Here is a 51,913-nt window from a genome sequence, read left to right on the forward strand (position 1 = left end):
AACGACCCGAGGGGCGTTGCGACCTATTGTAGGCGAAGACGGCGTAACCGAACTTAGTTTCCATCCGCGCAACGACCCGAGGGGCGTTGCGACCCCTAAAACTAAACTTTACGCTTCAGCAAGCGGGTTTCCATCCGCGCAACGACCCGAGGGGCGTTGCGACTTCGCCAGATTATCTTTAAAGAGATTGAAAAAGTTTCCATCCGCGCAACGACCCGAGGGGCGTTGCGACCCGACCGCGAAAGCATTAGAAATACGGCTCTTGTTTCAATCCGCGCAACGACCCGAAGGCCGTTGCGACCGCCTGAAAAGGTCCGCCCCGACAACGGCGGTGTTTCAATCCGCGCAACGACCCGAAGGCCGTTGCGACGGCACAGTGCAGAGTTTGTGCAATTAATAAGCGTTTCAATCCGCGCAACGACCCGAAGGCCGTTGCGACTGCAGCCTTTTTAACATACTTATTCCCAGGGTGTTAAGGGGCCGATTTCGCAGATGTCTGTTTTTGGCACCTTTGAAAACTAGCGAATTTTCGCTAATTCATCGCAACCAGCTCAATTTAAACCGCTTACAAAATCCGCCGATGTCCCGGGATTTTATGTTTGCTTGGCATCCGCGGACTGGGTTTTAGACCGCAACGCCATCGACCAAAATTAGGACACCCTGCTCGCGCCCCGCGGTCAAGTCGCGGACCACACTCGAAAATCAATCATAAACCCGACGCACAATCCAGGCAAAACCCAGCCATGCACCTTTCAAACATTCCGCGCCTTTCCTCCAAGTTCGACAACCTTGGTTACCGACACGAAAAAGGGTCTTTGTTGGCAGTCAACTCAAACTTTGCGGTTAGCGGGCGCGACGGTTCCTTGGGAACCTGGTTTAGGCAATTCGGAGCGCGCGCATCTCGGAGAAAAAAGGCAGCGACGCGCTCACCTTGTTCCCTTCCAGGCCCCGGTTATGCGGTTCGATCCGGTTCAGCCAAAGGTCCGCCACCTGCTTCATGGCCTCCATCGCTTTCACAAAAACAGCCGGTTCGAGGCTATGGATCATCCAGGTCTGTTGTACGGTCAACAGGTTGCGTTCCTCGTGGTAGGCCAGCACCGAGCCAAAGTTGGTATCTTGGTGGAGGTTGGCACGCAAAGCATGAATCAAAATACCGGCACGTTTGGCCGCGGGAATTTCCCCGATGACGATAAAGACGATCATCTCTCCCCCCTCGGGCGGCACAAAACAATCAAAGGTCAGGCCGTTGGCGGTGGGAATTCGGGCAAATCCCAATTCGTTAAAAACCGGTTGGTCCGCATGATGAACGCGGGCTAGTTCAGCGAGGCATTGAATGACAGGGAACGGCGATTTCATGAAGGTACTCCTAAGGTGATGGTGGGGAGAGACATCCAGCGGCCGGCAGGTGTGGTTGCGTCTGGTGTCTCACCTTAAGACACGCCGCCAATCGCCAAAATGACGAAAAAAAAACCACCGCTACACCAATGCCCTCAACAACACACTTCAAAATCACGAATAAAAGACTAACGCGGGCTCTCGCTGCTGAAAAAACGATCACCCCCTCTCATGCCTCATCACCATAAGGAGCGCATTCATGGACCATCATGAACCCTTTGCCGACAAAACCGTTTACCAACTCGCGGCGGCCGAAGGTCGTTTTTGTTTTGGTTACGGCTACCCGGATCATCTCTGCTGTTCGCTTTGGGTACCCACGCCGGATCCCTTAGTACATGCCGCAACCCCCGCGGTCATAAAAGAACATTGCAGCTTGGATTCTTATCCAAAACCCCCTGATGACGCGGTGTTTATCCCACTTGGTGACGCTTACATACCCCACTTTTTCCCCGCGTTTGTCTCCTGGCTTTCCACGCGCCGGCCCATGGAAAACAAACATCTCCTCAACTTATCGCCGCTCGGCTTTTGCCTCTACGGCTCCGCGAACCAAAACCAGCATCGCTTGGAACTCATCGACTGCCGCGAAGACCCGGCAAATACAGGGTTTGCATTAAACCTATCCCCTGCAAACCGGGACCAATGGTTGGCGCAGATCCAAGCAGCCCAACATACCTTTTCCGGCTAACCCGGCAACCCCTTTGCGCGTCAACAATTGATGACGCGGGTGCCGGACCCGCGATCATGCCAACCCGTGAGCGAAGCCACAAACGAAAGCGCCTCGAATGGGACGAAACGCAGCAGGGTTCGTTTCAGCGCGGCGGTAAAGGTCAGCCGGCCGCCGTCGGCGAGGACCACCTTGGTTTGGGTCAGGAACTTGGCCGGGGTGCGGCCGAAAAAACCTTCGAAAAACTGGTAGTACAGGAACATTTCCAGGGCAAGGGTCAGCAGCGGCATCCCGTAAAGCACGGTCACGACCGGGTTGGGGTCGATTCCTTGCACCAGCAAGGTGAAAATGAGCCAGCGTTTGAGCATCGCGAAGGTGACCACCCACAGCGCGGTGTCGACCACGGCGTGCAGGAAACGCAGGCCCGTGCTCGCCAGGCGGGCGGTTACGTCGGGTTCACGGGTGCCGCCGTCTTCGATGTTAAGGTCGTCGCGGTCCGTTTCCGGGGCATGGTACGGTGACGCGGGGCGGCGGTCTTCGCGCACGGGGGTTCCTCGCTTTTCCCGTTAGCCGGCGGTGCGCCGTTTTTCTTGGGCATAGGCGCGCTGGAGGAACAGGTCCAACAAATGAATCGCAAACAAGTGGGCCTGGGCTTGGGTCAGGTTGTAGAGGTACCAAGGCATGGCCGGGCGGAAGTTGTGGATGCCGGTTAACACGTAACGCTGATCGAGAATCTCGCGTAACTCCAGCCGACCCAGCCAACCGTCGGTGTTGGGCCGTACCAGCACGCCGCCGGTGATGTGGAAGATTTGGCGGTTGGGGGTGCTGTGCCCGGGGGAAAAACTGAGTTCCAGCAAGGTCACGTTGATGCCGCGCACGCGGATTTGGACATGGCGGTCGGGGCCGATGTCGGCCTTGATGAACGGGAACCCAAAACGCGGCAGCCAGCGCATGTACTGATGGGCGACCCAGACCGCGTCGCGGCCCGGCGGCAGACGCAGCCGTTGTACCGAACGCACCTCGCTGCGCGCTTTGAGCAACGCGGCCTCGGCTTGGCGCAGCGGCTGGCGCGGGTTGGGCATGGCGCGGCCGTCGTGCTGGATCGACTCGCGCAACATGGTTTCGAAAGGGACGGCGTCGGGCATAATCACATCGAGTACGGGGTTGGGTTGCGGCACCACGGCGCGTTCGTGGCTGTCGACAACCATGCCGGCCAGCGCCTTGGATGCGCTTCCGAAGAGGGTCAAACACAGGCGCGACAGGCGCGACCAACGACCCGGTAACTTGAGAAACACGCGCCGCTTGTACAGTACCGAGGCGGCGCGTTCCAGCATCTCGGCGAAGGTCATGGTATCGGGACCACCCAACTCGTAGGTCTGACCCAAATAAGCGGGTTCGGCGCTTACGGCCACCACGGCACGGGCCACATCCACGGCGGCAATCGGCCGCGTCGGCGCCTGGCACCAAGCGGGCAAAAGCTGCAGTGGCAGCCGGCGCACCAGGTTCACGAGAAAACGCGCGGTGGATCCGCCCGGCCCCAAAATCAAGCCGGCGCGCAAGGTGGTCACGGGCACGCTGCAACTCGCCATGGTTTGTTCTTCCTCGATTTTGTGTTCGAGGTAGGCCGAGCCGTGGGTGTCGCCCGCGGGAATCAGCGAGGAGATGTGGACGATCTGGCGCACCCCGGCCGAGGCGGCGGCGTGGGCGAAGTTGTCGACCAGAATCAAATCGAGGTCGACAAACCGGGCTTGGGTCAACCGTGAGGAGGGCAACATCGAGTGGGCCAGGTAAACCGCGACATCCACGCCCGCCAGCGCCTCTTCCGTGATGTGCAGGGAAAAAAGATCGCAATGACGCCAACGGGCACGGCCGTCAAAGGCCTCGGACGAGCCGGCGCGGGCCGGTGACCGGGTCAGCACCACCACCCGGAAGCGCGGGTCCTGCTCCAGTAAATTGCGGACGTGGGTCCCGATTAAACCGGTGGCACCGGCGATGGCGACGGTAATCGGCTGTTGCGGCGAGCCGTCCGGCCAAGGTCGCTGCTCCGAAGCGGTCATTCGGCTTCCCGTGGTTTGATTTCGGCGCAGGCCAACAGCTCGTCGAAGGGCACCAACTCCAGCACCCGTTCGTGGGTCGCTTCCATGTTGACGGGTGCAATCACGCCGGCGTCGCGCGCTTCTTTCCAGCGGGAGGCGCACATGCACCAATAATCACCGGCGTGGAGGCCGGGAAAACCGTATTCGGGGACGGGGGTCGACAGGTCGTTGCCGGCCTGCTTGGAAAAGGTCAAAAATTCATCGGTCATTTTGGCGCAAACGACGTGGGCGCCCAGGTCGGCGTCGTTGGTATCGCAGCAGCCGTTGCGAAAGAAGCCGGTTCTTGGATTGTTGCTGCAGGTGGCGAGTTCCCCGCCCAAAACGTTGCGTCGCTCGGCAAGTTGCATGGATGTCCCCTCTCTGGTTTGATTCCGCGCCACGCATCATAACAAAAACCGGGGTCGCGATTTAACTTAAGAAACGCGGATGCTCGGTTTCCCGAAAACGAGGGTGGTTGGCCGGTTAAATCGACAGGTCGAGGCGGCTGTCGTCGTCCTCGCTGATCATTTCGGCCACGGAGCGGGTCGCCCGTTCGGGTCCGACCTTCACGGTGAGTTCGGTTTCGCCCATGCCCAGCGCCTCGAGTTGGTCCTCCAGCACGTGCAAGTCGGCCAGGATGCGGTGGTGCATGCGTGGGGTTTCCACCCAAAAAGTGGCGAACAGTTGGTTGCGGTCCTTGAGCGCGTCGACACGCAAATGGCCGTAAACGGGAAAATCGAGGTGCAGGATCACGAGGAATTGGTGTTTGGCGCGACGGCCGGGTAACCGCATAAACGCCAGTTCCATTTCGCTGTCTTGATCCCCGAAGCGCAGCGGCAGGTTGAGGTACATCGGCGACTCGTTGAGGTTTTGCATTTGGTTGAAGTCGCGCACCAGTTCGAGGGTTTGCGACAAACGGGCGGCCACATCGCCGGCGTCGGAACCGGCCATTTGCGCCAGCCGCGCCAAAGCTTCCTGTTGATTGACATCCAAACGCGACAGGGCCTCGCGAAACTTGGGTTCGATGTTTTTCATGGCGCGTGCTTGCAGTTCTTCGGCGCGCTCGCCAAATTCGGATCGCAGAAACGGGCCTTGGAAGAGGTTGCCGGGATCGGGTTTTTGCCCCTGGAGGATTTGCTCGCGAAAGGTTTCGAACTGGCGTGCTTTCAAGCCATTGAGCGGGCTTTTGGTGCGAAAGTTCCAGTCGTGGGTCTCCCCTTCCAAGGCGGAACGCACCAATTCGGCCAGCAGGGCTTTGTTTTTGCCGAGCAACTTATTCAGCGACCCCAAATCGCCGTCGCGCAAGCGCGCAAGCTGCTCGGAGAGGCGCTCAAGCCGGCGCATCCAACCCATTTCACGCAGGCGCTCGGCGAGGCTTTCGTCGCGGTCCGGCAGGTAGTGATCCATGGCGAGGTAGCGGAAAAGGCCCTTTTCCTCGCGAATCAGCCGGTCCTGCAAACGTGGGCGCGGGTCTTGCTCCCCTTTAACGGGTTCGGGTTCCCGTTGCCAGAGGCGCCAACCCGGTGCTTTTTCGCCATCCTGTTGCAAAACGCCGATCAGATCGCGTAACCCGCGCGCCATGGCGCCGGCGGCGTCGCCGGGCGCCATCTTGCCTGCCGCGGCGGCATCGGCCAAGCGGCTGAGTTCCCAGGTTTGGTCCAACATGGCGACGCGGGTGTATTTAGAGAGGTGCTGCTTCAAAAAACGGTCAATGCGTTGGTTGGCCTGCTCCGCTTCCATCCCGTTGACCGCGGCGGTCAGGGGTTCGACCATCAGCGCGGGTTCCTGGGTACCGACGGTGGCCAATTCTTGCAGCAAGGCGCGGTTGTGTTGCAGTACGGGGAGCAGGCGTTCGCCGCCGCCGGAAAGACGCAAGCTATTGAGAAAGCGGTCGATGCGTGCAACCCGTTCATTTTCGTCAAAAAGCGGCACCTCGCCCGTGCCCGCCTCGGCCAGGTGGCGATCAAGCCAGAGATACCGGCTGAACCCGGACTCCTCGCCGCGCACCCGGGTCTCCAAGGGCACCTCGCCGCCACCGCTCAGGTGCACCTCGGGACGACGCCACAGATCCCATTGGATGTTCTCAAGCGGTTGGCGCCGGTCCTGGGTGAGCAGGTAACGCATGGTTTTGAGGCGGTCGACCAGTTGGTTCAAGCCGTTGGGTTCGATGGAACCGCCGTCGATCATGCTCAGGGTCAGGGCTTCTGCTTGCCAGGCTTGATCGATCATGGCGATGCGTTTGAAATCGATGAGTTGGCCGCGCAGCAGTTTGGTGAGTTCGCGGTCGAGGGCCTCGGCCGGGGCACCGCGCAGGAGGGGTTCCATTTCCTTAAAATGGGCGCGGCGGGCGGCGTAATCGGCATCGGCGGGCGAAAGGGCCTCGGCGGCGTTCGGGAGCAGCGCGGCGCGCAGGACGCCGTTGCCGGGAAAAAAACCCTCGGGTTTCAGCCCGGCATGGTGCTGGGCCAGGTAATCACTGAGCGCGGCGAAGCGTTCCGCTTTCAGTTGGGCCAAGCCTTGGCTGACGCGTGGGAAATCGCCCGCTTTGAGGAAGGCGTCGAGGTCGCGTTCCAGACTGGGCGTCATTTTTGCCAGGCGATGGTCGCCGTTAAAGAAATCAAAAAGTCCGGCCTGTTTGACCGGGTCGAGCCGGTCCAAAACAAAAAAAGCGGTTTGATCGGCGGCCGAACGCCCGGCGAAGGCGTCGAGCATCTGTTGCAGGCGTTGCGCGTTTTGCGGCGCCAACAAAGCGGTGGCTTTTTGTTGGGATTGGGCCGCTTCCATCGCGGCCAGGGCTTGCGGGGCATGGTTGCGCAGGTGGTGTTCAACCCGCGCAAGGGCCTTGGGGTCGAGGGTACTCAAGCGGTTGGCCGCGGCTTGGTCCGGCATGTTTTTGAGGAAAAAGTCGAGTTCGGCGCGGGTTTCCCCGTTAAAGACGGCACCGGGTTGGCCGGTCAAAAACGCGCCGAGCCGGCGAAAGCTGCCGACATCTAAGTTTTGTAACAGTTTCAGCGCCAGCGGGGAACGCTTCTCACTCGGACCGGCTTGGCTTTGGTCCAGCCAAAACAGACGCTCCAATTCGTCGAAGGACTCGGCGGCGGCAAAGTTGGGAATGGTCAAGTCCAGGTTTTTGAGGAAGTGGGAAACCAGGTCCGGGGTAAAGCGAACCCAAGCCGGACCGCCGGCGACCTGGAGCGGCGGCTCCAGTGTGGTCAACAGATCGCGCAATTGTAGAAAGGCGCTGAGCCGAAGTTGCGCGTTCAGCGGCGGCGGCGCCATGGGTTCACGGGCGGCCACCTTGGGCAGTTCCAGCAAGGCCCTGTTATCCAAGGCACCTTCGCCGCTTAAGAAGCGATACAACGCCGGATCCAACCGCGGATCGACCTTGTTGACCAGTTGGAGCGCCTGCCAATCGGCGTCGGGCATGGCGTCGCGGTTGCTCAGCAACACAAAACGTTGGATCTCCTCCGGCATGGCGCCGACGAGCTGTTCGACTTTCATTTTCAGCTCCGGGTAAAGCGAATCGATGTTAATCGTCTGTGGCGCTTGGATTTCCGGCGCCCGGTGGGTAATTTCGTCGAGGAGCAAAACCATATCCCCACGGGACACGCCGGCGTTGAGGCTGAGCTGCATTAGGTTGGCAAGCTGTTCCTGGTCGTCGGCACCGAACACCACCCCGTGCTCGCGCAGCAGTTCGCTGTTTTGCTTCAGCGCGGCGGCGTTGGGTACTTGTACGGATCCAAGCGACTGCCCGCCGGCAGCCTGTAGTTCGATTTGCATGGCCCCGCTGTCAAAGGAAAGCGCCACGCTTTGAACGGGCTCGCCGGCAAAACCGACCAAACGCTCACCGACGCGGACCCCGTAACCGGCGTTGCCGCGCTGAACCTGCACTTGCGAATCACGGCCTGGCTCGAGCTTGATCGCGCGTCGCTCGGGCCAAGGGGCCGAAGGTATGGCCATGTACCACTCCAAGGAGAATGAAACCATTGTAGCGCAAGCGAGGATGGAAGGGCGCGAGAAGAAAAGCAGGATTCAGACAGGCCCGCGGGAGGCGCGGCAAAAAATAAAGCGATGCACGGCAGGGTTACCGAACATCGCTTTTTTTTTCGTCGAAGGAACGCGACAAGGAAGGGTGCTTCACGCCTTCACGGCGACCCGGTCTCCCATCGCCCGTGGGGTAATGGGAACGGGGTGCATGGTTGTTGTCGGTGATTTCACCCGCCTTGCCGCATAAGGGTCATTTTACGCCGGCGCCACGGCCAACAGTGCATCCAATTTTTTGCCGCGTTCCAGGGCGTTGATGTCGTCAAACCCGCCGATCGGGGCACCGTTGATAAAAATCTGCGGAACGGTGGTGCGCCCGCCACTCATTTCTACCAACTTGGCACGCATCGCCTGATCGCCGGAAACGTCCACGTCTTTGAAACTCACGCCTTTGGCGCTGAACAGGCGCTTGGCCGCGGTGCAATAGGGACACCACGGCGTCGTGTACATGACTACTTCAGCTTTTACATCACTCATTCAATCCTCCAAAAGGCCGGTGTTGGGAAAGGCGGTTGGATCTGCTTGCGGTTGAAACCCCTGTTGATCCGTGCCACGCCCGGCGACCGGCAAAGCCGTGTCGGCCACGGCTTGTTCTGTTGGAAGGTGCAACAACGGCGGTTGCTTTTTTCTTCCATCACCCGTGCGACCCGGTTTTTTTCGTGAAGCCAACCATAACTTAGAAACACGGAAAACGCGACCACGTCCAGCCCGCATCGCTTACAAGGAATTCTGCGACGACGACGCGGCATCCATCCTAATTGAAAAAGGCGCCGGTCTCGCGGGGAGACCGACGCCCTTAGGATGTCCGTGTTTTAAATCCGCTTACTTAGGGCCGTGTTCAACAAACGCGCTTGAGGTATCGGCGTACTTGTTGAAGTTGTCCTTGAACAAGCCGACCAATTTTTGCGCGGTAGCCTTGTAGGCGGCCTTGTCGTCCCAGGTGTTGCTGGGATCGAGGATGGCGCTGTCGACGCCTTCCAGCTCGGTGGGAACCAACAAACCGAAGTGCGGATCTTCTTTGCAAGCCGACTCTTCGATGTGCCCTTCCAAAATGGAGGTAATGATGGCACGGGTCGAGGGCAGGTCGATGCGGTGACCCACGCCGTACGCGCCGCCGGTCCAACCGGTGTTGACCAAATAAGCCTTGGCGCCGTGACGCTCCATTTTCTCACCCAACAGCTTGGCGTATTGGGTGGGGTGCAGCGGCAGGAACGGCTCGCCGAAGCAGCTTGAGAAGGTGGCTTGCGGCTCGGTCACGCCGCGCTCGGTGCCGGCGACTTTGGCGGTGTAACCGGAAATAAAGTGGTACATCGCTTGGCCGGGCGTCAGCTTGCTGACGGGCGGCAGCACACCAAAGGCGTCGCAGGTCAAGAAAATGATGGTTTTGGGGTGACCGCCGACGCTGGGCTCCAGCGCGTTGTCGATGTGGTAGATGGGATAGGAGACACGGGTGTTTTCGGTGATTGATTTGTCACTGAAATCGACCTGACGGGTTTCCTCATCGTACACACAGTTTTCCAAAAGGGCGCCGAAGCGGATGGCGTGGTAGATATCCGGCTCTTTTTCCTCGGAGAGGTCGATACACTTGGCGTAACAACCGCCCTCGAAGTTGAAGATGCCGTTATCAGACCAGCCGTGCTCGTCGTCGCCGATCAACTCGCGATGCGGGTCGGCGCTCAGCGTGGTTTTACCGGTGCCGGACAGGCCGAAGAACAGGGCGGTGTCGCCGTCGGGGCCCATGTTGGCGGAGCAGTGCATGGAAAGCGTGCCGTTCAAAGGCAGGCGGTAGTTCATGACACTGAAAATACCTTTTTTCATTTCACCGGCATACATGGTGCCGCCGATGATGGCGATACCACGCGAGAGGTGGAACATGACAAACACTTCGCTGTTCAGACCCAGCTCTTTGTAGTCCTCGGCGGTGATATCGCATGCATTAATAATGGTAAAGGCGGGTTTGTGGGCCGCCAAAACTTCAGGGGAAGGACGCAAGAACATGTTGTTGACGAAATGGGCATGCCAGGCTTTACGGGTCACGATGCGAATGGGAAGCGCAAAATCGTGGTCGGCACCGCAGTGACCGTCGAACAGGTACGCGTTTTGGCCCGCGTAATGCTCTTGAACACGGGCGTACAGTTTGTCAAAAACCGCTTCAGATACTTTTTGGTTTACCGGACCCCACCAGACGTTCTCGGAAGCTTCGCCCTCGTCGACAATGTACTTGTCCTTGGGTGAACGTCCCGTGAATTTACCGGTTTTGCACATGGTGGCACCGTTTTTCCCCATCACACCTTCACCATTCAGCAAGGTGTGCTCTACCAACTTCTCAACCGGTAGATTGCGGTGGACGGTTGCCGGTTTTAGGCCTAATTGATCCAAGCCGTAGGTCTCAGACATGGAATCCCCTTTAACATTTATTTGTTATGTGAACAGACGGCAAATCGCCGCAACGGCCGAAACCGCTACCCCCCGGACTGTTTCCACACAAAACTTTGGATTATAACATCGCGTACAAGAGAAGGCGTCCAAAATTAGACGGCAACGGACATGCCGCCACCGTCCAGTCATTTGGGCCGACGAACCAAGGCGCGGTGCTTTTGGATTTTTCCGCGCTACCATCCCTGCTTGCCAGGGTTATCGGAAACGAGCTCGGGTCGGCGTCGTTGACAGGCCGAACCAAACCAAGGTACAAAACCACAAAATTACCAGAGGTCGAAAAGTATGAAAGTCCGCATCCTTATTTATGCGTTGCTCGGTATCGGGGCCTATTTTGTGAACGTCGAGGTACAGAGCTATCTTGGTCGCCGCGCCTTTGCCGAAACCGGACTGCCCGCCGCACCTCTGACCGACACCCTCACCGCGGCCAAGGAAAACAACCGCTTGGTGCTTGCCGCCGTCTCCGCGGACTGGTGTCCCAGCTGCCGCCATTTCGACGAGGCGGTGCTGACCGAACAACGGGTCAAAGACACCATTTTGGAAAACTACCAATTCACCCGGGTTGATTTTGAATCCGAATCCGGGCTCGCGCTGCGCAAGGAATTCGGCATCCGCGGGATTCCCTCGATGTTGGTGCTTGACGGCGAGGGACAACTGGTGACCCAATTAACAGCCGTCGACGACCCCTCCCTGTTCCTCGAACAGCTCGATGAGGTTTTGGTGAAAAAGAAGACCGCGAACGGCGAGACCCGATGACGTGGGCCGCCCCCTGTGCTAGACTTCGAGCTTCGATTCCCATGAACCCGCTGATTCAAAACTGAACCGCGATACCGGTCGCAGCAACCCCCGACCCTCCGGTCGGCATGTTCCGTGTTTTGACACGGCCAAACGCGACCGCAACGTGACCGAACCCAACCCACGTCGGACACCCCGGAACGACGTCAGAGCCACATCTCTCGCGTTCGCCGCGGCGGTTCAGCCTCAATCAGTCGGCGCTTCTTTCATGGGGCGTTTGCAGAAGCCACAAACCACGGTGCAGCATCGTACAGAAGGCTCACAGGAGGCAAGACATGACTATTCGAATTGCAATTAACGGTTTCGGACGAATTGGTAGAACGGTTACGCGCATCATTTCCGAGCGTGACGACATCGAACTGGTTGCGATTAACGACCTTACCAGCCCTGAACAATTGGCCTACGCCCTCAAATATGATTCCATTTTCGGCCGCATGGAAGGCGTCGTCGCGGAAGGGGACCAACTGATTACCCCCAAGTTCAAAGCCCGCGTGACCGCCATCAAGGACCCCGCCGAAATCGATTGGGCGTCCCTGAATGTGGATTTCGTGATCGAATCAACCGGTATTTTCCGCAAACGCGCGCAAATTGAGCCGCACCTGCGCGGCGGCGCCAAACGCGTCCTGCTCTCGGTACCGCCCAAGGACGCCCTGGACGCCACCGTTGTCTTGGGTGTCAATGACGCGGTCCTGACCGGCAAAGAGAAACTGGTATCCAACGCCAGTTGCACCACCAACTGCGCCGCACCCCTCGCCAAGGTTCTCCACGAGGCCTTTGGTATCGAGAAAGGTTTCATCAACACCATTCACGCCTACACCAACGACCAACGCTTGATGGACATGCCCCACAGCGACTGGCGCCGCTCCCGTGCCGCCGCGCTCAACGTCATTCCCACCAGCACCGGCGCCGCCGCGGCGGTCGGCAAGGTGATCCCCGAACTGAACGGCAAACTCGACGGCATGGCCTACCGCGTCCCCGTACCCGACGGTTCCGTGGTCGACATGGTGGTTCAGGTTGGCAAAAAAACCAACGCGGAAGAAGTGAATGCGGCCTTTAAAAAAGCGGCCGAGGGTCCCCTCAAGGGCATTCTCTCCTACGAAACCGATCCGGTCGTTTCCGGCGACATCATCGGCAATCCGCACAGCTCGGTTTTCGACAGCCAACTGACCCAGGTTCTCGACGGCAACTTCGTCAAAATCGTGAGCTGGTACGACAACGAGTACGGCTACAGCAACCGCATGGTTGACCTGATGCTAAAACTGTCCAACATGTAATTAGGACGGTTTGAAGCTAGGAAAAGCCCGATTCCCGTTTGGGGTCGGGCTTTTTTGTTTTTGGGATTGGCGATTGGCTTTGCCTGCTTGGTTTTTCCTTTTCCGCCCACGGATGATTGGGTCCACCTGAGTTCGCTTGCTTTTATCGGGGTTGGTTTTTTAGGCGCCTTTTGTGGCAAGCGCGCGGACATGGTTCCACCAACGGAAGCGCCCGATTCCCGCCGGGGGATCGGGCGCTTTTTTGGTTCGACTGGATGGGTCCATGCCGGTCGACGGCTTGTTTGGCCTTTTTTGGTTGCTGTACGCTTCACCCGGCCGCGCTGTTTTAGGGGCGGCCGCCGGGATCGGAAGGCGGGGGTTGACCCACGCTGTCGTCTTCGATTTGAGATTGGGCGGCGGCTGAAATTTCGACACTGTCCGTGTCGGCGAAAAGCGCGCTCGGCGCTGATTCAGCACCTTGGTTCGCGGAATTATGGGTTGGGGGTAAGGTTTGCACCGGCTGATTCAGCGCCTGGCTTAAGGTAATGTCCATGGGGGTCTCCTAGGGTTTCGAAATCGAGGTACGGTGCCAACAGACGTAGGTTGCTTCGAAAACCGGAATCGTCCGCGGGCACAAGGTGTTGGGTTTGCGGGCCGGAACGACCCGTTTTGAGGGTCCAGATCCATTCGCTCAGCAGGTTTCGAGACGCCTCAAATTCGTTTTGGATGGTGCGATTCAGAAGCCGGGCCTCCAAACGGTAAGCCGCGCTTTGTTCCAAATCGCCGTCAACGGCCAAGAACAAGGACAAGGTATTGCGCAAACTCACGCCGACGTCGTCACGACAGCCGAGCAGGTTTTGCTCAAGCAGGTGAATCGCCGGTTCGCGGCGCCCCTCCATGAAGAGGAGCAAACTTTCGAGATGATCCAAGGCGGCGCCGTGTTGGTAAGCACCGCGAACCCGCCGAGCCGATTCAAGCGCCGCACGGGCCGCACCCGGTTCGCCCAGAAACAAGTGCGCCGTGCCCTGGTAGAGGTAGGCGAGCCGGTGGTCGTTGGGCATCGGCGTTCTCATTTGCGGGAACAAGGGCAGCGCTTTGTGCGCGAAACCCACGGCCCGCTCGTAATCGCCCCGCATTTGCGCGGCCTGGCTTAGGATCAACAAGGCGCGGGACTGATCGCTGTGCCAGCGACACTGGAGCAAGGGATCGGCAATCACAACCAGCTCGTCCAGGCTGTTATGGCGTTTTTGCGCCTCCCGCCAAAGGAAGGCGGCCAACTGGTTCAGCGCATCGAAGTCATGGTCGTCAATTATCCGAGGTTGCACCGTTGCAGGGCCGCGCCACCACGTCTGTTGAAAGACCTGCCAACCGTCGGCCGGACCGAAATGAAACAAGCCGAAGGCAAAGACAACCAACGCGGCGGAGCTCATGACACGCCGTCGGCGCGGGTGCCCGTGCGCAAGGCGGCGGAACAAACCGGCCCAGTCCCCGTTCCACCACGAGGGCGCGGGATCGGACAAGCCCCGTTCGGGCGAGGGCGAGGTCGCCGCCGGCGGCCGCGGCGTCGTGACTTCCACCGAGGCCTCGGCCGCAACGGGGTCGTCGACCGGGACCGAATCAGGAACCGCATCCGCCGTCTCCGGCCACGGATCCGACGCGGAGGGCGGCGGAATTTTCAGGGGCAAAACCTCGGCATCCTTACCCTGGAACAGCGCATCGGGATCCTGCTTTTCGAGGTAATCGCAAATGTAGCCGTGCAGCACGGTGATGCCGCGCAAATCGTATTTACAGGGGTAAGCCGGATCGTCCAAATCCAGCGCGGCCAAGTACATTAACTGGGCACCCGACCACACCTTGCGCTGCTTGTTGCGGGCAAACGACAGGGTCAACAACGGGCGATACAGCGGATTGAGTTCGGCGGGTAGTTGGTCCCGTCCTTCCCGCTTTCCCAATTCGCGAAAGACCGCGCTCCGTCTTTTTTCGATGTAGCGACCAAGCATGGTCTGCAACGAACCGCGCCGTCGCCGAATTTCGTATTTTTGCGCGACGGAAATCTTGTCTTTCGGACAGTCTTCCCAATACCTCAGGATCGCACCCGTATCATAAACAGCCATGTATTCAAGCTGCATTAAACCGATTCGAACATCAAACTTTCTGCTCAAAAGAACAACCTTACAAAAACAACCCATCCGGTGCCAAAACGTTTACTTCAAACACTTACACCGGAATTAAAGCGTATCTCACCAACAAGACAACCACCACCAGGTTTTAAGCAGACTTATTTGGAATAACCATACGCGAAAAAAGAATGCTCTGTTTCTTCGCCTCTATCTTAAGTACCACATCACTTTAAAAAAGAACAACAAAAATGATCAATAAAACATTTAATTAAAATAGTCTAACGCGAATAAAAACATAGCAACAAAGCATCGCCTCAACCGACATCGCGAATAATATCTTTCCAGGACCGTCTTTGCGCGCCCGCTTCGTTCTGGGCAGGCCGGTGCCCAACAACAGAAAACCCGGCGATGAAACACATCCGTTTCATCGCCGGGTTGGCAGGCGCCCTTTTTGGGCAAGGGGGTCGTTGCTAGAACTGGTAACGCAGGTCGAAGCGGTCGAGGTCCATCACCTTGGCCCAAGCGGCCACGAAGTCCTGCACGAATTTGTTCTTGGATTCGTCGAAGGCGTATACCTCGGCGACGGCACGCAGTTCCGAGTTGGAGCCGAAAATCAAATCGACAGGCGTCGCGGTCCATCTCAGCTTGCCGGTGGCGCGATCATGGCCTTCGTAAACGCCCTCGGTGCCCGCCTTCTTCCATTGGGTGCCCATGTCGAGCAGGTTCACGAAGAAGTCGTTGGTAAGTTGACCGGGACGGTTGGTGAAGACGCCGTGTTGGGCGCCGTCGGTATTGGCGTTTAAGGCCCGCATGCCGCCGACCAACACGGTCATTTCCGGCACGGTCAAGGTCAATTGGTTGGCCTTGTCGACCAGCATCTCCGCGGGTGAACGGACGTTGGCGGCAGGGTTGAAGTAGTTGCGGAAGCCGTCGGCCTCGGGTTTGAGTTCGTTGAAGGTGGCTACATCGGTCTTGTCCTGGCCGGCGTCGGTACGGCCGGGCGAGAACGGCACGGTGATGGTGTGACCCGCTGATTTGGCCGCGGTTTCGACACCCACGACACCGCCGAGCACGATCACGTCGGCCAAGCTCACCTGCTTGCCGCCGCGCAGCGATTGGTTGAATTTCTTTTGGATTTTTTCCAGTTCGGCGAGCACTTTTTTCTGTTCGGCGGGGCTGTTAACGGCCCATTCGTTCTGGGGCGCGAGGCGCAGACGGGCACCGTTGGCGCCACCACGCATGTCGCTGTTGCGGTAGCTCGCGGCGGAGGCCCAGGCGGTACGTACCAGTTGGGGCACAGTCAGGCCCGACTTGCGGATGTGGCCTTTGAGTTTGTTGATGTCTTTGCTATCGATCACTTTGAAATCACGGGCGGGAACCGGATCCTGCCAGGTCATTTCTTCCGCGGGAACCTCGGGGCCGAGGTAGCGGGCGCGCGGGCCCATGTCACGGTGGGTCAGTTTGAACCAGGCGCGGGCGAAGGCTTTTTCGAATTCTTGGGGATTGTCCAGAAACCGTTTTGAGATTTTGCGGTACTCGGGATCCATTTTCAGCGAAAGGTCGGTGGTCAACATAATCGGCGCGTGGAATTTACCGGGGATGTGCGCGTCGGGCACCATGTTTTTGGCGGATTCCTCGGTGGGGATCCATTGGATGGCGCCGGCCGGGCTTTTGGTTTGTTTCCATTCGAAGGTGAACAGGTTGGTCAGGAACATGTGGGTCCAGCGCGCGGGGGCGGAGGTCCAAGCACCTTCCAAACCACTGGTCACGGTATCCTCGGCGTTGCCTTTGCCGACTTTGTTTTTCCAGCCAAAACCCTGCTGTTCGGTGGGCGCGGCGGCGGGTTCGGCGCCGACATGTTTTTCGGAATGGGCACCGTGCGCTTTACCGAAGGTGTGGCCGCCCGCGATTAAGGCGACGGTTTCTTCGTCGTTCATGCCCATGCGGCCAAAGGTCACACGAATGTCGTGGGCGGCGGCGAGCGGATCGGGCACGCCGTTGGGGCCGACGGGATTCACGTAGATCAAACCCATCTGGGTAGCGCCCAGGGGTTTTTCCAGCTTGCGTTTGCCGCTGTGGCGTTTGTCGGCGAGGAAGCTTTTCTCGCTGCCCCAGTAAACCAGGTCGGGTTCCCAGTCGTCCTCACGACCCCCGGCGAAACCAAGGGTTTTGAAACCCATGTTCTCCATGGCGACGTTGCCGGTCAGGACCATTAGGTCGGCCCAGGACAGGCTTTTGCCGTACTTTTGTTTGATGGGCCACAGCAGGCGGCGCGCTTTGTCGAGGTTGGCGTTGTCGGGCCAGCTATTGAGGGGGTCGAAGCGCATTTGACCACCGGCCGCGCCGCCGCGTCCGTCGCCCTGACGGTAAGTCCCGGCGCTGTGCCAAGCCATGCGGATGAAGAAGGGACCGTAGTTGCCATAGTCGGCGGGCCACCAGTCCTGGGAGGTGGTGAGCAAGTCGTTGATGTCTTTTTTGACAGCATTGAGATCGAGCTTGCTAAAGGCCTCGGCGTAGTTGAAGTTTTCGCCGTGGTAGGGGTTCGACTCGGGATCGTGGGCACGAAGGGGTTGCAGGTTCAACTGCTCCGGCCACCAGAATTGGTTGCTTTTGGCTTCGCCTTTGCGGGCGCCCTCGCCGGCAAAGGCGGCGGATGACAGAACAAATAAACCGATGGTTACGGTCGTCAGAAGGGATTTTCTGCTCATGACTTGCACTCCTAGCATCAATTTGGGCCGTCGTGGGCGTGGCACCGCGCCATCGATTCGGCCACTTGGAATGGTTTTGCTTATTGCAAGGAGTGGGGCCAATTCGGGTATTTTCGGCGCACCGTTGGGTTCCACCGCAAAAAACGCACCGGGGCGGCCGTCAATCTAAAAGCTTAGGTCTCATTTTTGCAAACACTTACAACCCCTGAGGCATCTTACAGAAAACCCCTGTTTTTTTGGAAAAGCCCCCAGAAAGCGAACTGAGCGTCACCAACGAAGGTTCCTCCAAGCGTAAATCGACCAACGATATTTCGGTGGCATGCCTTATTTCGGTTGGGACCGAAAAAAAATTCAACCACCAACCGAACGGGTCGCGGGTCGCCGTGGTACATTGAGGCACCAGTCCCTTTTATTTGCTTAAACCACGCCCCGCCCAATTCATGTTTTTGTGAATTCGGTCGACCGACTGTGCTAAAAACGAATCACTTATCAGGAAACGGCGTGGTAGCGGCAGACCAAAATTGCGTTCCAAGATCCAATCCCCAATGAATAAGGAAGGTCCGATTATGTTGAATCCCTACCTCAGCTTCGACGGCCAAACCAAGGCCGCCTTCGAATTTTATCAATCCGTGTTCGGCGGCGAATTCGTCTCCAACCAAACCTTCGCCGACGCCCCGGCGGAAATGAACATCCCCGCCGAATTTCACGACCGGGTGATGCACGTCTCCCTGCCGGTGGGTGATTCCGTGCTCATGGGCAGCGACCACGTACCCATGTTCGGCGAGCTCAAAACCGGCAACAATATTTCGATTTCCATCGCCCCCAAGGACCGCGCCGAGGCCGACCGCATTTTCCCGCTTTTGGCCGAGGGCGGTGAAATCGGCATGCCCATGGCGGAAACCTTCTGGGGCGCCTACTTCGGCACGGCCCGCGACAAGTTCGGCATTAACTGGATGATCAATGTTGACCTGAGTCAAGCCGGCGAATAAACTGACCCGCGTTTCACCAGCCTTTTTTTACCCTTCCCAAAAAAGCAAAGCCCTTTGGAGTAGCCTTATGAGTGATTTAGTCAAAATCGTTTTAGCCATTTTTCTCCCGCCGGTGGCGGCCTTCTTAGTCGTCGGTCTTACCCTTCACTTCTTTTTAAACATCATCCTGTGCCTGCTCGGCGGCATCCCCGGCATGGTTCACGCGTTGTGGTTGGTCCTTAAAAACAAGTAATCAAGGCTGGGATCGGGGGTTGGGTCGGCCCATCCCCCGATCCCTCGCAAAGATCAGCGCTCCTCTACGCGGTGACGAAGCCGTCCAGCACCGTTTTGCCGATGGCTTTGCCGCTTTCTTGGTGCTCATGAGCGGCGCGCAGATTGGCTACATTGAGGACGCCGCCGATATGGTTGGCGGTGGGTATCAGCACGCCCTGATCCAACAAATCGGCCACGCGGTTGAGCAAGGTGTGTTGCACGTCCATGTCGTCGGTTTGGAACATGGGTCTCGTGAACATGAACTCCCAACTCACGGTTAAGGCCTTGGGTTTGAGCGGCAAAATATCGAGGCTGGGCGGGTCGTCGATCACGGCGATGCGGCCGCGCGGCTCAATCGCTTTGACCACGGCGTCGAAATGGCGTTCGGTATGGGTTAGCGCCGCAACGTAACGGGGCGCGACGCCCAAGTCGGCCAGTTCCGCGTCCAGGGAACGGCGGTGGTTGATGATGTGGTCCGCGCCCATGCGTTCGACCCAGGCCCGCGTTTCAGGACGCGAGGCGGTGGCAATCACGGTCAGGCCGGTCAGTTTTTTGGCCAACTGGATCAGCATCGAACCAACCCCGCCGGCGGCACCGATGACCAGCAGGGCATGGCCCTCGCCCTCCCCTTCACGTAAGCCGAAACAGTCGAACAACATTTCCCACGCGGTGATGCTGGTGAGCGGGATCGCGGCGGCGTCGCGGAACCCCAGCGATTCGGGTTTGCGGCCGACGATCCGTTCATCGACCAGGTGGTATTCGGCGTTGGTACCCGGCCGGGTTAAATCACCGGCGTAACATACCGGGTCGCCTACCTTAAACCGCGTCACCGCGGAACCCACCGCTTCGACCACGCCGGCGGCGTCGTAACCAAGCACGCGGTGGTCGCCTTCCGGTGCCATCAGGGCGCGGACTTTGACATCAACCGGGTTCATCGAAACCCCGCGCACGGCGACCAACAGATCGTGGGGGCCGGGTTTTGGTTTGGGCAGCAGCACTTCAACAAGGGCGTTTTCCGCGCCAATCGGGCCGGCTTCTCGGTGCACAATGGCTTTCATCTTCATTCGATTTCCTCCACTTTTATTGGGTAAGGCCGGTTAGCGTGGCGGCGGTTTCCACCACGGCGCGGCGTAGGTTGGGGTCTGAGGCGTCGGCATGGGCCGGCGCGAAACGCTGATGATCGTTGTCGTAATAACGGCCTGAGGCATCGGCGAATTCGTCCGACAACGCGGCTCGCGTAAGAATATCGGCGCCGATGCGCAGGTCGCCGCCGGCCATGCCGTAGGCTTCCTTCACCATCTTGCTGCCCAAAAACGAGGCGGGGTTCACGGCCACCACCACCAAACCACGGGCCGCGTATTGGTTCGCCTGGTGGAACGAAATCACCGTGAGCGCGAGTTTGCTCTGGGCATAGGCGCTGTTGTCGGACAGCCGCCGTTCACCGCGCATCGCGGCCAGGTCAACCGAGGCCTGGGCCGCCGAACTTACGTTGACGATCCGAGCGCCCGCGGGGAGCAGCGGCAACAACCGTTCGGTTAACAGGAAGGGCGCCAGGGTGTTCACCACAAACCGCACGTCCAAGCCACCTTTGGTTTCGGGTTGGGCGGTGCGAAACACGCCGGCGTTGTGGATCACGGCGTCCAAGCGCTTGTGATCGCCGCGAATGCGTTCGGCCAATTGCGCCACCTCGGCCAAATCGGAGAGGTCGGCCCTGTACGTCAGCACCCGGCCTTCGTCCGCGAGGGCCACGAGGTGGTTGTACACATCAGCCAACTTTTCGGGATTGCGACCGTGAATCAGAACACGGCAGCCCTTGGCGAGCAACATTTCGGCGGTTTTCAAACCAATGCCGTCGGTGGCACCGGTCACGAGGAGGGTTTTAGGGGACATGGTTTCTCCTCACCCTTCCGTTGCATCAGAAGGAATGTTTTGGGTTTGGTTTTGATGAAAGCCGGGCAAAACCTCGCGAGACAAACGCGCCAGGGTGATCTCCAGATCGGCCCGGTTAAAGCGCAGGTTGAGCGCCACGTGATGGACACCGGCACTTTGGTAGGCACGCAACAAAGCCCGCAACGCATGTACCCCGCAACGCACGCCCAGGTGGATCGGCCGAACAGGTGCGTCGGGATCGTCTTGAAGGTCGAGGTACAAGGGTTGCATCACGGGTTTGGGGCCGACCCCTTGTTCGTGCAGGCGATTGCGCCATTCAAGAAGCACGCGCGCCTGGTACAAGGGATCGCGGGGATAGGTCATCCAACCGTCGGCGTTGCGCGCGGTCCAGGCCGGATCTTGGCGACTGCCGCCGGTCACCAATAGCGGCAGCCGGCCGGCAACGGGTTTCGGCAGCAGATCCATGCCCCCGTCGACCCGTCCCCAATCATTCGCAAAGGTCGGCCGCGGCGCCGCGACGCGCCGCAGGTAATCAAAGCTTTGGCGGAACCGCGCACCGCGCGACTCAAACGGCTGGGCCAAGGCCGGGTATTCCTCGGGTCGGTCTCCTGAGGCAACCCCCAGGATCAATCGCCCACCCGAAAGCACATCGGCCGAGGCAGCGGCTTTGGCCACGTGGGCCGGGTGGCGTAGCGGCAAAACGATGCTTGCCATGCCCAGGGCGATCCGCTCGGTGCGCGCGGCTAAATAACCCAGGTACACAAAAGGATCGTACACCTGGCCGGCATCGCCGAAGGACGGCACGTTAAACGGCACGTCCCGAAGCCAAACCGCGGCATAACCCAGTTCTTCCGCGGCCTGAATGCGCGCGTCCTGCCCGTCCATCGACGGCACCGGTCCATGGGGATAAGCACCAACCGGCACGACCAAACCCAGACTCAATTGTCCCGGCTGGAACACGCTGTTATACCCGCGATTCAGCCGAGCAAAGGCCGCGGGTTTCGTATCACCGGCGGGGGCAACCGGGGTCGGCATCGGAACGGCCGTCATTATTGAATCTCCTGCAAGCCGGGCAGTAAGTTGTGCCAATCGCGTTGGTTGTTCATGTCGAACTGGGCACCGTTGTCGTCGGCGTATTGAAAGCGTTGAATCGCCGGTGTTTGGCTGGTCGCCTGGTAAAGCTGATAGGCTTCTTCTTGGAGCGCCGCGTCGATGGGCAGATCGATGGACGCGTAAACCGCGCGTTTGCAGGCGGCAATCGAAGCGGCGGGCCACAAGGCGATGCGGCGCGCAAGCGCTTCAACATGGGGACCAATTTCGTCGGCATCGAGCGCTTTGTTGACCGTGCCGTAGGCGGCGGCTTGATCGGCATCAAAGTCCTCGGCGCCCAAAATAATTTCCAAGGCGCGACCCAAACCCACCTGACGGGCCATGCGCGAGGCACCCCCGCCGCAGGGCAAAATACCCATGCCGACTTCCATTTGCATGAACCGTGCTTTGCCGCGTGCGGCAAAACGCATGTCACAGGCCAGGGCGAATTCATGGCCGCCGCCGCGGGCAAAACCCTCGATTTTGGCGATCGTCGCCTGGGGCAGTCGGCTCACCCGTTCCAGCGTCTTTTGCAGGTCGAGCAAAACCACGTTTTCGCGGGAAACCGCCTCGGTGCTCATCTCTTTGAGGAAGTTGGTATCGGCGTGGGCCACAAATATCTCGGGATGGGCCGATTCGAACACGACGACCTTCACGGTGGGGTCCTGTTCGAGGTCGTCGGCCAGACGGTTGAGGTCGGCCAACATCGGCAGGCCTTGAATATTAACGGGTGGAAAGTCGAAGGTTACCCAAGCAATCGCTTGTTCAATGGAAACGCGAAAGGTTTGAAAATCTTGGTACGGCATGGTCAAAACTCCCTGTTCGTTTGCGCATCGTTGCGCTTTGTCGACTTTCAATCTATCATCTTGATTTTTTAAATAAAGACCTTAGAATGGAGTTCAGAATTCGGTTATTGGATATAATCTCGTGGATATCGAAGCAATTCGCCTGTTTGTGGCGGCGAGTGAAAAACGCAACATCAGCGCGGCCGGCCGCGATTTGGGTTTGGCCCCGGCGGTGGCAAGCGCGCGGCTGGCAAAGCTGGAAACAACACTGCAAGCGGACTTGCTGCACCGCTCCACGCGCAAGGTGACCCTCTCCCAAGAGGGCGCGGCCTTTCTCCCCTACGCCCGCGAAATCCTGGCCCAAGAAGCGGCGGGCCGGGCGGCACTGGGCCTGGGCAGCGCGGTGGTAACCGGCACCCTGCGCTTCACCGCCTCAAGCACCTTCGCCCAGCTTTACATCGCGCCCCTGGTGCCGGTTTTCTTGGCAACACACCCCGGCATCCACCTCGACCTGCGGTTTTCCGACATTCCCTTCGACCTGATCGAAGGCAGTTACGACTTGGCGCTGCGCAACATGGCGCCGGCGGAGAACAGCCTCAAAAGCCGCAAATTGGCGGACGACCAACGCGTGCTCTGCGCCTCGCCCGGCTACCTTGCCGAAAAAGGCACCCCGCGCGTGCCCGAGGATTTGGCCAACCACCAATTAATCGCCTTCCGCGAACAAAAAGCCCGCCAATTGGTGGGCCGCGACGGAACCGAGGCACGTTATGATCCGGTGGGCGCGGGCAGCCGCCTGGTCATTGACGACGGGCACAGCCAAAAAGTAATAACCCTGGCGGGCGCGGGCATTTCGATGAATTCGCTGTGGAGCGTTCACGAGGAACTGGCGGCGGGCAGCCTGGTTCGCGTCCTCCCCGATTTCGACATTCACGATCAATCAGCACTCTGGCTGGTCTACCCCAAGGCCCACGTGCTCTCGGCCAAAGTGCGCACCTTCATCGATTTCCTCCTCACCGAAATCGGCGCCAACCCACCTTGGCTTGGTAACTAGCTCTAGTCTAATCATTTACAGGACCGGCATGAAAGAATCTGATCTATACCTTCCGCTAAAAGGCTTTTTGGAAAACGAAGGTTACCGCGTCAAAGGCGAAGTCCAAAAATGCGACGTGGTCGCGGTGCGCGCGCCGGAAACCCCGCTGGTGGTCGAACTCAAGCTAACACTCAACCTCGACGTGCTGTTGCAAGCGGTGGAGCGGTTGGCGGTCGCGGATCGCGTCTACATCGGCGTCCCCAAAAGCTACAAAGCCCTGTCGAAAAAACGCAAGCGGGTGGTCAAACTATTGCGGATGCTGGGCTTGGGCTTGCTGGTCATCGATCCGGCGCCGCCGGGTCGGGTTGAGGTACTGCTGGACCCCGGTCCGTACCAGCCACGCCCGTCCAAACGCAAGCGCCAACGGCTGCTCAACGAGTTCGAACGCCGCGAGGGCGATCCCAACCTGGGCGGCACGGCAACCCGCAAAGGCATCATGACCTCCTACCGCCAGCGCGCGCTGGCCATTGCACGTTTTTTGGAAGCGAGCGGCCCCACCCGCGCGGCGCTGGTCGCCAAGCAACTCCAAGACCCCAAGGTGCGCGACATCATGTACCGCAACGTCTACGGCTGGTTCGAACGGCGCGGCAAAGGCGTCTACGGGTTATCACCGAGGGGCAAAGCCGAACTCCCGGCGTGGCAAAAGCCGGAAAACCGCCATGATGAAACCTAAAAGAAGCGGCCACCCCTGGTTAGTCTTCCGTTTGCTTCAACCAGTCGATCACGCGGTCGACAGCTTCGAGCACCCTAGCGCAGTAGCGCGGTAAATAGGATTCGGGGGCCGGGGGATGGTTGCCCGACGCCGCCAAGGCCGCGAGGGCCGCACCGCCGTCGAAATCGACGTAGGCCAGGCGGGCGGTGAGTTCTTCGCGCGGTCGGCCGAAGTCGGAGCCGGGCAGGATGGCGACGCCGGTTTCATCCAGTAGCCGGGCGCACAAGGTGGGGCCGTCTTCGATCCCACGGGCGCGCAGGTTTTCCGCGTGGGCGGAGAAGTTGGGAAATAGGTAGAAACCGCCCTTGGGCGTGGCGACGGCGACATCGGCTTGCTGCAGTTTTTTGGTGATGTGACGGCCCAAGGCACCGCAGATGCGTCGGCTCAGCGCGATGTAATGGTCGATGTCGGGGTTGTCCGCGAAGCCTTCAATGGCGGCGTATTGGATGGGCGCGCTGGTGGAGGTGTAGGTTTCACTGGCGACACTCGCCATGCCTTCCAGCAACCACTGCAACGCGGGTGGGAACGCAAAGGTGCCCAATCGCCAACCGCCGGCACCGCACCATTTGGACAGGCCGTTGCTGACAATGGTGCCCTCGGGGTAATAACGCGCGATGGAGACGTGTTGGCCCTGGTGATGCAACCCACTGTAAATCTCGTCGGCGAGAAGGATGACCTTGTATTGACGCGCTACCTTAGCCAGCGCCTTGAGTTCGGCGGCGGGGTAGGTGGAGCCGGTGGGGTTGGCCGGGTAGTTGAGGATGACGATGCGCGGGTAACTGGAATCCTCGCTGCAAAATAGGGCCAAATCCTCGGGCATCAACCGCCAATCGTTTTTTTCCTGGGTGGCCAGCCAACGCACCTTGCGCCCGATGATTTGCGCCTGGGGTGCGTAGCTGACCCAACTCGGAGAAGGCACCACGAGGTCGCCGTAGTAGGTGATTTGCAGCAGAAACATCAGTTCCTTGGTGCCAGGTCCGACGAGGATGTTTTCGGCGCAAAAGTCCAAATGCTGGGTGCGTCGGTGGTAGGCGGCGACGGCCTCGCGCAAGGCGTAAAGGCCGCGGACCGGCAGGTAATCCTTTTCGGCGGCGTGGGCTTGCAAAGCGGCAACCACCGAGGGCGGCACGGGAAACGGCGATTGGCCCAAACCCAGTTTGTAGACTTGTTTGCCTTCGGCGGCCAAGCGCGCGGAGGTTTGGTTTATGGCAAGGGTGGCGGAATCGCCCAGACCGCGCACGTTGAGGTTCAACTGAATGTTGTGATCGGTTTTTTTTCTCATCCGTGCTCGCTTCAGCCCCTACAATCTTGCCATCAGCCGGCAGAACCGAGTCACCAGCGGGGACAAAATCACAAACCCCTGGTGAACCGTTATTTGGTGAAATCACAAAACTGAAGCCGTTCCAGTCGCCAAACGGATTTTCGCTTGTTATTCCTTCAATCGGCCAACGACGCGGGAACCTTAGCCGGCGTCAAGGTAGATCACGTTGTAAACGATAACCGGCCTTGCGCACGGTGAGGATGTGTTTGGGATGAACGGGGTCTTCTTCCAACTTCTTGCGTAGTTCCCCAATGTGGGTGTCGACGGTACGGGTGAGCACGTCACCGGGATAACCCCATACCTCTTGAATTAGTTCCAGCCTCGGGGCGACGGCGCCCTCGCGCTGCAGCAGGGCCAGCAACAGTTCGTACTCTTTCGGGGCCAAGGCGACGACCGCGCCGTCACGGCGCACCTCGCGCGCGGCGGGCACCACTTCCACGCTGCCGAAACGAATTACCGCGAGACTCGGCGCCGCATCAGCCGGTTCGCGCGCAACATGGCGCCGCAACAGGGATTCGATGCGTGCCAACAATTCCAACACGCTAAAGGGTTTGGTGAGGTATTGATCCGCGCCGAAGCGGAAACCACGCACGCGGTCCAGTTCCTCGTCGCGCGCGGTGAGAATCAGCACCGGCATGTCGAACCCTTCCTCGCGCAAGGTTCGCAACACCCGGAAGCCGTCCATGCCCGGCAGCATCAAGTCAAGCACCACCAGGTCCGGTGTGTTTTCCCGTGCGGCGTCCAAGGCCAACCGCCCGTCAGCCACCACCGCTACCCGGTAACCTTCTATTTCAAGGTTGTTTTTCAGACCGTAGGCCAAATTTTCGTTGTCCTCGACGATTAACACCTTCTTGCCGCTCATGGCTGCGCCTCCCCTGTTTCGGCCGCCGCAAAGGCCAACACAAAACGCGCACCGCCCGCGTGCCCGTCTTCCACCCAAGCCCGCGCATTCTGGCAACGCGCCAGTTCTCGCACGAGCCACAGCCCGATGCCGGTCCCGGCCACGGCCGCGTTGCGGTGGCGCGCCAGCCGTTCGAAACGCCGCCAGATGCGGCGCCGTTCGGCCTTGGGCACACCCTCGCCGCGATCTTCAACCCAGAGCAGGATGCGGCCGTCGCGGCGCACCGCGCCGAGTTGGATCGGTTCACCCGGTGGGCCGTATTTAAGCGCGTTGTCGATCAAGTTGCGCACCATGCGCCGCACAAAACGCAGGTCGCCGCGCAGCCACAACGTTTCCGGCGCAATCAGTTGAAACCGTTCCGCGCCGACCATGGGCGCGAAATGGGCCACCTGCTCCGCCAACACCGAACGCACCGCCACCCCGGTCAGGCGCGGCCGGTTCATGCCGTGCAAGGTCCCGGCAAAACGAATCACGTTGTCGACCAAGTCACCCATGCGCCGGGTTTCCGCGTGAATGATCTCAAGGGCGCGGTGGCGCTCCTCCGGCGAACGGACGCGATCCAACAACAGGGTTTCGCTAAACATTTGGATTTGCGCCAAGGGCGTGCGCAACTCGTGGGAAATGCTCGCCATCGAATCGCTTTGCCGCTGCGCCAGATCGTGTTCACGGCGTATTTGCAACAGCGTTAGCCCGACCAACAGCAGCGACAAGGTAAGGAGCACCAGGAGCAAGGGCAGGCGCGAGCGCGGCAGGCCGCCGATAATCAAGGACGCGGCCGAGTCGGTATCCACCGCGATGCGCACCCGTATTTCTTTAAAACCGTAATCAAAAGGGGTTTCGGCGGCGATAGCGCCGTCTTCCCTGCCAAAGCGGTAGAGTTCGCCGTAGGGCGACAGTACCTGCACCGCGAGGCGTGCATTCTCAAAACCGTCCACCCGCGAGATGGGGATCAGACGCCGATTCGCCAACACCCAATCGAAAAAAGGAACGAGCATGCCGGTATCCAGCACCACGCCCTCGAACCGCTGCTCGGCCGCGCGGCGGTAGGCCAGGACCGTGGTGCCGTCCGCGCCGAAGAGCAACGAAAACGGCCAGCCTTCATCGTAGTCCACCGCGGGCAGGGCCGCCGCATAAGCCGCGACCGTTGCGCGGCGGTGGGTGCCGCGCATCCAGAAAGCGCCGTCGCTCAGGTCGAAGCGGCAGAAGGTGAGCGAAAAGGCGGGGTCCATGGTGGGATTGTTAATTGCCGACAAATCCAGGTCGGTCAGCCGGGGTGGCTCCGGCAATTCAGGCCAAGTTTGGTCGCGGAACATCCGCAGCAGGGGCGAAACCCCGTAGTAACCCAAGGCCGGTGCAAACCCGCGAATCAGCTCGCGGCCGGCCAGGCCGGAATAATCGACCAGCACCGACTCCGCGGTTTCGCGGTGGGAGCGCACCGCGTCCTGAACCTGAAAAGCAAGCACCGCCACCACGCAAATGGTCGCGGAAAGCAGGATCATCGTGGCCAGGTTGCGCGCGACACCTTCTCCCAAGTTCGGTCCAGCCATGATTGCCAACCCCCGGACGTTGCAGTAGATCAGGATTAAGTCTCGGGCGTCATCACCGGCTTGTCAATGGAACCGGGCCGGGATTGTGGGAACCTGGATCGGTTCTTTACCGTTTCCTGACAAACGCCTTGCCGGCCCCGGTCCCAAGCCGCGGTTCGTTCCTTTAGCCTAAAACCTAAGAAACACAAAAAAGGAGTGTCGTGATGTTGCGTTGGTTGTGCTTGATGATGGGTGTGTGTTCGCTGCTCCACGCTCAGTGGGACGGCCCTTACGAAAACCTTAAGGTCTTGCCGGAGGATATTGGCAAAAACGAATTGCGCGACATCATGCGCCAATGGTCCATGGATTTAGGGGTGCGCTGCACCCATTGCCACGCCACGCCCACCGGCAAATTTGAGGATATTGATTTCGCCTCGGACGACCGCAAACCCAAAAAAATTGCGCGCGAGATGCTCAAAATGACCCGCGCGGTGAACAAGGATTTTTTCAAGCCCCATGACAAAGAAATTTCCTGTTACACCTGCCACCACGGTACGACCGATCCACGCCCGTTGGAAACGATTTTGCGTGCAGGTTACGACGAGGGCGGTATCGACCAGCTCGAAAAAACCTACCGGGAAAAACGCAAAACCTACCACGGCGCGGGCGCCTACAACTTCAAACCTTGGTCGGCGCTGAGCGTGGTCGCCAACAGCCTGCTCCCCAACGAGAATTGGCCCGACCTCAAAAAGATCCACCTGCTGAACCTGGAGTTTAATCCCGACTACGACGGTTCCCACTTTTTCCTCGGCGCCTATTACCTGGACGTGGAAATCAACGAAACCCTAGCCCGCGACCACCTCACCGCGGCGATGAGGAGCAACGCCTTTTGGACGCCCCGCAAATCGGCGCGGCTGGCCAAGAAATGGGCACACCAGCAAAAGTCGGAAGCAGCAGAACGACTGCTGCGCATGATGGTGGCCGTCGCCCCCAACCACGCCGACACCCACGCCAACCTGGGCATCTACCTCAAAATTAACGGACGCATGGAGGAAGCAGGGCAAGCCTTACAGAAGGCACTGTCCCTCAAACCCGACCATCCCGCCGCCAAGCCGGCCCTCGCTGAAATGGAACAAAAGTAGTGAGTTCAATAGCGGATGGCGTTATGGGGCGCATGATGGTTCTTCTGCCTCGCCCTAACCAGGCAGGGAACGGATCATGGTGTTGCCTGAAATCGTATTTTCGCAACACTATAGCAACAATATATTGAGGAACCGTGGGAGCTTTGCTACTGTATCTAGTCATTACAGGCATTTAACCCGGCCGGATTGACATCCTTACCAATCCACCGCGCATATCCTGATGGAACAGCCTCGACCCAACCGGTCACAGGATCCCGCGGCAGGCCGGGCACCCACGCGCTTTCACCTCTTGTCTTGGAACCATGGCTATGTTTTCACACCTTTGTCTGGATCAATTTCCGCTGGTAACCGTCCCCGATCACCAACTCGGCTGGGCCGTGGTCGCCGCCAACTACCTGGGCAAATGGCTTTTTGTGAAACACAAACGCCGCGATTCTTTTGAAATTCCCGGTGGTACCCGCGAACCTCACGAAAGCATTGAACAATGCGCGCGCCGCGAACTTTTCGAAGAAACCGGTGCCTTGTCCTTCGAGCTTCGGCCGTTGGGCGACTACCGTCTCCGTGTCGCGCCAAAACGCTTTACCTACGGTGCCCTATTTTTGGCCAATGTCGCCCAACTCGGGGCGTTACCCCCCTGCGAAATCGATCGCGTGGAAACCTTTTCCTCGCTCCCTAAAAACTTGACCTACCCCAAGGTTCACGCTGATTTGTTTCAATACGCAAAAAACCACCACGACCGACAATTGTCGGCCACGCCATCATGAATGCCGCCCTCGATTCGTTGCGCCACTGCACCGCTTGCAACTTGTATCGCAACCAGCAACCCCTGATCGCAAAAAGCGGACAGCCACGGCTCATGTGGATCGGCATTTCAGCACAAAAAGCGGATGCCGGCAAGCGGCACGAACCATTGGCGCCCGACACCAAAACCGGATCCGTGTTGGCAGAAATCGAAGCCCGTTGCGGCCTGGGCACCTTCTACAAAACCAACTTGGTCAAATGCCTCCCCCTCGACAACGACGGTAAAATTCGTTATCCCTCGCAAAAAGAGCGTCATGCCTGCTATCCCAACCTTCAATTTGAATGGGAAACCCTGCGACCCGAGGTACTCATTCTGCTTGGTCGTCAACCCGCCGATTATTTGGCAAAGCAGATGCGGGTCGAATTACCACCGCTGAGTAAATCCTTTGATTACCAACTGGTTCAAATGGGAACCATGTCTGTCTTGCCGATCCATCACCCATCCTACATCCTGATCTACAAACGAAAACTGTTGGAACACTACCAGCAGAAAATTGCGGATTGCATCATGCAGCGCCCGTCGCCAAACGGGCTTTTTGAGCGCGCGTCAGCCGAATCAACGTGCGCCGCAGTTCGTCAGGCGGCACCTCACCAAATGGCAGGTTAACCGAGAAGTTAAATTCATCGCGGTCCAACATGGTTGCCAAGGCGCCCGCCTCGGTGAGATCGACCTGACGGTAATCGAGCAACGCCTCTAGGGAGAATCGCCGCCCCGCCACCAGCCGACGCCATTCCGGTGTGCCGGGATATGGGCGAAACTCAAACACACTACAGCGAAACCGGCCGGGCAAACCATCCGTAGCCGCCCAAAGTTGTTCAATGAGCGCCACCGTTTGGTTGAATTCCGCCCGGGTTTCATCGGGAAACCCAAGAATAAAGTAGCCTTTGACATGAATCCCAATTGAGGCACACTTCACAACTGCATCCAAGATCATTTGAGGGGTAATCCGCTTCCCAATTGCCTTTAAGACACGCTCACTACCCGACTCAATCCCCAAGGCCACTTCACGACAGCCGGAAGCCTTGAGGGCCGAAAGAAAATCAGCCGATGCACGCGCCATGATATTAATGCGCCCCGTGGCATCCCATACATAACGCCCACCTACATCAGCCGCTTCAAAAGCCGCCAAACACCGTTTCATAAAGGGTGGTGACGCTAAAAATAAATCATCCACAAAACGAAACGCGGTCACCCCGAATTGGGCATTAAGGGCATTCATTTCGGTCAAAATATTCTCGGGCGAACGCGTGCGAATCGATACGTCGGGATTGGCGGAAACAGCCGCACCACAAAAAGAACAATCATAAGGACAGCCACGAGAGCCCACCAAATTGGCTTCCCAGTGACCGCCCACCCATGTGGGATCCTGGGCAAAAAAACGTCGATCCACCAAAGGCAACCCATTGATGTCGGGGCTGAGCCAAGCCGGGTTGGAACCCTTCGCAAACCCTTGACAAGCATGACCCTGGTCGTCTCGCCAATAAACCAGAGGCAGACGCAAGCGCGCGTTACCATCTTCTAACAACGCCGCAACCCGCGTCTCCGCTTCACCAATCACCAGCGCATCAATGCGGGGAATCGCTGTATCGGCCAAAATCCGTTGAGGCATCGCTTTGGCTTGATGACCGCCTAGCAAAATGCGCGTCTCGGGATCGAGCTCCTGCATCAAAGCCACGCTGTGTTGATAGGTAGGTGCCAATAAATTAAAACCGACCCAGCGGGGGTTGGCTTCGCGCATCAATCGACCGGCCTCGGAAAAACCAATACCCAGCCCCTCCACATCCAGGAGGCCGACCTGAAAACCTTTTGAAGCGGCATAAGTAGCAATATATCCCAAACCTAAAACCGGCAAGGTAAAGTCATTATAACGTGGTGTAATATCATAATTTTTCAACGGTGCATTCACCAATAACAGGTCCAGATCTTTGGTCGAATTCCATCCTAAAATTTTTTCCATCATATCGCTCCAAATAAAAAGCACCCTTACACGAAATACGTAAGCGTTCTTTCACCACACTCTATCGTCACAAAATTAGATATTCTTAAACTCGCATTTTAAGCACTCTCGCTATCCTTCTTTACAATATCAAAAAATTAACCTTCACTTATGGCGCCTCTTAAGGCGAATCCAACCCTTCTTACCGACACCACAACTTTACCGAAGGATTTCCGCGACCCGATGCCACCAACTTTAGCGCCGGAACGTGGGAACGCCCCCAAACGTGAAACCCTGTCAGGAAAAACGGCGTACAACGTCAGCGTTCCCGGTCAAATACCGGCTGTCCAGTGGAAGGCTCGCGACTCAGAACCCCGCCTATCGCGCAAACCGAGTCGCCTTTCGGGAGGTATCTTATGTTTCACAAATTGAAAACCGTGGCTCAAATGACGCGCACGATGCGGCGTGGTGAACACGTCGGTGACGTGCCGGTCCTAAAAATGACCCTGTTCATGGATCAGGAAGCACCCAGCCGACACACGGACCAAGCCCTGGCCATGCACGACATCAACTTTTCCCACATCGACCCTACCCAATTGGTCCGATTGCCCCAGGGCACCTTTGGTCACGCCTACGGCCGATTCATGGCCTTCCACCAACTGCAGCCGTTTAATTTTTCCAGCGCGATCAAACCCCTGTTCGAAAAATACCCGATCACCATTCGCTACGTGCGTGTGCACGACATGATCCACACCTTGCTCGACTTCGACACGAGCCTTGCCGGCGAATTGGGCGTTTACAGCTTCGTCGGCCAACAACACTACACGCCGACCCTGGATTGGGCCGCGCGCGTGGCCGACCGCGTCGCGGTGCTCCCCTTCTGGCAACGGGCCCGGCTGAAAGCAGCCCAGGCGCGCGGCAAAGCGCTGGCCAAGGACGCGGCCGTGCTCATCGCCGCCCCCTTGGAAACGCTGTTCGAACAACCGCTAGACGAAGTACGCCGCGCCTTCATTCCGTGTTTTGCAAGGGTGTCGCTACCGACCGCGGCCTGATCAGCGCGCCGGCCAACTTTTTGCCCCATTTCCCCCGCGGGGTTTCGGCACCAAGGCCGGCCCCGCCAATGATCGTCAGCGTCCCCCCAACGCCCTTACCCGCATAGCTCACAAGGATTTCTGCGACGAATCCGTGTGAGAAATGCGAGCTGGGATGGGTCCGCCGCCAATGAGACCCGTCACGGCCCAAAAACGAACGCACCACCCAGCACGAGTTTGAAGTGGATCGCAACGGCATCCACAACCACAAAGCAACAGCCGTCACCCGCAAAGGCGGCAAACGTTAAAACGAAACTTGAACTGAACCACCCCGGCCGGACAACCCTCGCTCTATCGGTTGAAAAGCACAGCAAGGAAACCCACGGTCCCCTTCAACGTCTCACCCCAGCAGGTGAAACCGAAACAGGAAAAGACCTGTCCAGGTTGCTTTCGTTTCCTCGGTAGGGGTAACTTGGAAAACGGGGGCGGGCTGCCTTTCCGGCCCAAACCACGTCAATTTTCAGAAGGAAAAGGGCTCATCCTTTTTCTTGCCGAGCTTTCATGTTTTACTGTACACATCCAGGCTTTTGTCCCGGGAAGAGACCCGAACCGAGAAGGAGGTCCCTTGAAACCTGAACCAAACAGCGTACAGAGAACCTTTTCGGTTACCGCGCTTGATGAGAATGACGAAAAAGCCTACTGGCTTCAAAAAACACCTCAAGAACGCATGCAAGCACTTGAAACCATGAGACAAATTGCCTATGGCTACGATCCGACTACCGCAAGACTTCAAAGATTTTTTGAAATTGTTAAACGAACATGAGGTTCGTTATCTCCTAGTAGGAGGTTTTGCGGTTTCCTACCACGGCTATCCACGTACAACCGCCGACATCGACCTATGGATTGATGTAGAAGCACAGAATGCCGCACGGGTTTTGAATGTAGTCAATGAATTTGGCTTAACTTCTCCCGATCTGACAACAGCGACTTTTTTGATTCCCGATCAAATTTTCCGAATGGGATTTCCACCGCTACGCATTGAACTGCTGACAGGTATCTCCGGCGTTGAATTTGAGGAATGCTACACCTCACGGATTCAAGGTGAGATTGACGATATCACCGTGGCAATCATCAACCTCACTCATTTAAAAGCCAATAAAAAAGCCTCAGGTCGTTTCAAGGATCTCAACGATCTTGAGAACTTGCCCTAGCGGCCAAATCCGTCATGCGGGCGCCCGGGCCTTTGCCGAACATGAATTGGAACGGGATGCCCGCCCGTTCGCGCCAGTCGGTTTCGTGGTGACCGTCACCCGGGAAGCTGAGGTAATGCACCGCTTGCCCACAACGGTAACCGCGCGGCAACAACAAGTCGCGCATCCGTTGGGTTGACTCGAAGTTGTCGCGGGGGTATCCGCTGTCCAGGTAAATTTGGATCGGGCGTTTGGGTTCGCCCGCGACGCGGTTCATCAAATCGTTTTCAAACGAAAACGTCGACGACATACAGATCGCTTTGCTGAATCCCCCCGGGTATTCCCAGGCTAGAAAAAACGATTCCAGGCCGTCCAAGGAGGAACCCATCGCCGCGGTGTGTTCGGCCCCCGGCAAGGTACGGAAATCGCGGTCGATCCGGGTTTTGATGTGGTTGACCACCGCCTTGCCATACCGGTTGGAACCGGGCGCGGTGTCATCGGTCATGCGGTTTTTGGTGTAGATGCCAACCACAATCACCTTGTCGATCACGGCCAAGCGGTTGAGCAGGTCCATGGTTTCGTCGGCACCCCACTCGCGGCCCCTAAAGGCCTCACCCGAAAAAAAACAGACACAAGTCATGTTTGGCGCTCGTGAGATTTTCGTATTTCATCACATTTTACTTGACGTGCTATTTTACAATAACTAGGATTTTGATTGCCTCCATCTAGAAAAACCAAAACCACCGTGAATTTTCACGCCTAAGCGGAGGGCGCTTGATGGTCGATTTCACCTATCGAGATGAAACCTACGTATTTAACCGGGCTACCCGTTATCTCGCCCGAACCGAACCCCAACAACGCCACAACTACCTCAGCCGCCTCCAACCCGACACGGTGCGCGGCAACGTCGCCGACGCCTGGCGCTTCCCGGTTTTGGACGGCGCCCCCGCGGGCACCGACGCCAACGAGGTGACCTTCATTTACCGCGCCTGGAACGGGCGCAGCCCGGCCGAGGTCGCGGTCGCCGGCACCTTTGGCGAACTCTACCAACCGATCCCGATGAAAGCGGTCGGCGATTATTTTTCGGTGACGGTGACCATCCCTTTCAACCAGGTCCACCGCTACCGCTTCCGTGTCGACGGCACCTGGCTGGTGGATCCGATTAATCCACAACAGGTAACGGACGCGCGCGGCGAAACCTGGTCCCGCTTCTTTACCGATTACTGTACCCAACGCCTGGTGCTGGAAACCTGGGAAGCCAACATCCTCGACCGCTTGACGGCGTTGCTGCTCCCCTTCCGCACCGAGTTGGGACGCCAATTCCTGGATCGCAGCCTGCCCCACAACTACCGCCTCGACGAATCGGTGGGCGTGGTCAACTACATCGACAAAATCCTGGCGCGCGAGGAGAACCACCGCCTGTTTGACTACCGCACCTGTCTGTCCATCCTCAACGAGGTGCTGCGCGCCCGCGATTTCGTAAACGAACCGGAAGCCATGAGCCGCGCGCTGTACGAACAGGTTTTGGGTGAAATGGAAAGCGGCAACGTCGCCGGCTGGGACCTGGACCGTTACGGCAACCCCAACTTTTTCGTCAAACTGCTCAAGCGCCACACGGTCACCGGCGCCTTCTGCCATCCCAAATACGGCGGCAACGTCAACGGCATCGCCTGGGCCTACCTGGAGGAACGCTTCCGCGCGGAAGACGGCGGCACCTTGTTCAACTGGCGCCAAGCGGTGGAACAGCCCCTCGGCAACAACCCCGACTACAACGGCTAGGAGCGGCAAACATGGACTTCGATGTTGTCATTATTGGATCGGGCGCGGGCGGCGCGCCCATCGCCCACACCTTGGTCAACGCGGGCAAGTCGGTCCTGGTACTGGACAAAGGCCCGTTGCTGCGCACACAAAGCGACAACCTGGACGGGATTAGCGATTTCAAAAGGGACGAGCTGTTGGCCAACGGACCCGAGAAAATCCTCAACCTGCCAGGAGTGGCCAACAACGGCCAGTCGTATTTCCCCAGTCACGTGGAACCCGATCTCAACGACGAGCCCCATATATATAAAGATAAGCAAGGACAGGAACGCGCCACGATTGAAGGCTACACGGCCAACGTCGTCGGCGGCGGTACCCAGCTCTACGGCGCGGTCAGCGTGCGTTTCTCACGGGAAGATTTCGCGCTGGGCTCCTTGAACGCGGGTCGCACGGACCTAGCCAACGACCCCAACGGCGACGTTCCCCGTGAGGCGCGCGACTGGCCGTTGGACTACGACCAAATGGAACCCTACTACGCCAAAGCGGAACGCCTGGTGGGCATTAACGGCACGGCGCAAGGTCAGATTAAACCCTTCACCTCGGGCAACAACACCTACCAAACCCCACTGGAACCCAACCCGATCAGCCAAATCGTGGCGGACGGCATGGACACGCTGGGCATGGCGCGCTACCGCACCCCGCTGGCGGTGATTACCGAAGACCACGCCCCCAGCGGTCGCACCGCCGGCAATCCCAAAACGGGTTACGTCAACCGCTACGGCGACCCGATGGGTTACAAATCCAACACCTGGGTTTCCCTGCTGCGACCCATCAAAGACAACCCCAACTTCGAATTGCGCCCCAACTGCCACGTCACCCACCTGCAAGCCCAGGGCGACCGCGTCACCGAGGTTCACTATCTGGATCCGACCGGCGCGACCAAGGTGGTTTCCGGCAAGGTCGTGGTGGTGGCCTGCTCGGCGATTGAGTCGGTGCGTTTGCTGCACATCTCGGCCGCGCGCGACGCCGACTTCGAGAACCGCATCAACGGCAACAACCTGCTGGGCGCCTACTTTTTGACCCACTGCTTCGGCGGCGCCGAGGTGCGCCTGCGCCGACGCTTCGACAAAAGCATCTCGCTGGACAGCGATTGGGCCACCGACCACTGCGCCAACCCGGACTGGTTCCGCGGCCAAGGCCTGTGGGCGGGCGGCGTGATGTACAACAACACCTCGGACCAAGCACTGCCGCTGGCCTTGGCCCGCCACGACGGCAGCGCCGACTTGGACACGACCTGGAACGGCTGGGTCGGCCGCGTTTTCTCGCGGGCCAACAGCATGCCGGGCGATCAGTTTTACGACATCGCCGACTTCTTCAACCAAGAACTGGGCACGCGCCTGTCGGTGAGTTTCATGGCCAACCAGGTGCCGGTGCGCGCCAACCGCATCCTGCTCCACCCCTCGATCCGCGACAAGTGGGGCCTGCCGGTGGCCCTGATCGATAAATCCTGGCACAGCCACGATTTGGCGGTGATGGCGACCTTGGAAGCCCAGTGCCGCGCGATTCTGGAACAGGGCGCCACCCAAAACGGCGGCTTTGACAACGGCAATCTGGAGAGCGGTTTTGTCAGCGGCAACGCCCGCATCGCCAACCACATCCTTGGCGGCGCACGGTTCGGCACCGATCCCACCGATTCGGTGCTCGACCCCGACTGCCGCGCCTGGAACTTCGAGAATCTGTACGTTGCCGACGGCTGTTTCATGCCCACCTCGGGCGGCGGCAACCCCACCTTAACCATCCAGGCCAACGCCTTTCGGGTCGCCGACCGGCTGCTGGCTTCCGGGAGGATTTAAGCCATGGACGCACGTTTCAACGAGATTTTCACCCACCCCGAAAACGCGTTTTTTAAGGTGGTTTTCCCACCGGATCGCGTCTACCATGCGCAATACATGAACGCGACCCGCGCCGACGACTACCGCTACGACGTGGAAGAAGTGCGCGACAAAAACGACATCGTGGTCTACAAAGGCAAAGTCTTTTTCCAAGGCCTGCCGCTGTGCAACTTCCTGCGCTTGGAATACGGCGCGCGCCGCCTCGGTGAAACCGCGCGCGAGGCGAACCGCTTCCTGCGCGAGCAGGTCATCGCCGACGTCTCGCTCATCACGGCCGACGGCGACACCGGCCCGGCCCGCGTCCGCCTGCACTACTGCGATTGGGTGCGCGCCTACCAGGTGGAAATTTGGGAAACCCTGGAGCCGCCGGCGGGCCGCAACCACCATTACAAGGTGCTCGACATGATGGGCGCGCGCGGCTCGATCACGCGCTTGCGACCCTTCACCGAGGTACTCAAGAACGTCAAAGCCGTCAAACAGGTGCGCATCAGTTTCCGCGAGGGCGACACGGACGAACCCTTCGGCTACGCCATTAACGAGGCCAACGCGGCGCGCGACAACAACTACAACCGCAACCACCAGGTACCCAACACGCAAACACCCAGTTCGAACCAAAACACGGTGGAGAAACAGGACTACCTGATCGACTTTCAACGGGGCTGGTTCCTGGACGCGGAAAACACGGCGCCGGTACGCTACCTGAACGCGATGATGAACGACGGCGACCCCGAACGCCACGCGCAAAACATCACCGACATGCGCTGGCTGTTGCAGGGCGAGTTGGGCGGCACGCTCGTCTTCTTCCATGAGGTAACCGTGCCCCCGGCCACCACCGTCGACGGCAACCGCCTCGGTTCGGTTGAAGGCACGCACCGCCACATCGGCAGCGAGGAACTCTATTACATCGTGTCGGGCGAAGGCACCGCCTACATGGGCGAAGGCGACGATCCGGCCACGGACGCCTTCCCCACGGTGACCCGCACCATCTTCGGCATCGGTCCCCGCGCCTGTAAAGAACTGCCGGTGCGGCAAGGCCACGTGATTTACACCAAAAGCGGCGGCATTCACGGCATCCGCAACGACGGCGACCAACCGCTTAAGTTCGTCGCATTTTTGTACCACACCCGTTAAAGGCGAGGACTTATGCATCAAATCAACCACGGCGACAGTGTTTTTATTTTGGAAAACGGCGAAAGCCCCGACTACAACCACGGCAACTCCCTCGTTCGTTTGATGAGCCACATGGAAGCCACCCGCCTGGCGGCCGAACGCGAGCATTACCTGCACGAAAGTTTGCAGTACCTGTTCCCGTTTAGGCAGTTAGAACTCTACGGACCCGCCGGGGGCCGCAGCGCCGCGCAAAACATCAACCCGGAGAACCAAGACAACAAGGAAGATTTCCAGAAACAAAACATCCGCGCCTTCACCCTAAGTGACACGGCGCTCACGCGCGGCTGGGCCAACGCGGGCGCCTGGACGGGGCCCTTCCTGCAAATCTCCTACTGGGGCGGTCCCGATTCGACCTTGGCCAAGGCAAGCGCGGCCGAGGATTTTGACATGACGGACCACCTGCTGCTGTGGCTGAAGGTGGCCGACAACGCGGTCGGCGAACTTTTGAAGGTTCCCTACGATCCCGAGACAGACCGCTACCAACTGGAAATTTGGGGTTATCCCGGCAACGATTTGATCAACCACCTGGACGAACGGGGTCGGCTCGGCATGGAAACGGGTCGGCTGATCACCGCGCCCAACCTGATCAAAGGCAGCGCCGGCGACTTCGCCCGCGAGGGGCTGAACGACCTGAACATGTTTGGCGTGGCGCCGGAAAACAGCATGCACCCGCTGCATCCGCTGCACATCGAGGCGGCGTGGGCGCACCCGTCCGGCGCGGTGTGGGACTCAAAAGACGGCGACAACTACCATTTCGAATTCAACATGATGGTGCGCGGCTGGGATCAGTTCCTCAAGGTCGGCATGAGCCCCAATCCCCACGGCGGGGTCGGTTTCCTGGAATACCGCAACCTGCTCTCCAATTATTTCGAGTTCAAGAACTCGGGCGAGCTGGGCCGCGAGATCCCCGACTGGAGCTTCGACGCCAACGGCAACAAGGGCCTGACCGCGACGGAGAAGTTCATGGCGGTGGATTACATGGACCTGCACATCATGAAACCGCAATGCGGCATCGGCCTACACCGCCACCGCGACAACCAGGAAATTTTCCTGATGATGAAAGGGCGCGGCTTGATGGTGGTCGGCGATTGGGCGCACATGGACAACCGCGAGCGTTGCTTTGAGATGCGTACCTTGCGCGAGGGCCACTTCGCCATGCTCAAGGGCGGCAACATGCACGGCTTGATGAACCCCACCGACGAAGACGCGGCCCTGTTTATGTTCGGCGGTTACGATTGATCCTGAAGCGGGGCCGTCCCAAACGGGCGGCCCTGAGCGGGTTAAAGGTATGTCGCAGCAGCCGCTTTGATGCGGTCCCGATCCGCGTGCTTTTGGAACCAAGATTGTTCGAAACACGCGTTCATGATGGTATCCAGATGGGCGTAGCCGTCGTAGGTTAGCTGTTCTTTTAACAGGTACACCAGCAGGTCAGCCCATTCGGGATTAGCCGTCGCAGCTTCATCGGCCAGAATGCTGCACAGCAGGGAAAAGGCGTTGTGTTCATCCCAGCCTTGGCAAAGGCCGCCCTCGTCGTCCTCGAAGGAAACCGGCTCGCCGTAGAGATCCTCCGCCACTTCCTCGAAGGTGAGCGAATGGTCGATGATGTGGCGGATCAGTTGCGCCCACTCGGGACAAGATACGAAGTTGGGGTTTCGGAGGTAATGAACGCATACCCACTGAGCGGCGTCGGAATAGTCGGAGACCCGATCACCTACGGTCAATTCAGTGATTGCCTGTTGGTACACGACAGCCGCATCCATCGGTTTACAGGGTGCCACCTCTTGCAGGAGCAGCGCATCCAATTCAGCCTTGGTCGCCGCATCCGTGGTCAGCCCGGCCTGCTTCAGTTCGCGCAACATGGCCTGCACGCCTTGGAAAAGGTCGCGGGGTACCGGGTCGTAGGGGTATTCGTCCATGCGGGCCTTATGCAGCTTGGCCAGGGCCATGCCGAACTGGATATGACTGCCCTCGGCGTAGGTTCGCTGAGTGTAACGGCGCTGTCCTTCCTCACGCCAACGCACCGAGACATTGGGTGCCTTGGTGTTGGCAAGCAAGCGCTTGAGCAGCGCAACTTTATGGTCGCTGTCGCCCGCTTCATTGATCAGCGCAAACATCAAAGCCGGGCCGGAAAGCTGATAGGCACCGTATATGGTGGAAACTTGATCGGGATCGGCCCCTCTTTCCAGAAGGTAACGCAAGGCCGCCGCCTCACCGGTGCAAGCGAGCCAAGCAAGCGCATGAAGGCCCTGGTCGCTGAAAACCATAAAATCCGATGCACCGAGTTCTTCGTCAGCCTGTGCCGCGCTGCGTCCTCGACCAATGTCACATACCACCGCAATGAGTTCTGCAAAGGTTTTCATGCCGTCCTACCTCTTCTGTTCGTTGGTGTTTGTTGGTGTTCCTCGGGACTCAAGGGACCATCTGAGTACCACCCTACCCAAGTACGCGCAAAACAGGGCGGAAACCGCGGAGCAAATCGAAACCGACACCCATTGTTAGGCCGCGGTAAAAAAACGGATCAATTGCTTACCTTTAAAAAAACATGTCCCCATTCAAAGGGCTAATGCACGTTTCCTTGACGAGCAGCTCACAAATTCACCGCGTTACTATTCTTTTGCCCTTTGGAGAGATCATGTTCAATCGAAAAATGTTGCTATGTTGCGTATCCCTTCTGTTTTTTGCGGCCCAGTCCTTCTTGGTTGCCCAACAAAACCCCTCGTCGGGGAACTCGGCCCTGGTTACCTGGGACTTAAGCCACTTAAACCTTGAAGGCTATTACAAGCACGCGCTGCTCAACGGCGGTCCCGGCGTCGACCCGCCGCCAAACAGCCATTTCACCGAACTCGGCCTCACCTATGAAACGGTGGATCCCGACGAATGCACCTCCCACCTGCACAGCTACGCAAATCTGTTCATCGGTTCGCCTATCGACCGCAACGGTATGTTGTTTTACCCCGACGGCGCCAACCGTTTCGCGATGATGGTTGTGGGCGGCGCGGCCGCGGAAGAATACGAGAATGACGATTGTAGTCAACCTCTTACCGGCTCTTGGATCGGCGGCGGCGGCCGTTTCTCCGACTTCCTAAAAGACAATTGGAACGACATGGGCCAGACCGGTCGGCATCACTTCCACAAGTTCATGAGCGGCGGTGGCGCCTACAGCGGTTTCTGCGCGGGCTCCTCGCTGATGGAGACCGCCGCACTGAACATTACCAACTACAACGAGGTCGGCTTGATTAACGCGAACGACTGGCTCTTCAACCGAACCGGTGACCAATTGGTCCCCTATGTTGGAAACCTGACCGCTTTTCAAGGTGTCAGAAGTCTCGGCGGCGGCACCTTATTCGAAAATCCCAACCCGCCCCAGGGCGCGGAAGTCATCTATTACGCCTCCGGCAACGCCCTCCCCGAATCTGACGATGTGCCGGCCACCCCCCATTTGCCCGATTTTCAATACGTCCCCTTGGTGTGGAGTTGGGATAACCCAAACCGTGCTGATTGGGGCCGCATGGTCGTCTCCGGTGCCCACCCCGAGCTCGGTTCAACCAGCGAGGCCTTTGCCTTAACCGCGGCCATGTACAGCTACGCCCTCGAAGGCAGTGGCAGAATCCACATCAAAGAGAATTCCCTCAATAACGGCGCCACCCGTTCCATGAACCAAGACACCGGCGGCGATCCGCAACAAACCAAAATCGGCGACAAGCAAATCCACCACTTCACCCTCGACCCCATCGGCTCCGGTAACCGCTACCTTTTGGTCGAACTCGAAGGCGCGTTGGCCGACCAAAACGAGGAAGTCTACGATTTCCGACTGTACCTCAACCGCGACCGCCCCGCCTTCCCGAGCGACCACCTGTACATGGGCGGTGGTTCCCTCTCCAACAAAACGATTTACCTGGAGAACCTCCCGGATTTAGCCAACGGCACCTGGTACGTGGGCGTCGAACTCTTCACGACCGTGGAACTCGAAACCAATACTTGGGGCGAGCAACGTTACGTCGGCCGCACCGAGGTTTTGAACGGCATCGCCTATGACCTCACCGCCACCTGGAGCAACGGGCCGATTCACGTTTGCGACGAGCTCGTCGAAAACGTCACCATCGCAAGCAGCGTCGCCCAAAACACCAACACAACCATCAGCTGGACAACCGAATGCATCGACAACAGCGACACGGTCAAAGTTGAATTGCTGACCTCGGGCGGTGCACTGATCCGTACCCTAACCACGAGCGTCCCCGCCAACAGCGGCACCTTCGACTGGTTTGCCAACCAAAGCACGGGCAGCTACCGCATCCGCGTCACCGCCAACCACGACCCCAACCTGTTCGCCCTGAGCAACAGCTTCACGGTGGTGGAAACACCAGCCGATCCCTTCATCCGCGTCAGCAGCAAAGGCAGCTTGGCCAATGGCACCCTTTACATTGACGACTGCAAACCTGGCAGCACCTGTACGCGGGTGATCTACCTAACCAACACCGGCGACGATTACCGCATGGTCGGTGCCACGGTTCGCGACAACCCGGGTCATCAAAGTTACACTTTTCTACTGAGTAGCCCGGATCAGGTCATCCCGTTTGTGCCACCGTTTCCCGCACAAATGTTCATGGGCCTGGACGGCCGGCGTACGGCCAAGCTCATCGTTTCCTTCCCTTACAACTACAACGGTCTTCCTTCCATACACACCTTGGAACTGCAAGGCCACAACGCCGAACTTGAATACGAAACCATCAACCTCTGCGTCAACTGCCGCTGATTCAAAGCGCGAACATAATTTTTTATAGCCGGTGTCACCACCGGCTTTTTTTATGTCCGGGCCATCATGTCGGTCCGCGATAGGATGGACACACCGCCACCGGGAGGCGGAAATCATGCCTTTGTTGCTCTTGAGTCCACGCGCTGTTGAGGACGGCACCCGTTTGGCCGACGCCGCGGCGGAACTTGGCTGGGCCAGCCGGCGGCTCACCTCGTGGCGTATCCCAACCGAAATGGAAACACCTGAATCGGTGGCCATTTACGGCGAGCCGCTGTTCGCCCGCATCGTCGCCAACCAACTCGGCAAAAAGCTGCTGGAGCCGACCCACGACTGGCTCACCAAAGTGCCCCACGCCTTTCGCCGGCGAACCATCGCGATGCACCCTTTCGGCCAATGCGCCGTGCTGCACTACCCCTGTTTCATCAAACCACCGGACGACAAACTTTTCCCGGCCAAGGTTTATGCCTCTGCGAGTGATCTGCCCCACCGACCCGACCTCGCCCCCGACCAACCGGTGCTGGTCAGCGAACCGGTACGTTTCACCAAGGAATTCCGCTGCCACCTGCTGCACGGTCGCGTCGTCAGTTTTTCTCGCTACAGCCGCAACGGAGACCTTCTAATCTCAGCCGACGACCCCGACCAAACCGAGGCCCATCGTTTTTGCCAAGACTTGGCCGACAGCATGCCGCGGCTGATCCCACCCGCCGTGGTCGTCGACGTGGGTTTGCTCGAAAGCGCTCACTGGGCGGTGGTCGAAGCCAATCCCTGCTTCGGGGCAGGCATCTACGCGGGCGATCCGGCCGCGATCCTGCCCGTCCTGCTGGAAGCCTGCCGCCCCGCCGCCGAAACCACCTTCGCCCACTTCACCTTCCCCGTCGAACTGGAATAACCGACAATCTCGGTTCCAGCATAAGCCGCGCTGGGAACCTGCCCACGCGATTCACAGCCACGCGGCCAGGTGATGCGCCATCTTCTGATAACAGGCCTCGGCCGCTTGGACCATCACCCAGTGCCCACTTGAAAAGGTTTCAACCGCAAGCCCCGCCCCCTGTTCCTCCAGAAAAGCAGCGGTCTCCCGAGATCGTTGGTTCGCACCCGAAAAAAACACGCGTTTGGTTGCCAGGGCCAGATACTGCTCACCCAGGGTCCAACCGGCACGGTTGTGGGCCAAAATTGATGCCGCCGCGCCACCCAAGGCGCGCGGATCAGCCTGGCGAATGCTTGTTGCATAACGGGTCAGCGCCGGCGCACAGGCTGGATCCTGTTTGATCCATTCCGGGAAACAACCAGCGATCAAATCCGAGTCACGCCATTCGGGCAAGCGGTCGTCCCTAAAGGCCGCATCGCAACGCAGCGAAATAAAACGATCCGCCAAGGTCAGCGAACCGTCAATATTGACAAACCCGAGAATGGGGATCTCCGAAACGGAACAGGCCAGTGTCCCTAAATCGCCCCCCATCGAGTGGCCCACCAGAAAAACCGATTCGCAGGCCAGTTCTTTTAACAACGCGGTGAGGTAAACCCACATGGCGTCCAGCGAACAATCACCGCGGTGCGGCAGGGCGCTTTTGCCAAAACCGGGTAAGTCCGGGACCAAGATATTAAATGATTGGGTTAAGGCCGCGCACGAAAAGGCCTCCTCGAAACACAACCCGGATTCCCCCAAACCATGGAGAAACAGTAAGGTGGGCCGCCCGGATCGCCAGCGATTGTGTCGGTAATGAATCACGGCATGGGGCGTGGTGTGACGACCGTGGAGGATAACCGTTTGATGTTGCTCCAGAATCAGCGCCAAATCCTCGCTGCCCTGCAGGCGTGATTGACGAACCCCGATGGCATAGGCCTTTTTCAAATCATCCAAACCGCCGCGAACATGGCGTTTCACTTTTTGGCGGACGGGCTGCGCGCCCAACACCCCATTAAGATAAACCCCCTGCAAGCAAGGCCGCGACGGACCGCGATCTTGTTTAAAACAAGGGTGACGGCTCGTTTGCGGCCAAGCGAAAGGCGGTAAAAGGTTCCCGTGTGGATCGTAGAAAGAGAGGGTTTTGGGACGGATACCGGTACAGTTGACCACCGCGGCGGCATCGGCCGTGGCCCGCTCAAATTCAGCGCGCATCGCGTCTTCGCCAAGGTCCGGCAGCGGCAGGCACCGGGTCCCCGGTAAGCGACCCGCCGCGGCGGCTTGCATCAAAACCGCGTGGGGCCGTTCCAAGGCATTGTGGCTGTTGTAAATAATCGGGTTGTCTGGACCGTCGCCTCCGAAAATGGATTCATAAATCGGCCCCGCGTACTGCATTTGATCCGCAAGCGCCAAAACGGCTTGTTGGTCCGCCGCACGAATGGCGATCCGTTTCGACGCGGGGTGACCGCGGTACCAGAGACAGAGCTTGGGAAGCGTCGAAAGGTCCCGCTTTTGGAGAAGATCCAGCAAATCGTCGACCTCGGCCCAATACAGATCACCCGGCACCACCACCGCTTCTGCCAAAAGGGGTTCGAGATAAAACCAGGTGAGCAGGGCGGCCGCCGCATGATTGGTTCCGACCAAATGCACCTCGGGCTCCGGCACCGCCGCGCGGCGGGATTGGAGGCGCTGCATGCCTGCTTGGCTCATGGCGTCCATCGATTGGAACAGGCGCGGATCCCCCGCCAAGCCATTCAAAAGCGATGGTGTATGGGGCACCGCGCCCAAGCCAAGATAAAGCTGGTCACTTTCGAACCAGAACGGCCGTGTCTGTCCCTCCCGATGATCCAAACCAAACACCCGATAGGGCCGCAACCCCCGATCCTGAACCGCCACCACCTCGCATCCCTCCAGATGCTGAAAATACGGCAGTGATGCGCTTAAGTCGCGAACCATCAGCCGGCCCAAGGCTTCCAACAAGTGACCGGCGGCGGAAAGCCGGGGCGCGCGCGCTTCGTTTTCTGAAAACAAGCGACCGGTTGCATCCTCGCGAAGCGCTTTTTGTAGATCCAAATCTAACTCACAAAGATAGTCACGGCAGGGTGTGTTTCCAAAGATGTGATACCGGGCGAGTTCGCCCCCAAAACCACGGCCGCGATCAATCACCCTTAAGCGCATGCCCGAATCCACCAAAGCACGGAAGGGCTCCCCCGAAAAAGACAGAAACCCGCCGGACGCGGCACCAATACTGGTTAAGTCCACTGATTCGAGCTGGGTCACCTCGGGGCGACGCCACCAATTGAGCACATCGGGTTCTTCCACCATGTCCATCGCAACGCCTCTTTTGACCAGTTGCATACCCGCCACCGCGAAAACCCATCTCGCGCCATAAGCGATGCCGGAAGCAGATCTTGGGGCAAACACATGATTCAATCAATCTATGGGTTAACTGATCGAACGATCATAACACGCTATAAAACAAAACAACCGCTTCTCACAGTAAGATAACCGCGCCAAAGCAGCCATCAAGATGATGAAAAGAATGAAGACCACGACCCGCACCTGACCTCCGCCAACCGAAAATCCAGCGCAACACCTTTTACCGAAATTAAGCGATTCTTGGCGGCGCCCTCGCCCAAGTATCGGCGCGTCCTGCGCCGATACTTGGGCTGCAACATGTCGTGAAAATGCGCGACGCACTTTACCAGGACGCGCCGTGCGCGACCCTGGTGCACTTTTTCCGACACGTTTCGCTCCAACATTTTGTGCGATCGCATCCACCCGAATCGCACACTTGAGGTGTTCATCGGGTTACTTGGCTTCTTAGGTTTTTGCCAAAATCCCGCGCTTCAGCGCCTCATGGGTTTGATTCACCATCATTCTTTGGTATTTTGGGTTAATTTCCCAGCATCCTGCAACAAAACGGCTCGCTCTGGAAACCAGCGGACGACCAGGCCGAGCATTGTGGTGAACCATGACGCAAGAACCCGTTTATGTCACGGCCAAGGTCCCGTTAAGTTCATTGGACAAAACCCTGATCCAAAAAGCCGCCGGCCATTACCCCGCTCGAACCGGTTTTGACCGTTTGGAAGTAACCCGCCAACTGGGCGGCGGCCGCTCCGGCGCGGTCGTGTACGAAGCGCTTTGGCACGGTCGCAACGGCGCCCGAAAACCTTTTGTTCTAAAACTCGATCACTGCAGCCGTTTACAGAATGAACTTCAATTTTCCCGCACCTACACCCTGGAAGCACCGATCTTTGTGCCCGTGGTCGCCCAATCGTTCGAGACACCCGCCGACGCGGATCGGGGGTGCATTATTTACGCCCATGTCAATGCCCATCACCCCGGCGATTTAACCGACCTGGAAACCCTGTGCCACGCATGTTTCGCAGCACCGGATCCCGACGCCGAACCCGTCCTGCGCCTGGTGAGGTTGGTGCTGCAAAGCTTGGAACTGCAACTGCGCGGAAGCGGCAATGCCCATCAGCCGGGAAACCACCAGGAACTTTTTCACTATTATTTGACCCGTTGGTTTCCTACCGCGGTTATTCAGGTCAATCGCTTTTTGTGGGACGAAACCCAGCCGGGACCGCCACGCTTTTTTTTGGATCCCCCACCCACCAACATCACCGCGTTGCAGGACCGCGGCGAACTCGATCCCACCACGGTGGGCACCACCCTTCAGTTCTTTGCCGACGAGCTGTTCCTGGCCGGCGACGATGTTTGGGTCAACCTGCGCGGCCAAGGCGCGTTCCAATTGCAAGGGGTTTCCGGCGCGCACGTCCGCGCCATTTTAAAGGAGCGCCGCCCCCAGGTGTTTCAGGTATGCGGCACCATCAAAGAAACCCGCCTGTCCTTTTACCAGCGGCGGCTGCAACAACTGGGTTTGGACGCCGAAGCGGCAACGGTCCAATGGGGCGATGTCCGCTTCACCAACCCCGTGGGCCGTCTCGAAACACGCCGGCGGCAATGGCTCGACGATCCACGACCGCCCTATTTTGCCCCGAGCCATCGCGACCTGCACGGCGGCAACGTCTTGTGCGTGGACCAACGGGCTTTTGTCATTGATCACGGCCTGTTCAGTGAACGTCAGCCCGTTTGGGCCGATGCGGCGCGGCTGGTGGGCACACTGTGGCGCAATGCCCTATCCCCTCACCTGACGCCCGAACAGGCAGCCCAGGCCCTGGATGCTGCTTGCCGCGGCGCGACCAAACCCCTTGATCCCAAGACCCAAACAATCGCGGCTTTTCTCAAGGCCTTGTTTCAGCTTTGTTTGGAGGCAACCCAAATCCCGCGCGCAAACGATGAACGCGACTTCTGGCTGAATCTCCATTATTTCGCCTGGATAACCCTCAAATGGGACCCGCCCGACGCGGCGAATCCCGCCATGCTGTTGCTGGTGGCGGCTACCGGCGAACGCGTGGATCAGGCACGCGCCGATTTGGCACGGCACCAAGGTTTGATCGAAACCATCGGGCGCCCCGGTCCCATCACAACCCTACCCGAACAAGCCGTGAAGGTGGTTGCCCAAACAGACCACCATTTGTCCCAGTTAAATGCCGCCGGCGATGATGCCCGCGCGGCCTTATGGGAGCTGATGGCCGACCAGTGGGAACAGGGCATGGCGCGCTTGCAAGAGGACAGCGCGGCACGTGGTGGGTGGGTTGAACGGTTGTTGCAGAAAGCGGTCACCAACGAATGGAAGGCGACGGATACCACCACGGCATCCAAAATCCGCGGCGACCACGCCCGCTTCGATCAAGGCGACCGCGTGGTGTTGGCCGATACCCTGTTCATCGCTTTCATGCGGGGTCACCAGGACGTTTTTCCCTTAATCCTGGATCTCGGCGGCGACGGCGAACCTCAAGTCGAAGCAGAGGTCTGCCTGCTTCTGGTGTGGATGTTGTCGATACCGGAAACCTGGGAATACTTAGAGGAAGCCGGCCCCATCAAAAACAGAGTGCGCCGCCTGCTTTCAAGCCCGGAATTGAAGGAATGGGTGAGTTATGCCCACCTGGTCAACCAGGAGAATCCACAGCCACGTCCTGTAATTCCTGCTGCAACGCTAATGGTCAAACAAGCCCAAACCCCAATCATGACTTGGCTGAAACCCTTCAACCGTTCAGGCCCTGTCCTTGTCGACGCCCAGGGCAAACAACATGAAAAGTTCCGAGACCAATTGGCTGATAGTATTTCATTAATCCCCATTGAAAAATCATTAATACTTCATCTGTTAATGAATACAGGTAGCAAAACATCTAATCAACTATCTCTAATCTTAAGCAAGGAACAAAAAGCCTTTCGTTTTTATTCCAAATCCCGGCTCTGGCTTCATTTTCGCAGAGACACTCTCAGAACATTCTTCTCAGAAATACTAAGTTTCGAAAGAAAAACCTGGCTAGGATCAAGAAAAAGTTATTTTCAAAAATCTTTAGCTGAACTCGTGTCCGAGGAACAAGTAGCCAACTTGATTAAAGCTCGCGAAGCTGTGGAAGCCTTCCACGAAAAGAAAAAGAAGCGAGAATTCAAAAAGGCTGTGAACCTAGCACTTTCGGCAGACGACGCCTTTTCGAAAGTGGACGCCTGGCAAAAGCTACATGCACAGGACCTGTACCTATGGCAGAGCTGTCTACAATTCTTGGCCGATCAAAATAATGACACCACGGAAAAGATTCGATTAAACCATCAAGCCTGCGAACTTTGTCGCAGAGTCATCACTCAAGAACCAAATAATCACATAATGATGACTCATTGGGCCAACCACTTAAGCAATCTAGCGCAGCTCGCAGCTACACCCACCGAGACGCGATCCCTCCGTGAACTAGCACTAGAAAAATATACCGCCGCCCTTCAACTCAAACCTGATGATGATCTCGCCCTTATTAGTTCCGGTTTCGAGTTAAGCGAACTTGCCGCCCTCGCTGCTACACACGACGAGGCACGATCCCTCCGTGAACAAGCTCTCGAACAATTTACCGCTGCCCTTCAACTCAAACCCGATTTACATCAGGCCCGTATCACTTTTGGTCTGGAGTTAAGCAAACTTGCCGCCCTTGCAACTACACCTGACGAGACGCGATCCCTCCGTGAACAAGCAATCCAACAATATACCGCTGCACTTCAACTCAAACCTGATGATCATCTCGCCCTTATCAGTACCGGTTTCGAGTTAAGCGAACTTGCCGCCCTTGCAACTACACCCAACGAGGCACGATCCCTCCGTGAACAAGCTCTCGAACAATATGCCGCCGCCCTTCAACTCAAACCCGATTTACATCAGGTCCGTATCACTTCTGGTCTGGAGTTAAGCAAACTTGCCGCCCTTGCAACGACACCCGACGAGACGCGATCCCTCCGTGAACAAGCAATCCAACAATTTACCGCCGCCCTTCAACTCAAACCTGATGATCATCACGCCCTTTTCAGTTTCGGTTTCCATTTGAGCAAACTTGCCGCCCTCGCAGATACACCCAACGAGGCACGATCCCTCCGTGAACGAGCTCTCGAACAATATGCCGCTGCCCTTCAACTCAAACCCGATTTACATCAGGTCCGTATCAGCTCCGGTCTGGAGTTAAACGAACTTGCCGCCCTCGCAGATACACCCACCGAAACGCGATCCCGCCGTGAACAAGCACTCGAACAATTTACCGCTGCACTTCAACTCAAACCTGATGATCATCGTGCCCTTTTAGGCTCTGGTTTAGAGTTAAGCGAACTTGCCGCCCTCGCTCCTACACCCGACGTGGCACGATCCCACCGTGAACAAGCAATCGAACAATTTACCGCTGCCCTTCAACTCAAGCCTGATTTCCATGAGGTCCGTTTCACTTCTGGTCTGGAGTTAAGCAAACTTGCCGCCCTTGCAACGACACCCGACGAGACGCGATCCCTCCGTGAACAAGCACTCGAACAATTTACCGCCGCCCTTCAACTCAAACCTGATGATCATCGTTCCCATTTAGGCTCTGGTTTAGAGTTAAGCGAACTTGCCGCCCTCGCTCCTACACCCGACGAGGCACGATCCCGCCGTGAACAAGCAATCGAACAATTCACCGCTGCCCTTCAACTCAAACCTGATTTCCATGAGGTCCGTTTCACTTCTGGTCTGGAGTTAAGCAAACTTGCCGCCCTTGCAACGACACCCGACGAGACGCGATCCCTCCGTGAACAAGCAATCGAACAATTTACCGCCGCCCTTCAACTCAAACCTGATTTCCATGAGGTCCGTTTCACTTCTGGTCTGGAGTTAAGCAAACTTGCCGCCCTTGCAACGACACCCGACGAGAC

The 51,913-nt window shown here is 58.3% G+C and carries 40 protein-coding genes, 1 pseudogene and 1 CRISPR repeat array; of the genes and pseudogenes, 20 read left to right on the forward strand and 21 right to left on the reverse strand.

The features are described from left to right. Nucleotides 1–56: 56 nt before the first annotated feature. A CRISPR array of direct repeats spans nt 57–439; the repeat unit is 37 nt; unit sequence GTTTCCATCCGCGCAACGACCCGAGGGGCGTTGCGAC. A 437-nt stretch (nt 440–876) separates the two neighbouring features. Then, on the reverse strand, nt 877–1,356 hold the full coding sequence (locus tag J3U88_RS32010) for a type III secretion system chaperone (RefSeq protein WP_207863103.1): 480 nt from the start codon (nt 1,354–1,356) through the stop codon (nt 877–879). Between the two features lie 238 nt (nt 1,357–1,594). On the opposite strand from J3U88_RS32010, the gene J3U88_RS32015 reads away from it, so the two are divergent. Further along, nucleotides 1,595–2,080, forward strand: coding sequence for a hypothetical protein (locus J3U88_RS32015; protein WP_207863104.1), 486 nt, complete (start codon nt 1,595–1,597; stop codon nt 2,078–2,080). Nucleotides 2,081–2,100: 20 nt separating this feature from the next. Here J3U88_RS32015 and J3U88_RS32020 read toward each other — a convergent pair whose 3' ends face one another. The 6 genes from J3U88_RS32020 to pckA all read right to left on the reverse strand — a co-directional run bounded on the left by J3U88_RS32020 (nt 2,101) and on the right by pckA (nt 10,575). Further along, nucleotides 2,101–2,604 (reverse strand): RDD family protein, encoded by a 504-nt coding sequence (locus J3U88_RS32020; RefSeq protein WP_207863105.1) that lies wholly within the window; start codon nt 2,602–2,604, stop codon nt 2,101–2,103. Between the two features lie 21 nt (nt 2,605–2,625). Next, nucleotides 2,626–4,116 carry an NAD-dependent epimerase/dehydratase family protein gene (locus J3U88_RS32025; protein ID WP_207863106.1) on the reverse strand — a complete coding sequence of 497 codons (1,491 nt, stop codon included), beginning with the start codon at nt 4,114–4,116 and terminating at the stop codon, nt 2,626–2,628. Beyond that, complete coding sequence (locus J3U88_RS32030) at nt 4,113–4,502, reverse strand: DUF2237 family protein (protein WP_207863107.1); 390 nt, start codon at nt 4,500–4,502, stop codon at nt 4,113–4,115. Before J3U88_RS32030 ends, J3U88_RS32025 begins: the two co-directional genes overlap by 4 nt. A 115-nt stretch (nt 4,503–4,617) precedes the next feature. Beyond that, nucleotides 4,618–8,094, reverse strand: a complete 3,477-nt coding sequence (gene fliK / locus J3U88_RS32035) for a flagellar hook-length control protein FliK (protein WP_207863108.1) — start codon at nt 8,092–8,094, stop codon at nt 4,618–4,620. A 282-nt stretch (nt 8,095–8,376) separates the two neighbouring features. Next, a complete protein-coding gene (grxC, locus tag J3U88_RS32040) occupies nt 8,377–8,655 on the reverse strand; it encodes a glutaredoxin 3 (protein WP_207863109.1) in 279 nt (92 codons plus the stop codon). A 345-nt stretch (nt 8,656–9,000) separates the two neighbouring features. Further along, the gene (gene pckA, locus J3U88_RS32045) at nt 9,001–10,575 is read right to left on the reverse strand and encodes a phosphoenolpyruvate carboxykinase (ATP) (RefSeq protein ID WP_207863110.1); all 1,575 of its coding nucleotides are present in this window, start codon (nt 10,573–10,575) and stop codon (nt 9,001–9,003) included. 324 nt (nt 10,576–10,899) lie between these two features. On the opposite strand from pckA, the gene J3U88_RS32050 reads away from it, so the two are divergent. Further along, nucleotides 10,900–11,370, forward strand: coding sequence for a thioredoxin family protein (locus J3U88_RS32050; RefSeq protein WP_207863111.1), 471 nt, complete (start codon nt 10,900–10,902; stop codon nt 11,368–11,370). 314 nt (nt 11,371–11,684) lie between these two features. Then, nucleotides 11,685–12,683, forward strand: coding sequence for a type I glyceraldehyde-3-phosphate dehydrogenase (gap, locus tag J3U88_RS32055; RefSeq protein WP_207863112.1), 999 nt, complete (start codon nt 11,685–11,687; stop codon nt 12,681–12,683). A gap of 325 nt (nt 12,684–13,008) precedes the next feature. On the opposite strand, the gene J3U88_RS32060 is transcribed toward gap, so the two are convergent. The 3 genes from J3U88_RS32060 to katG all read right to left on the reverse strand — a co-directional run bounded on the left by J3U88_RS32060 (nt 13,009) and on the right by katG (nt 17,490). Further along, complete coding sequence (locus J3U88_RS32060) at nt 13,009–13,215, reverse strand: hypothetical protein (protein ID WP_207863113.1); 207 nt, start codon at nt 13,213–13,215, stop codon at nt 13,009–13,011. Next, nucleotides 13,154–14,824, reverse strand: a complete 1,671-nt coding sequence (locus J3U88_RS32065; protein ID WP_207863114.1) for a tetratricopeptide repeat protein — start codon at nt 14,822–14,824, stop codon at nt 13,154–13,156. Before J3U88_RS32065 ends, J3U88_RS32060 begins: the two co-directional genes overlap by 62 nt. Nucleotides 14,825–15,252: 428 nt before the next feature. Next, nucleotides 15,253–17,490, reverse strand: a complete 2,238-nt coding sequence (katG, locus tag J3U88_RS32070; protein ID WP_207863116.1) for a catalase/peroxidase HPI — start codon at nt 17,488–17,490, stop codon at nt 15,253–15,255. A gap of 566 nt (nt 17,491–18,056) precedes the next feature. Here katG and J3U88_RS32075 point away from each other — a divergent pair. Both J3U88_RS32075 and J3U88_RS32080 read left to right on the forward strand, forming a co-directional pair. Further along, complete coding sequence (locus J3U88_RS32075) at nt 18,057–18,479, forward strand: VOC family protein (RefSeq protein WP_207863117.1); 423 nt, start codon at nt 18,057–18,059, stop codon at nt 18,477–18,479. Between the two features lie 67 nt (nt 18,480–18,546). Continuing rightward, nucleotides 18,547–18,711 carry a YqaE/Pmp3 family membrane protein gene (locus tag J3U88_RS32080; RefSeq protein WP_207863118.1) on the forward strand — a complete coding sequence of 55 codons (165 nt, stop codon included), beginning with the start codon at nt 18,547–18,549 and terminating at the stop codon, nt 18,709–18,711. A 64-nt stretch (nt 18,712–18,775) separates the two neighbouring features. Here J3U88_RS32080 and J3U88_RS32085 read toward each other — a convergent pair whose 3' ends face one another. The 4 genes from J3U88_RS32085 to J3U88_RS32100 are packed head-to-tail and all read right to left on the reverse strand — an operon-like array spanning nt 18,776 to nt 22,516. Continuing rightward, nucleotides 18,776–19,789: a zinc-binding alcohol dehydrogenase family protein gene (locus J3U88_RS32085; protein ID WP_423842101.1), complete on the reverse strand. Its 1,014-nt coding sequence runs from the start codon at nt 19,787–19,789 to the stop codon at nt 18,776–18,778. Nucleotides 19,790–19,811: 22 nt separating this feature from the next. Further along, a complete protein-coding gene (locus J3U88_RS32090) occupies nt 19,812–20,621 on the reverse strand; it encodes an SDR family NAD(P)-dependent oxidoreductase (RefSeq protein ID WP_207863121.1) in 810 nt (269 codons plus the stop codon). A gap of 9 nt (nt 20,622–20,630) precedes the next feature. Then, a complete protein-coding gene (locus tag J3U88_RS32095) occupies nt 20,631–21,671 on the reverse strand; it encodes an LLM class oxidoreductase (RefSeq protein WP_207863122.1) in 1,041 nt (346 codons plus the stop codon). Continuing rightward, nucleotides 21,671–22,516, reverse strand: coding sequence for an enoyl-CoA hydratase/isomerase family protein (locus tag J3U88_RS32100; protein WP_207863123.1), 846 nt, complete (start codon nt 22,514–22,516; stop codon nt 21,671–21,673). Before J3U88_RS32100 ends, J3U88_RS32095 begins: the two co-directional genes overlap by 1 nt. 121 nt (nt 22,517–22,637) lie before the next feature. Here J3U88_RS32100 and J3U88_RS32105 point away from each other — a divergent pair, with 121 nt between their 5' ends. Continuing rightward, on the forward strand, nt 22,638–23,546 hold the full coding sequence (locus tag J3U88_RS32105; protein ID WP_207863124.1) for a LysR substrate-binding domain-containing protein: 909 nt from the start codon (nt 22,638–22,640) through the stop codon (nt 23,544–23,546). A 28-nt stretch (nt 23,547–23,574) separates the two neighbouring features. After that, complete coding sequence (locus J3U88_RS32110) at nt 23,575–24,258, forward strand: DUF2161 family putative PD-(D/E)XK-type phosphodiesterase (RefSeq protein WP_207863126.1); 684 nt, start codon at nt 23,575–23,577, stop codon at nt 24,256–24,258. 19 nt (nt 24,259–24,277) lie between these two features. Here the strand turns inward: J3U88_RS32110 and J3U88_RS32115 are convergent, their stop codons facing one another. From J3U88_RS32115 to J3U88_RS32125, 3 genes are all read right to left on the reverse strand, one after another. Continuing rightward, the gene (locus J3U88_RS32115) at nt 24,278–25,579 is read right to left on the reverse strand and encodes a pyridoxal phosphate-dependent aminotransferase (RefSeq protein WP_207863127.1); all 1,302 of its coding nucleotides are present in this window, start codon (nt 25,577–25,579) and stop codon (nt 24,278–24,280) included. A gap of 190 nt (nt 25,580–25,769) precedes the next feature. Beyond that, a complete protein-coding gene (locus J3U88_RS32120; RefSeq protein ID WP_207863129.1) occupies nt 25,770–26,480 on the reverse strand; it encodes a response regulator transcription factor in 711 nt (236 codons plus the stop codon). Continuing rightward, nucleotides 26,477–28,066 carry a sensor histidine kinase gene (locus J3U88_RS32125; protein ID WP_207863130.1) on the reverse strand — a complete coding sequence of 530 codons (1,590 nt, stop codon included), beginning with the start codon at nt 28,064–28,066 and terminating at the stop codon, nt 26,477–26,479. Before J3U88_RS32125 ends, J3U88_RS32120 begins: the two co-directional genes overlap by 4 nt. 203 nt (nt 28,067–28,269) lie before the next feature. Between J3U88_RS32125 and J3U88_RS32130 the strand changes: the two genes are divergently transcribed. From J3U88_RS32130 to J3U88_RS32140, 3 genes are all read left to right on the forward strand, one after another. Beyond that, entirely contained in the window at nt 28,270–29,187 is a 918-nt protein-coding gene (locus tag J3U88_RS32130) for a c-type cytochrome (protein WP_207863131.1), read from the forward strand. A gap of 308 nt (nt 29,188–29,495) precedes the next feature. Then, nucleotides 29,496–29,951, forward strand: a complete 456-nt coding sequence (locus J3U88_RS32135; RefSeq protein WP_207863132.1) for an NUDIX hydrolase — start codon at nt 29,496–29,498, stop codon at nt 29,949–29,951. After that, nucleotides 29,948–30,595 (forward strand): uracil-DNA glycosylase family protein, encoded by a 648-nt coding sequence (locus tag J3U88_RS32140; protein WP_207863133.1) that lies wholly within the window; start codon nt 29,948–29,950, stop codon nt 30,593–30,595. Before J3U88_RS32135 ends, J3U88_RS32140 begins: the two co-directional genes overlap by 4 nt. Here the strand turns inward: J3U88_RS32140 and J3U88_RS32145 are convergent. Beyond that, nucleotides 30,495–31,946: a B12-binding domain-containing radical SAM protein gene (locus J3U88_RS32145; RefSeq protein ID WP_207863134.1), complete on the reverse strand. Its 1,452-nt coding sequence runs from the start codon at nt 31,944–31,946 to the stop codon at nt 30,495–30,497. The two genes, J3U88_RS32140 and J3U88_RS32145, sit on opposite strands and share 101 nt — an antisense overlap. A 395-nt stretch (nt 31,947–32,341) precedes the next feature. On the opposite strand from J3U88_RS32145, the gene J3U88_RS32150 reads away from it, so the two are divergent. The 3 genes from J3U88_RS32150 (at nt 32,342) to J3U88_RS32160 (ending at nt 34,167) form a co-directional block, all read left to right on the forward strand. After that, nucleotides 32,342–32,977 carry a Coq4 family protein gene (locus J3U88_RS32150; RefSeq protein WP_207863135.1) on the forward strand — a complete coding sequence of 212 codons (636 nt, stop codon included), beginning with the start codon at nt 32,342–32,344 and terminating at the stop codon, nt 32,975–32,977. Nucleotides 32,978–33,581: 604 nt separating this feature from the next. Then, entirely contained in the window at nt 33,582–33,779 is a 198-nt protein-coding gene (locus J3U88_RS32155; protein ID WP_207863136.1) for a hypothetical protein, read from the forward strand. Next, nucleotides 33,757–34,167 (forward strand): hypothetical protein, encoded by a 411-nt coding sequence (locus J3U88_RS32160; protein WP_207863137.1) that lies wholly within the window; start codon nt 33,757–33,759, stop codon nt 34,165–34,167. The genes J3U88_RS32155 and J3U88_RS32160 overlap by 23 nt, the downstream gene beginning before the upstream one ends. Here J3U88_RS32160 and J3U88_RS32165 read toward each other — a convergent pair. Continuing rightward, the gene (locus tag J3U88_RS32165; protein WP_207863139.1) at nt 34,142–34,786 is read right to left on the reverse strand and encodes an alpha/beta hydrolase-fold protein; all 645 of its coding nucleotides are present in this window, start codon (nt 34,784–34,786) and stop codon (nt 34,142–34,144) included. The genes J3U88_RS32160 and J3U88_RS32165 overlap by 26 nt on opposite strands. Nucleotides 34,787–34,923: 137 nt before the next feature. On the opposite strand from J3U88_RS32165, the gene J3U88_RS32170 reads away from it, so the two are divergent. The 4 genes from J3U88_RS32170 to J3U88_RS32185 are packed head-to-tail and all read left to right on the forward strand — an operon-like array spanning nt 34,924 to nt 40,205. After that, nucleotides 34,924–35,925 carry a gluconate 2-dehydrogenase subunit 3 family protein gene (locus J3U88_RS32170; RefSeq protein ID WP_243436268.1) on the forward strand — a complete coding sequence of 334 codons (1,002 nt, stop codon included), beginning with the start codon at nt 34,924–34,926 and terminating at the stop codon, nt 35,923–35,925. Nucleotides 35,926–35,936: 11 nt separating this feature from the next. Further along, the gene (locus J3U88_RS32175) at nt 35,937–37,757 is read left to right on the forward strand and encodes a GMC oxidoreductase (protein WP_207863142.1); all 1,821 of its coding nucleotides are present in this window, start codon (nt 35,937–35,939) and stop codon (nt 37,755–37,757) included. A gap of 3 nt (nt 37,758–37,760) precedes the next feature. Further along, complete coding sequence (locus J3U88_RS32180) at nt 37,761–38,927, forward strand: cupin domain-containing protein (protein ID WP_207863144.1); 1,167 nt, start codon at nt 37,761–37,763, stop codon at nt 38,925–38,927. 12 nt (nt 38,928–38,939) lie between these two features. Then, nucleotides 38,940–40,205 (forward strand): cupin domain-containing protein, encoded by a 1,266-nt coding sequence (locus J3U88_RS32185; RefSeq protein ID WP_207863146.1) that lies wholly within the window; start codon nt 38,940–38,942, stop codon nt 40,203–40,205. A gap of 41 nt (nt 40,206–40,246) precedes the next feature. Here the strand turns inward: J3U88_RS32185 and J3U88_RS32190 are convergent, their stop codons facing one another. Continuing rightward, complete coding sequence (locus J3U88_RS32190; protein ID WP_207863147.1) at nt 40,247–41,326, reverse strand: hypothetical protein; 1,080 nt, start codon at nt 41,324–41,326, stop codon at nt 40,247–40,249. Nucleotides 41,327–41,598: 272 nt separating this feature from the next. Here J3U88_RS32190 and J3U88_RS32195 point away from each other — a divergent pair, with 272 nt between their 5' ends. Next, a complete protein-coding gene (locus J3U88_RS32195; RefSeq protein ID WP_207863149.1) occupies nt 41,599–43,719 on the forward strand; it encodes a hypothetical protein in 2,121 nt (706 codons plus the stop codon). A 115-nt stretch (nt 43,720–43,834) separates the two neighbouring features. After that, on the forward strand, nt 43,835–44,608 hold the full coding sequence (locus J3U88_RS32200; protein WP_207863150.1) for an ATP-grasp domain-containing protein: 774 nt from the start codon (nt 43,835–43,837) through the stop codon (nt 44,606–44,608). 51 nt (nt 44,609–44,659) lie between these two features. On the opposite strand, the gene J3U88_RS32205 is transcribed toward J3U88_RS32200, so the two are convergent. Continuing rightward, nucleotides 44,660–46,981, reverse strand: a complete 2,322-nt coding sequence (locus tag J3U88_RS32205; RefSeq protein WP_207863152.1) for an alpha/beta hydrolase — start codon at nt 46,979–46,981, stop codon at nt 44,660–44,662. Between the two features lie 616 nt (nt 46,982–47,597). Here J3U88_RS32205 and J3U88_RS32210 point away from each other — a divergent pair. Then, nucleotides 47,598–51,913: pseudogene (locus J3U88_RS32210) on the forward strand (hypothetical protein); the annotation flags it as partial.

Origin of the sequence: Acanthopleuribacter pedis (assembly GCF_017377855.1) — a bacterium.
In the GTDB taxonomy this organism is placed as follows: Bacteria; Acidobacteriota; Holophagae; order Acanthopleuribacterales; family Acanthopleuribacteraceae; genus Acanthopleuribacter; species Acanthopleuribacter pedis.

Bases quoted from the DNA above. Each gene is read 5' to 3' on its own strand.
- J3U88_RS32010 (WP_207863103.1), bottom strand. From the start codon at position 1,356: ATGAAATCGCCGTTCCCTGTCATTCAATGCCTCGCTGAACTAGCCCGC.
- J3U88_RS32015 (WP_207863104.1), top strand. From the start codon at position 1,595: ATGGACCATCATGAACCCTTTGCCGACAAAACCGTTTACCAACTCGCG.
- J3U88_RS32025 (WP_207863106.1), bottom strand. From the start codon at position 4,116: ATGACCGCTTCGGAGCAGCGACCTTGGCCGGACGGCTCGCCGCAACAG.
- J3U88_RS32030 (WP_207863107.1), bottom strand. From the start codon at position 4,502: ATGCAACTTGCCGAGCGACGCAACGTTTTGGGCGGGGAACTCGCCACC.
- fliK (WP_207863108.1), bottom strand. From the start codon at position 8,094: ATGGCCATACCTTCGGCCCCTTGGCCCGAGCGACGCGCGATCAAGCTC.
- grxC (WP_207863109.1), bottom strand. From the start codon at position 8,655: ATGAGTGATGTAAAAGCTGAAGTAGTCATGTACACGACGCCGTGGTGT.
- pckA (WP_207863110.1), bottom strand. From the start codon at position 10,575: ATGTCTGAGACCTACGGCTTGGATCAATTAGGCCTAAAACCGGCAACC.
- J3U88_RS32050 (WP_207863111.1), top strand. From the start codon at position 10,900: ATGAAAGTCCGCATCCTTATTTATGCGTTGCTCGGTATCGGGGCCTAT.
- gap (WP_207863112.1), top strand. From the start codon at position 11,685: ATGACTATTCGAATTGCAATTAACGGTTTCGGACGAATTGGTAGAACG.
- J3U88_RS32060 (WP_207863113.1), bottom strand. From the start codon at position 13,215: ATGGACATTACCTTAAGCCAGGCGCTGAATCAGCCGGTGCAAACCTTA.
- katG (WP_207863116.1), bottom strand. From the start codon at position 17,490: ATGAGCAGAAAATCCCTTCTGACGACCGTAACCATCGGTTTATTTGTT.
- J3U88_RS32075 (WP_207863117.1), top strand. From the start codon at position 18,057: ATGTTGAATCCCTACCTCAGCTTCGACGGCCAAACCAAGGCCGCCTTC.
- J3U88_RS32080 (WP_207863118.1), top strand. From the start codon at position 18,547: ATGAGTGATTTAGTCAAAATCGTTTTAGCCATTTTTCTCCCGCCGGTG.
- J3U88_RS32085 (WP_423842101.1), bottom strand. From the start codon at position 19,789: ATGAAAGCCATTGTGCACCGAGAAGCCGGCCCGATTGGCGCGGAAAAC.
- J3U88_RS32090 (WP_207863121.1), bottom strand. From the start codon at position 20,621: ATGTCCCCTAAAACCCTCCTCGTGACCGGTGCCACCGACGGCATTGGT.
- J3U88_RS32095 (WP_207863122.1), bottom strand. From the start codon at position 21,671: ATGACGGCCGTTCCGATGCCGACCCCGGTTGCCCCCGCCGGTGATACG.
- J3U88_RS32100 (WP_207863123.1), bottom strand. From the start codon at position 22,516: ATGCCGTACCAAGATTTTCAAACCTTTCGCGTTTCCATTGAACAAGCG.
- J3U88_RS32110 (WP_207863126.1), top strand. From the start codon at position 23,575: ATGAAAGAATCTGATCTATACCTTCCGCTAAAAGGCTTTTTGGAAAAC.
- J3U88_RS32115 (WP_207863127.1), bottom strand. From the start codon at position 25,579: ATGAGAAAAAAAACCGATCACAACATTCAGTTGAACCTCAACGTGCGC.
- J3U88_RS32120 (WP_207863129.1), bottom strand. From the start codon at position 26,480: ATGAGCGGCAAGAAGGTGTTAATCGTCGAGGACAACGAAAATTTGGCC.
- J3U88_RS32125 (WP_207863130.1), bottom strand. From the start codon at position 28,066: ATGGCTGGACCGAACTTGGGAGAAGGTGTCGCGCGCAACCTGGCCACG.
- J3U88_RS32130 (WP_207863131.1), top strand. From the start codon at position 28,270: ATGTTGCGTTGGTTGTGCTTGATGATGGGTGTGTGTTCGCTGCTCCAC.
- J3U88_RS32135 (WP_207863132.1), top strand. From the start codon at position 29,496: ATGTTTTCACACCTTTGTCTGGATCAATTTCCGCTGGTAACCGTCCCC.
- J3U88_RS32140 (WP_207863133.1), top strand. From the start codon at position 29,948: ATGAATGCCGCCCTCGATTCGTTGCGCCACTGCACCGCTTGCAACTTG.
- J3U88_RS32145 (WP_207863134.1), bottom strand. From the start codon at position 31,946: ATGGAAAAAATTTTAGGATGGAATTCGACCAAAGATCTGGACCTGTTA.
- J3U88_RS32150 (WP_207863135.1), top strand. From the start codon at position 32,342: ATGTTTCACAAATTGAAAACCGTGGCTCAAATGACGCGCACGATGCGG.
- J3U88_RS32165 (WP_207863139.1), bottom strand. From the start codon at position 34,786: ATGACTTGTGTCTGTTTTTTTTCGGGTGAGGCCTTTAGGGGCCGCGAG.
- J3U88_RS32170 (WP_243436268.1), top strand. From the start codon at position 34,924: ATGGTCGATTTCACCTATCGAGATGAAACCTACGTATTTAACCGGGCT.
- J3U88_RS32175 (WP_207863142.1), top strand. From the start codon at position 35,937: ATGGACTTCGATGTTGTCATTATTGGATCGGGCGCGGGCGGCGCGCCC.
- J3U88_RS32180 (WP_207863144.1), top strand. From the start codon at position 37,761: ATGGACGCACGTTTCAACGAGATTTTCACCCACCCCGAAAACGCGTTT.
- J3U88_RS32185 (WP_207863146.1), top strand. From the start codon at position 38,940: ATGCATCAAATCAACCACGGCGACAGTGTTTTTATTTTGGAAAACGGC.
- J3U88_RS32190 (WP_207863147.1), bottom strand. From the start codon at position 41,326: ATGAAAACCTTTGCAGAACTCATTGCGGTGGTATGTGACATTGGTCGA.
- J3U88_RS32195 (WP_207863149.1), top strand. From the start codon at position 41,599: ATGTTCAATCGAAAAATGTTGCTATGTTGCGTATCCCTTCTGTTTTTT.
- J3U88_RS32200 (WP_207863150.1), top strand. From the start codon at position 43,835: ATGCCTTTGTTGCTCTTGAGTCCACGCGCTGTTGAGGACGGCACCCGT.
- J3U88_RS32205 (WP_207863152.1), bottom strand. From the start codon at position 46,981: ATGCAACTGGTCAAAAGAGGCGTTGCGATGGACATGGTGGAAGAACCC.